This is a genomic window from Bifidobacterium saguinibicoloris (assembly GCF_019331725.1).
In the GTDB taxonomy this organism is placed as follows: domain Bacteria; phylum Actinomycetota; class Actinomycetes; order Actinomycetales; family Bifidobacteriaceae; genus Bifidobacterium; species Bifidobacterium saguinibicoloris.
On the sequence record NZ_JAHBBF010000015.1, the window covers coordinates 1 to 57,671 of the forward strand.

The 57,671-nt window shown below is 66.0% G+C and carries 36 protein-coding genes; 22 read left to right on the forward strand and 14 right to left on the reverse strand.

Annotation, left to right across the window (positions count from 1 at the left end; translation table 11 throughout):
- A partial coding sequence (locus KIH78_RS08780; protein ID WP_219132057.1) for an aminotransferase class I/II-fold pyridoxal phosphate-dependent enzyme occupies positions 1-919 on the reverse strand: 919 nt, incomplete at its 3' end.
- Between the two features lie 240 nt (positions 920-1,159).
- Here KIH78_RS08780 and KIH78_RS08785 point away from each other — a divergent pair.
- The 3 genes from KIH78_RS08785 (at position 1,160) to KIH78_RS08795 (ending at position 5,360) form a co-directional block, all read left to right on the forward strand.
- Positions 1,160-2,485, forward strand: coding sequence for an aspartate aminotransferase family protein (locus tag KIH78_RS08785; RefSeq protein WP_214315868.1), 1,326 nt, complete (start codon positions 1,160-1,162; stop codon positions 2,483-2,485).
- A 96-nt stretch (positions 2,486-2,581) separates the two neighbouring features.
- The gene (locus KIH78_RS08790; protein WP_219132058.1) at positions 2,582-3,346 is read left to right on the forward strand and encodes an SDR family oxidoreductase; all 765 of its coding nucleotides are present in this window, start codon (positions 2,582-2,584) and stop codon (positions 3,344-3,346) included.
- 370 nt (positions 3,347-3,716) lie between these two features.
- Positions 3,717-5,360, forward strand: coding sequence for a peptide ABC transporter substrate-binding protein (locus KIH78_RS08795; RefSeq protein ID WP_219132059.1), 1,644 nt, complete (start codon positions 3,717-3,719; stop codon positions 5,358-5,360).
- Between the two features lie 302 nt (positions 5,361-5,662).
- On the opposite strand, the gene KIH78_RS08800 is transcribed toward KIH78_RS08795, so the two are convergent.
- Positions 5,663-6,142: a Dps family protein gene (locus KIH78_RS08800; RefSeq protein WP_219132060.1), complete on the reverse strand. Its 480-nt coding sequence runs from the start codon at positions 6,140-6,142 to the stop codon at positions 5,663-5,665.
- A gap of 661 nt (positions 6,143-6,803) precedes the next feature.
- On the opposite strand from KIH78_RS08800, the gene KIH78_RS08805 reads away from it, so the two are divergent.
- Positions 6,804-7,829, forward strand: coding sequence for a hypothetical protein (locus KIH78_RS08805; protein WP_236034538.1), 1,026 nt, complete (start codon positions 6,804-6,806; stop codon positions 7,827-7,829).
- A gap of 132 nt (positions 7,830-7,961) precedes the next feature.
- On the opposite strand, the gene KIH78_RS08810 is transcribed toward KIH78_RS08805, so the two are convergent.
- From KIH78_RS08810 to KIH78_RS08820, 3 genes are all read right to left on the reverse strand, one after another.
- Positions 7,962-9,317, reverse strand: coding sequence for a hemolysin family protein (locus KIH78_RS08810; RefSeq protein WP_219132062.1), 1,356 nt, complete (start codon positions 9,315-9,317; stop codon positions 7,962-7,964).
- Positions 9,318-9,578: 261 nt separating this feature from the next.
- Positions 9,579-10,298, reverse strand: a complete 720-nt coding sequence (locus tag KIH78_RS08815; RefSeq protein ID WP_236034539.1) for a carbonic anhydrase — start codon at positions 10,296-10,298, stop codon at positions 9,579-9,581.
- Between the two features lie 166 nt (positions 10,299-10,464).
- The gene (locus KIH78_RS08820; RefSeq protein WP_219132063.1) at positions 10,465-13,152 is read right to left on the reverse strand and encodes an FHA domain-containing protein; all 2,688 of its coding nucleotides are present in this window, start codon (positions 13,150-13,152) and stop codon (positions 10,465-10,467) included.
- A gap of 231 nt (positions 13,153-13,383) precedes the next feature.
- Here KIH78_RS08820 and ahpC point away from each other — a divergent pair, with 231 nt between their 5' ends.
- From ahpC to pknB, 9 genes are all read left to right on the forward strand, one after another.
- Positions 13,384-13,947: an alkyl hydroperoxide reductase subunit C gene (ahpC, locus tag KIH78_RS08825; protein WP_214315845.1), complete on the forward strand. Its 564-nt coding sequence runs from the start codon at positions 13,384-13,386 to the stop codon at positions 13,945-13,947.
- A 123-nt stretch (positions 13,948-14,070) separates the two neighbouring features.
- The gene (locus KIH78_RS08830; RefSeq protein ID WP_219132064.1) at positions 14,071-16,026 is read left to right on the forward strand and encodes an FAD-dependent oxidoreductase; all 1,956 of its coding nucleotides are present in this window, start codon (positions 14,071-14,073) and stop codon (positions 16,024-16,026) included.
- Between the two features lie 286 nt (positions 16,027-16,312).
- Positions 16,313-17,014, forward strand: coding sequence for an FhaA domain-containing protein (locus KIH78_RS08835; protein WP_214315830.1), 702 nt, complete (start codon positions 16,313-16,315; stop codon positions 17,012-17,014).
- Between the two features lie 31 nt (positions 17,015-17,045).
- Complete coding sequence (locus tag KIH78_RS08840; protein WP_219132065.1) at positions 17,046-17,618, forward strand: FHA domain-containing protein FhaB/FipA; 573 nt, start codon at positions 17,046-17,048, stop codon at positions 17,616-17,618.
- A gap of 7 nt (positions 17,619-17,625) precedes the next feature.
- Positions 17,626-19,428: a PP2C family protein-serine/threonine phosphatase gene (locus KIH78_RS08845; RefSeq protein WP_219132066.1), complete on the forward strand. Its 1,803-nt coding sequence runs from the start codon at positions 17,626-17,628 to the stop codon at positions 19,426-19,428.
- Positions 19,425-20,897 (forward strand): FtsW/RodA/SpoVE family cell cycle protein, encoded by a 1,473-nt coding sequence (locus KIH78_RS08850; protein WP_214315833.1) that lies wholly within the window; start codon positions 19,425-19,427, stop codon positions 20,895-20,897. Before KIH78_RS08845 ends, KIH78_RS08850 begins: the two co-directional genes overlap by 4 nt.
- Positions 20,894-22,360 carry a peptidoglycan D,D-transpeptidase FtsI family protein gene (locus tag KIH78_RS08855; protein WP_214315834.1) on the forward strand — a complete coding sequence of 489 codons (1,467 nt, stop codon included), beginning with the start codon at positions 20,894-20,896 and terminating at the stop codon, positions 22,358-22,360. Before KIH78_RS08850 ends, KIH78_RS08855 begins: the two co-directional genes overlap by 4 nt.
- Positions 22,357-23,373 (forward strand): serine/threonine-protein kinase, encoded by a 1,017-nt coding sequence (locus KIH78_RS08860; protein ID WP_214315835.1) that lies wholly within the window; start codon positions 22,357-22,359, stop codon positions 23,371-23,373. Before KIH78_RS08855 ends, KIH78_RS08860 begins: the two co-directional genes overlap by 4 nt.
- Positions 23,370-25,433, forward strand: coding sequence for a Stk1 family PASTA domain-containing Ser/Thr kinase (gene pknB, locus KIH78_RS08865; protein WP_236034540.1), 2,064 nt, complete (start codon positions 23,370-23,372; stop codon positions 25,431-25,433). The genes KIH78_RS08860 and pknB overlap by 4 nt, the downstream gene beginning before the upstream one ends.
- A 158-nt stretch (positions 25,434-25,591) precedes the next feature.
- On the opposite strand, the gene KIH78_RS08870 is transcribed toward pknB, so the two are convergent.
- From KIH78_RS08870 to KIH78_RS08880, 3 genes are all read right to left on the reverse strand, one after another.
- On the reverse strand, positions 25,592-26,236 hold the full coding sequence (locus KIH78_RS08870) for an anthranilate synthase component II (protein WP_219132067.1): 645 nt from the start codon (positions 26,234-26,236) through the stop codon (positions 25,592-25,594).
- Between the two features lie 49 nt (positions 26,237-26,285).
- A complete protein-coding gene (locus KIH78_RS08875) occupies positions 26,286-27,470 on the reverse strand; it encodes a class E sortase (protein WP_219132068.1) in 1,185 nt (394 codons plus the stop codon).
- A gap of 216 nt (positions 27,471-27,686) precedes the next feature.
- Complete coding sequence (locus tag KIH78_RS08880) at positions 27,687-28,556, reverse strand: DUF881 domain-containing protein (RefSeq protein WP_219132069.1); 870 nt, start codon at positions 28,554-28,556, stop codon at positions 27,687-27,689.
- Positions 28,557-28,998: 442 nt separating this feature from the next.
- Between KIH78_RS08880 and crgA the strand changes: the two genes are divergently transcribed.
- Positions 28,999-29,484, forward strand: a complete 486-nt coding sequence (crgA, locus tag KIH78_RS08885; RefSeq protein WP_219132070.1) for a cell division protein CrgA — start codon at positions 28,999-29,001, stop codon at positions 29,482-29,484.
- Positions 29,485-30,814: 1,330 nt separating this feature from the next.
- Here the strand turns inward: crgA and KIH78_RS08890 are convergent.
- On the reverse strand, positions 30,815-31,522 hold the full coding sequence (locus KIH78_RS08890) for a rhomboid family intramembrane serine protease (RefSeq protein WP_219132071.1): 708 nt from the start codon (positions 31,520-31,522) through the stop codon (positions 30,815-30,817).
- A 226-nt stretch (positions 31,523-31,748) separates the two neighbouring features.
- Between KIH78_RS08890 and KIH78_RS08895 the strand changes: the two genes are divergently transcribed.
- Together KIH78_RS08895 and KIH78_RS08900 are read left to right on the forward strand one after the other, a co-directional pair.
- Positions 31,749-31,976, forward strand: coding sequence for a hypothetical protein (locus tag KIH78_RS08895; protein WP_219132072.1), 228 nt, complete (start codon positions 31,749-31,751; stop codon positions 31,974-31,976).
- 1,697 nt (positions 31,977-33,673) lie between these two features.
- Entirely contained in the window at positions 33,674-37,864 is a 4,191-nt protein-coding gene (locus tag KIH78_RS08900; RefSeq protein ID WP_219132073.1) for a bacterial Ig-like domain-containing protein, read from the forward strand.
- 441 nt (positions 37,865-38,305) lie between these two features.
- Here the strand turns inward: KIH78_RS08900 and KIH78_RS08905 are convergent, their stop codons facing one another.
- Positions 38,306-40,753 carry a glycogen/starch/alpha-glucan phosphorylase gene (locus KIH78_RS08905; RefSeq protein WP_219132074.1) on the reverse strand — a complete coding sequence of 816 codons (2,448 nt, stop codon included), beginning with the start codon at positions 40,751-40,753 and terminating at the stop codon, positions 38,306-38,308.
- 256 nt (positions 40,754-41,009) lie between these two features.
- Here KIH78_RS08905 and KIH78_RS08910 point away from each other — a divergent pair, with 256 nt between their 5' ends.
- Positions 41,010-41,477 (forward strand): sterol carrier family protein, encoded by a 468-nt coding sequence (locus KIH78_RS08910; protein ID WP_219132075.1) that lies wholly within the window; start codon positions 41,010-41,012, stop codon positions 41,475-41,477.
- 131 nt (positions 41,478-41,608) lie between these two features.
- Here KIH78_RS08910 and KIH78_RS08915 read toward each other — a convergent pair whose 3' ends face one another.
- Positions 41,609-42,004 (reverse strand): DUF3073 domain-containing protein, encoded by a 396-nt coding sequence (locus KIH78_RS08915; protein ID WP_219132076.1) that lies wholly within the window; start codon positions 42,002-42,004, stop codon positions 41,609-41,611.
- Between the two features lie 266 nt (positions 42,005-42,270).
- Here KIH78_RS08915 and trpS point away from each other — a divergent pair, with 266 nt between their 5' ends.
- Complete coding sequence (gene trpS, locus KIH78_RS08920) at positions 42,271-43,371, forward strand: tryptophan--tRNA ligase (protein ID WP_214315683.1); 1,101 nt, start codon at positions 42,271-42,273, stop codon at positions 43,369-43,371.
- A gap of 405 nt (positions 43,372-43,776) precedes the next feature.
- Here trpS and KIH78_RS08925 read toward each other — a convergent pair whose 3' ends face one another.
- Positions 43,777-45,357, reverse strand: coding sequence for an amidohydrolase (locus tag KIH78_RS08925; RefSeq protein WP_219132077.1), 1,581 nt, complete (start codon positions 45,355-45,357; stop codon positions 43,777-43,779).
- Positions 45,358-46,077: 720 nt separating this feature from the next.
- Here KIH78_RS08925 and KIH78_RS08930 point away from each other — a divergent pair.
- Positions 46,078-47,073, forward strand: coding sequence for a hypothetical protein (locus KIH78_RS08930; RefSeq protein ID WP_219132078.1), 996 nt, complete (start codon positions 46,078-46,080; stop codon positions 47,071-47,073).
- 465 nt (positions 47,074-47,538) lie between these two features.
- Here KIH78_RS08930 and KIH78_RS08935 read toward each other — a convergent pair whose 3' ends face one another.
- Together KIH78_RS08935 and KIH78_RS08940 are read right to left on the reverse strand one after the other, a co-directional pair.
- Positions 47,539-49,176: a sodium/proline symporter gene (locus KIH78_RS08935; protein ID WP_214315689.1), complete on the reverse strand. Its 1,638-nt coding sequence runs from the start codon at positions 49,174-49,176 to the stop codon at positions 47,539-47,541.
- Between the two features lie 289 nt (positions 49,177-49,465).
- Positions 49,466-51,319, reverse strand: coding sequence for a threonine/serine exporter family protein (locus KIH78_RS08940; RefSeq protein ID WP_219132083.1), 1,854 nt, complete (start codon positions 51,317-51,319; stop codon positions 49,466-49,468).
- A 558-nt stretch (positions 51,320-51,877) separates the two neighbouring features.
- Between KIH78_RS08940 and KIH78_RS08945 the strand changes: the two genes are divergently transcribed.
- From KIH78_RS08945 to KIH78_RS08955, 3 genes are all read left to right on the forward strand, one after another.
- Positions 51,878-54,634, forward strand: coding sequence for a phosphoenolpyruvate carboxylase (locus KIH78_RS08945; protein WP_219132079.1), 2,757 nt, complete (start codon positions 51,878-51,880; stop codon positions 54,632-54,634).
- 747 nt (positions 54,635-55,381) lie between these two features.
- Positions 55,382-56,722 (forward strand): OFA family MFS transporter, encoded by a 1,341-nt coding sequence (locus KIH78_RS08950; RefSeq protein ID WP_219132080.1) that lies wholly within the window; start codon positions 55,382-55,384, stop codon positions 56,720-56,722.
- Between the two features lie 273 nt (positions 56,723-56,995).
- On the forward strand, positions 56,996-57,631 hold the full coding sequence (locus tag KIH78_RS08955; protein WP_219132081.1) for an SGNH/GDSL hydrolase family protein: 636 nt from the start codon (positions 56,996-56,998) through the stop codon (positions 57,629-57,631).
- Positions 57,632-57,671: the final 40 nt, after the last annotated feature.

A 57,671-nucleotide genomic window follows, 5' to 3' on the forward strand; every position in this document is an offset into this window, starting at 1 on the left:
CGCCCGCGTCCCCGCCGGCCTTCCCACCCGCGACGCCTGCCGCATCCAACGCCTTGCGCAGCAGATCCGGCCGCATGCCGTCGCCGTCCGTCGGCACGCCCACCGCCGTGGCGCCGTGCGCGGCGACCATGTCGAGGATCACCGGATACGTGGGCGTTTCGACGACGACGGTGTCACCGGCACGCACGAACGCGTCCATCGCGGCGGCGAGGCCGTCGCCGGCGCCGGACACCATCGTCATCGCCTCCGGATCGTACGGCCAGTTGCGCCGCAGCGCGCGTTCGAGCATCGGCAGGATGGTGGGGCCGTCGTAGGAGTTGACGAACGCCTTGCGTTTGCCGAGTTTGCCGAGGAACGGGCGGATGTCCGGCAGGAGCGTGAGGTCGGGCGTGCCTTTCGACAGGTCGGTGACGGTACCGCCGCGTCCGTCGTCCCACGACGCGTCGTCGGGTTGCGCGGGAGCGTCGTCGGCGCCGTATCGGCGTTCACGCGACTGCGGCAGGATGAACGTGCCCGCGCGCCCGCGCGAGCGGAGCACGCCGGCGCGCGAGAGGGCGTGGTAGGCGCTGGAGACGGTGGCCGGGCTGACGTGCAGGTGGGCGGCCAGGTCGCGCACGGTGGGGAGGCGTTGGCCTTCGACGAGGATGTCCGACGCGGTGAGCGCGGTGATCGATTCGACGATGCGCTGCGGTGTGGCGGCGGTCTCGCGGGTGAGGATGAGCGCGGCGAGCTGCGTGACGTCCGCCGCGGTCGCCGGTCCGGCGACGCGTGCGTCCGGCGGTGTGGCCGTCGCCGGGCGGGATGGTGTGGGTTCCGGGCGTCGCGTCGATGCGGTCGCCGCCGATGCGGCAGGCGGCGTCGGGGTCCCGCCTGTGGCGGTGCGATCCGTAGGCGCGTCGCGTCCGTGTGCGTCGTCCATGCGTCCACCTCCCCCTGCGTCTCGCTTCCGTGCCTGTTGCGTCCGTGTTGCGGCCCACCGTATCCGACGCGTGCGCGCGAAGTACGTTTCGTCGTGTTTCCGATTGGTTTCCGGCAGGGGTCCGGCGGTCGACGGCGGAAATGTCAGCCCCGGAAGGGGAAATGTCCAACTCGAATAATGACATTCAACAACGCAGCCGGACCACCTGGCCCGACGGTCTCATCGAGGAAAGGAGCCATCATGGGACACGACGTATCGGAGGACAAGCAGATCTGGGACGACGCCTACGCGCTGGACCGCAAGCACGTCTTCCACTCCTGGCACGCGCAGCGAGACCTCGACCCGGTCGAGGTCGTCACCGGACACGGCTCATGGCTCAAGTTCGCAGACGGCCGCGAACTGCTCGACTTCACCAGCCAGCAGGTCAACGTGAACATCGGCTACCAGCATCCCAAGGTCATCGAAGGCATCAAGAAGCAGGCCGAACTGCTGTGCACCATCGGCCCCGACTACGCCAACCTGGCCCGCGGACGCGCCGCCTCTCTCGTGGCCCGCCGCGCACCCGAAGGCTTCAACAAGGTGTTCTTCACCAACGCCGGCGCCGACGCCAACGAGAACGCGATCCGCGCCGCCCGCCTGTTCACCGGGCGTGACAAGATCCTCTCCTCCTACCGTTGCTACCACGGCAACACCGGCGCCGCCATCAGCGCCACCGGCGACTGGCGCCGCAAGCCCAACGACTATTCGCGCGGACACATCCACTTCTTCACCCCCTACCTGTACCGTTCCGAATTCTCCGCCACCACGCAGGAGGAGGAATGCGAACGCGCCCTCACCCACCTGGAGCACGTCATCCAGTTCGAAGGACCGGACACCATCGCCGCCGTGCTCCTCGAATCCGTGCCCGGCACCGCCGGCATCATCATCCCGCCCAAGGACTACTTCAAGGGCGTGCGCGAGATCACCAAGAAGTACGGCATCCTCATGATCACCGACGAGGTCATGGCCGGCTTCGGCCGTACCGGCTTCTGGTTCGCGCTCGACGACTACGGCTACACGCCCGACATCATCTCCTTCGCCAAGGGCTGCAACTCCGGCTACGTGCCCGCAGGCGGCGTCATCCTCAGCGACCCCGTGGCCCACCACTTCGACGACGTGGTCTTCCCCGGAGGCCTCACCTACTCCGGCCACCCGCTCGCCATGGGCGCGATCGTCGCCACCCAGGAGGCCATGGAGGAGGAGCACATCGTCGACAACGCCTACAACGTCGGCAAGACCGTGCTCGGCCCGAAGCTCACCGCCCTCTACGACAAGCACCCGAAGATCGGCGAGGTCCGCGGCAAAGGCGTGTTCTGGGCCGTCGAACTCGTCGAGGACCGCACCACCAAGGAGCCTCTCGCCGACGCGACCATGAAGCAAATCGTCGCCGAAGGCAACAAGCGCGGCCTCGTCCTCGGCATCCACAACAACCGCATCCACGTCACCCCGCCCTGCGTCATCACCCCCGACGAAGCCTCCGACGGCGTCGACATCCTCGACGAGGCCCTCACCGCAGCCGGCTGCTGAACCGGACGTCGGACCCGTCGGACGAACACCGGACGGACGCGCACGCGGCCGGACGGAACGCAGGATAATCGGACACGAACACACCAAGGAGACAACATGACCAACGCAACGAAACGCGCCGTCGTCACCGGCGCATCCAGCGGCATCGGCGCCGCCACCGTACGCGCCCTCGCCGCCGACGGCTGGACCGTCGTCGCCCTCGCCCGGCGCGAGGCGAAACTCAAGGCGCTCGCCGAGGAACTTGGCGACGCCGTCAGCTACGTGACCTGCGACATCACCGACGAGGCCGAAACCCAGGCCGCCGTCGACCAGATCCTCGCCGGAGGCGGCGTCAAGGCGCTCGTCAACTGTGCGGGCGGCGCCATCGGCAAGGACCCGGTCGCCACCGCAAGCCTCGACGACTGGCGGAACATGTACGAACTCAACGTGATCGGCACGCTGCGCATCACGCAGAAGCTGCTCCCCGCGCTCAAACAGGCGCCCGGCGGCGGCACCGTGCTCGTCATCTCCTCCACGGCCGGCATCGAACCATACGAGGGCGGCGCCGGATACTGCGCCTCCAAATTCGCCGAACGCGTCATGGCGCGCGTGCTGCGTCTCGAACAGATCGGCGAACCCGTGCGCGTCATCGACATCTCCCCCGGCATGGTCGAGACCGAGGAATTCTCCCTCAAACGCTTCGGCGGCGATGCGGCCCGCGCCGCCAGCGTGTACGCCGGCGTGCCCAGCCCGCTCAAGGCGGAGGACATCGCCGAATGCGTGCGCTGGGCCCTCGGGCAGCCCGACACCGTGGACGTCGACTCGATCGTCGTGCGTCCGCGTGCGGAAGGCTCGTACACGAAGGTGTACCGCGAGCGGTGAGCGCGTGACGTGGTCATGGCTGGCGTGCGGTTGCGTCGCGACCGCACGCCAGCCGTAACAGGCCAGAGTGGTGACCGGCCATAACCGCATGCGATGACGCCGACGGCATGTTCCCTCGCTGTCGGCGTAATCGTAGTGATGCGGTACGGTATACCGGACGCGGGTGCATCGAAACGAGGTATGGGCGTCCGTCCGCACGGACGGATGTCGGATGCGCCACACAAGGGGGACGGGAGACGCGCGCACGACGTGCGCGCCCCGTCGCGGAAGAACACGGAACGTCGGGAGTGCCGGGCGCAACCGGGCATCGGACGCCACCGAACACTACCGAACACCGGACACCACCGAACACGGAAGAAGAGGGAACATCATGCGCATCAGGAAACGGATCACCGCCGCGATCGCCGCGACGCTCGGCATCGGACTGCTGCTCGCCGGCTGCGGGCAGGTGGGAGACACCGCGGCCGACACCGTCGAACAGGACGGCAAGGCGGCGGTCGTCACCGTCAACAACGTCGAACCCGCCAGCGGACTCATCCCCTCCGACACCAACGACATGGCCGGATGGAAGGTCGTCACCCAACTGTTCGAAGGCCTCGTTACCTTCAGCAGCACCGGCAAACTCATCTACGCCGACGCCGAATCCATCACCCCCAACGCCGACGCCTCCCAGTACACCATCACACTGCGCGACGGCCTCGAATTCTCCGACGGCGAGAAGATCACCGCCGAAACCTACGCGAAGTCATGGTCGTTCGCCGCGAACGCCGCCAACGGACAGATGGGCGCCGCCATCTTCTCCACCATCAAAGGCTACGACCAGCTGCAGGACGAGAACGGCGACAAGAACGCGCAGCTGAGCGGCCTCAAAGTCATCGACGACAAGACGCTTCAGGTCACGCTCGCCGCACCCGACTCCTCCTTCGACTACAAGGTGGGCGACGTGGCGTTCCTGCCCCTGCCCTCCAGCGCCTACAAGGACATCAAGGCGTTCGGCGAAAAGCCCGTGGGCAACGGCCCCTACCAGTTCGAATCCTGGACGCACGACGGCGAGATCAAACTCACGCCCAACCCCAAGTACACCGGCCCCCGCACGCCGAAGAACGGCGGCGTGACCTTCAAGCTGTACACCAACCTCGACTCCGCCTACGCCGACCTCACCGCCGGCAACCTCGACGTGCTCGACTCCATCCCGTCCAGCGCGCTCGCCACCTACAAGAGCGAACGGTCCATCCAGGCGTTCAGCAAGGCCGGCCCCGGCTTCAAGGCGTTCACCATCCCCTCCGGGCTCAAGCACTTCACCGGCGAGGAGGGCAGGCTGCGCCGCGCAGCCATCTCCTACGCGGTGAACCGCGACCGCATCGTCGACAAGGTGCTGCGCGGCACCGCCACCGCGGCAACCGACTTCACCGCGCCCTCCATCGCCGGATACTCCAAGACGCTGTCCGGTGCCGACGTGCTCTCCTACGACGCCGACAAGGCCAAGGAACTGTGGAAGAAGGCCGACGCCATCTCCCCGTGGGACGGCACGTTCCGCCTCGCCTACGCCTCCGATTCCGGCTCGAAGCAGTGGGTGGACGCCATCGTCAACTCCATCAAGAACGCGCTCGGCATCGACGCGCAGTCCTACCCGTTCCCCACGCAGAAGGACTTCTCCGGCGCCGTGCACGACCGCACCATCGACGCCGCGTTCACCCAAGGCCTCCAGTCCGACTACCCGCATCCGGAGGGATACCTCGTGCAGGCCTACGACTCCGCCTACGCGGACGGCAAGGGTCTGAACAACGGCGACTACAAGAGCTCCGAGTTCGACGGGCTCATCGACGAGGCCGCGAAGCAGACCACGCTCGACGGATCGGTCAAGTACTACCGTCAGGCTGAGGAGGTGCTGCTCAAGGACCTGCCCGTGATCCCGCTGTGGTACGGCAACGTGTCCGCCGGCGCGGGCAAGGGCGTGCTCAATGTGAGCTTCAACTACATGGGGCTGCCCGAGTATCAGAACCTCACCAAGTAGGGGTTGGTTGTTGGCGGTGCTGCCGGTAGTGGTGCCGGGCGGCCGATTGTCGCGGTGAGGACTGTGTTCCTGCGACTATCGGCCTCTGGCGTCATGTAGGAGGCTGATTTCTGCGGTGGTGGAGTTGCTTTCGCGGGAATCGGCCGCTGGGTATGTGTAAGGGGCCGATAGTCGCGGGGAGAGTGTTGCTCCCGCGGATTATCGGCCCCTTATGCGTTTATGTGCTCACACGCTCACGTATTCATGTTCATGCGTCGCGCGGCTGGCGTGTATCCGGAACGTGTCCGGCCGCCACATGCGGCTCACGCGAGGTGGGAGCGCATGAACCACTGGAACTTCTCGAGCTCCTGCACGTGGTCCTGGATGATGTTGGAGCTGACGAAGTCGAGCTCGTCCAGTTCGGCGACGGCCTTGCGGTCGTCGGCGATGAACGCGTCGTAGTACTCGATGAGCGCCTTGAGATACGCTTCGGTGCCTTCGCGGCCCTCAGCGTCGAACGGCTTCCACGTGCGGTTGCGGACGATCGCGTCGGCGCGGCCGTCCGGGGTGCCGCCCAGCGTGGCGATGCGCTCGGCGGTCTCGTCCGCCTGCGCGAGTACGACCTCGACCTGCGGGTCGAGCATCTCGTGCACGGCGATGAAGTTTGGACCGGTCACGTTCCAGTGCGCGTGCTTGAGGACGAGCGCCGCCTCCTGCTCCTGGCTGAGACGGTTCTGCAGGATGGCGATGGCCTTCTCCGAGGCGGCTTCGTCGAGCCCCGGGACGATGAATGCGAGGGTCATGATGGTGTTCCTTCCTTTCCTTGTGGGCTCCCTTGAGGAACTCCGGGCTCCTTCAGTCTACATGAATCCGGGGTTCCTGTGTGTGTAGACTTGGCATTGATAGGTTCCGGATGACGATGCCGTCGTTATGGATGCGGTTGAGGTGTGATGCGATAACGTGCGGCCGTCGCAATGATGGATATGGAGGAGCGTTATGCGGTTCTGTACGCGATGCGGTCGAAGAAGCAAGGACGGGGATAAATTCTGCGCGGGATGCGGTGCTCCTCTGATTCAGAATGCGGCCCAGAATGCGGCCCAGAATATGGCTCAGAATGTGGTTCCTCCTGCAGCGCCGGCACTTGGGTCCGTCGGACCCGAGGCAGGGCCGCTTGCACGGGCGGCGGGGGACGACGCAGATGCCACGGTCCTGTCATCCCTGGGGAACCGTCTTCCACCGGTGCCGATGCCTCCCCGTCCGGAATCCGGTGGTCCCGTTACCGCCGCAACGGCTACGTCATCGGGCGCACGTGACACGGTCATGACGGCGACGCCGTCGACGGACCGTACGACGGGCCGTACGACGGGCCATGCGGAGTCGAATCCGGCACCGCGGAACGATGCGGAACAGCCGAAAACGGAAGCCAGGGCAACGGAGCAGCCGAAGACGGGAACCGCGCACGGCGTGACGACGTTTGGTGACCTGGCCCGCGAACATGAGGGGCAGGAGAAGGACGATAAGAAAGGTGCCGTGCACGGCCAATTGTCGGCCGGATCCGTGGCGTGGAACGGAACCAACGGAACCGCGGCCGGATACGGTTCGCGGGGGAACGAATCGTACCGTCGCGGCGCGTCCATCGACACGGACACGTCCGCGGCGGACAGCGGAAGCTTCGGATGGGCGGTGCTCGGGTTCTTCGTCCCTCTGGTCGGATTCATCCTGTTCTTCGTGTGGAGGAACAGCCGCCCGTCCAACGCCCATCGATGCCGCAACGGCGCCATCGCCGGTATGGCGGCGAACATCATCCTCGGACTCGTCCTGCGCGCCGTGGAATATGCCGCCATGCAGAGCCTTGACGAACAGATCACGACATCGCAGTCGGCATCGGCGTCGTCCGGCTCGGACAGCGGGACGACTTCCTCCGACGGCTCTTCCTCTGCCGATTCCTCCGATACCTCCGATTCGGATTCCAGCGCTTCGAGTGACGGCTCGACCGGTTCCAGCGCCCCGGTGGCCAGCGACGCGTACAAGCCGCAGGACGGCAAGGAGTACTACTCCTACGACCGCATCCTGATCGACGACGGCTATCCCAACGGCATCAGCCCGAGCGACCCCACCACAATCGCCGCATTCGAGAAGATTCTGCGTGAGGACACCCTCCCGCTCTACGGCTTCGATCCGATCTCCGACCAGCCGGCCAAGGACGGCGGCGTCGACGTCGGCTGCGACGGCGTCAAGATCTCACCGTCCATCAACAACGGATACAGCTACACCATCAAGTTCAACTATGGTGATGGCACCATCACCTACACCAACTGGTATTATCCCGGGTCCTTCAGCACTCCGGTGGCCACCAAAACGTGGACGTTGGATGTGCTCAGGCCATGTGGTGCGACGTCCTCCGCGGTGAGCTCCATACCTGCCGGTGTGCCGGTCACCGAAACCTACTACAACCAGGACGGTTCGGTGGACAGAGTCGAGCAATACTAGGCATTGCCGGCGGTACCGCTGCAGACGGCAGCCGCAACCCCGTCCCATGACGAAGGCGGTTCCTACCTGGAGGTAGGAACCGCCTTCGTTCGTTCGATGGTTCGTTCGGTGGTTCGTCCGATGGCCCCCGACTCAGCGCTTCGCCTTGTCCTTGCCCTTGTCCGGCGTCTCCGCCGGCTCGTAGTGGTCGGGCGCGCCGGCCTTCTTCACCTGGATGGTGTCGATGCGTCGGCCGTCGACCTTCGTGACGATCATGTCGTAGCCGTCGTCGGAGTGGAGCACGTCCCCCTCCTCGCCCATCTTGCCGGTGTGGGCCAGGAAGTATCCGGCCACGGTCTCGTACGGTCCATCCTCCAGTTCGATGCCGGTCAGGTCCTCGAAGTCCTCCAACGTGGTGCCGCCCTCCACGGTGGCCACGCCGTTGACGAACGCGCTCTGACGGTTGCGTCGCGCGCCGCCCGGCTGGTCCGGCAGGTCGTATTCGTCGCGGATGTCGCCCACGAGCTCCTCGGTCATGTCCTCCAGGGTGACGATGCCGTCGGTGCCGCCGTATTCGTCGATGACGACAGCCAGGTGGATGCCGCGTTTGCGCAGCAGTTCGAGGCTCGGCAGCAGCTTCGACGTGCCCGGCAGGGAGATGCCCTCGCGCGTCACGTCGGACACGGTCCTCGCGTTCGGGTCGCGCACGTCGAGCAGGTCGCGCACGTGCACGAAGCCGAGTACGTCGTCGAAGTCCTTGCCGGTGACGGGGTAGCGGGAGTATGGCATCTCGCGCACGTAGGCGGCCGCGTCCGGGATGGTCATGGAACCGTCGAGGAACACGACGTCGGCGCGCGGGCGCATCACCTCCGCCACGATGGTCTCCGACGCGTCGAACACGTCGTCGAGGATGGTGCGTTCGTCCTTGCTCAGGTTGGTGTTCGTGTTGACGAGCACGCGCAGCTCGTCGTCGGACACCTCGGATTCGGTCTCGTTCGGGTCGAAGCCGAGCAGGCGCACGATGCCGTTCGTGTTCTTGCCGATGAGCCAGATGAGCGGACGGCAGACCTTGGCGAACACGTCGATGGCGGGCACCACCGCACGGGCGATCGCCTCGGTGCGCTGCATGGCGATGCGCTTCGGCACCATCTCCGAGATGACGATGGAGCAGTAGGAGATGATGAGCGTCAGGGTGATGGTGGTCAGCGGCGCGGCGATGTGCGCGGGCACGCCCCAACCCTCCACGACGGGCGTGATGTACGGGGAGATCGACGACTCGCCGAACGACGCGGACAGGAAGCCGCAGAGCGTCACACCGATTTGCACGGTGGACAGGAACGTGTTCGGGTCGCGGGCGATCTTCGCCACGCGGGCGCCGCGGGCATCCTCCTGTTCCATCTGGTCGATCTGCGATCCTCGCAGCGAGACCAACGCCAGCTCGGTGCCGGAGAACACGGAGCCGAGCAGCAGGAAGACGAAAATCAGCAGGATGTTCATACCAAGTGACATGCACCCCACTCTAAGGGAGCGGCACGTCAATGGGGTGCGGATGTGCTTCGGCCCGGCGCATCCTATGGAATCAGGCGTGGGGGTGCGTTTGACTGCCCGATTGCGTCCGTTTCTATAGGATTGGGCGTCTTCGACGGGCGCGAGACGTCCCTCCCTCTCCCTCCTGTAGGATGCGACGGCGGGCGACGATACGGAACCGCCCGCGGTCCGGCATGACATGCCGGGCCGCGGGCGGTATACGGGCGTGTGCGCACACACACGTCAGAAGCTCAAGACCTCCACCAGACCGGTGTCGAGCTGATAACGGGCGCCGACGAGCATGAGCCGGTCCTCGGCCAAGGCGTTCTGGATGACCTCGCTGCGGGACACCAGATCCTCGATGGTGTGCGCTACATGCACGCGTTCGATGTCGTCCTGCGCCTCCAGCTCGGCCTCGCGCGCCTGCCAGACGGACAGGCCCACCGAACGCATGAGAATCGAATCGGATTCGAGGATGCGCTCATCCAACGAGTCCATGAGATCGGCGGCCTCGAGCGAATCGTCGGCGTCGGCGGTGGCCGCGTGGAGCATCTCGTCCAGCTGGTCCATCGCCAGATGCACGGCGCCGCAGCCCTGATGACCGAGCACTACGAGCAGGCTCACATGCAGCACGTCCACCGCGTATTCCAGCGAGGCGAGTACGCCGTCGTCCACGACCTGGCCGGCGGTGCGCACGTCGAACAGGTCGCCCAGGCCCTGGTCGAACACGATCTCCGGAGGCACACGCGAATCCGCGCAGGCCAGCACGGCGGCGTCCGGGTTCTGCCGGTCGAGGAGCGATTCGCGCGTCTGCGCGTCCTGCCACGGGTGCTCCGGCTTGCCTTCCGCGAACCGCCGGTTGCCCGCCAGCATGCGGCTCCACGTGGCGTTCGCCGTGGACTCCTCTCCGTGAGCATCATATGATTCCTGCGATCCCGTGCCGAGCGTCACGTCGTCGGTCATGTGCCCTCCTTGCCTTCGCGAGATGGGAAATTCGCCGATTCCATGATACGGGCGATGCGTCGTCCGTGCGATGCCGTCGGCCTTCCGTTCCGCTCCGGGCTCAGCTCGGTTCGGTTCGATTCGGCTCGGTTCAACGCCGGTTCAGTTCGGTTCAGTTCGGCTCGGCTCAGCGCCGGATGCGCTTGGAGACGACGTTGCTGACGCAGACCCGCAGCATGAGCGTGAAGACCACGACCATGGCCGCCAGTACGACGATATCGGTGCGGAACTGTGCGGTCGTCTGCCTCCACAGGTCGTCCTTGTCGAAGGTCGGCACCTTGTCCAGGCCGTACAGCAGCTTGTTGAGCCCGATGTCCGAGGCGGCCGCCGAGAATCCCCATCGTCCGGGGAACACCATCGCGACCTGTTCGAGACCGTCCCTTCCGGTCACCGGGATCATGCCGCCGGAGAACACCAGCTGCGCCATGACGAGGATGACCAGCAGCGGCATCGTCTGCTCCCCGGACTTCACCAGGGCCGAGCCGATCTCGCCGAGCATGGCGGAGGCCCATGCGGTCAGCCAGACCGCCAGGAACAATTCCGGTACGCCGGAATCGGTGAGCACGCCGCTATCCGGCCCGGGTTTGCCGAGCATGACCGCGGTGATGAGCATCGCCGCCTGCAGCAGCGTCTGGCATCCCATGACGATGAGTTTCGACAGCGTGTACGACGTGGGCGAGAGCCCCACCGCACGCTCCCTGTCGTAGATCGCCCGTTCGGAGATGATGTCCCTCACGGACAGCGCGGATCCCATGAAGCACGCGCCGAGGATCACCAGCGACAGCAGTTGGCTGGGTTCGGTGGCGGCGTCCTTGAAATCGGGTTCGCCCAGACCGTGCGATCCGGGCACCACTAGGGACAGCAGGCCCAGCAGCAGCGGGAGCAGTAGGAGGAAGACGAGCAGCACCGGGTCGGCGGCGATGAGGTGAAGCTGCCTGGTCACCAACGTCAGCATCTGTCGGAACCGGAACGACCGCATGCGTTTGCCGTGTTCGTTGCGCCCGTTGGATCCGTTATGCGCGTCGGGTCCGCCGGACCTGCCGTTGCCGCCGTTTCCGTTATGGCCGCCGCGTGCGTCGCGTCCGTCAAAGGCGCTGCGCCCGTCGTGTCCGCCGCGTGGGGACGTCAGGCGTTTCGCCTGCTGCGTGAGCTGTTCCGTTTCGGTGATTGAGTACACGGTGTCCGGCGATTCGGTGACGTCGTTGAAGATGTCGGCCCAATCCTTGTTGCCGAACGCCTGCCGCATCTCGCCCGTGGTGCCGAAGAACGCGGGGCGGCCTCCGGGGGCGAGCATGAGGACGTTGTCGCAGAGCCGGTCGATGTACGACAGGGAGTGCGTCACGACGATGACCACGCGTCCCGCGTCGGCGAGCCGGCGCAGCATGGTCATGACCGTGAGGTCAAGGGCCGGATCGAGTCCCGAGGTGGGTTCGTCGAGGATGAGCAGCTCCGGTCCGGTGAGCAGCTCGATGGCGGTGGATACGCGTTTGCGTTGCCCGCCGGACAGCCGGTCTATGCGGTTGCGTCGCCGATCGGTGAGTTCCAGCTCCTGCAGGACGTTGTCGATGATTTCGGCGCGTTCGGCTTTGGTGGAGGCGGGAAGGCGCAGGCGTGCGGCGTATTCGAGCGCGGCGTCCACGGTGAGTTTGTGGTGCACGACGTCGTCCTGCGGGACGAAGCCGATGCGGCTGCGGAGCAGTTCGATGTTCCGGTGCACGTCGTAGCCGTCGAAGAGGACGTGCCCCTCCGAGGGCGTGCCGAGGCCGGCGACGATGGAGGTGAAGGTCGATTTGCCGGCGCCGGAGGGTCCGATGACCGCGGTGAGCGTGCCTTTGGCGAACACCGCGTTGACGCCGTCGAGCAGTCTGACGTTCTTGCCGACGACGAGACCGACGTTTTCGGCGATGACCGCCTCCGACGCCATGAACGGCGTGCGGTCGCAGAGGACGCCGTCATGGACGGTGAGGTCGGTGTTGCCGACGGTGACGGTATCGTCCTCCTCCAGCCATATCTTCGCCACCCGGCGGCCGTTCACGTAGGTGCCGTTGGCGGAATCGAGGTCGGTGAGCAGGATGCCGTTCGGCGTCGCCTCCAGGGAGCAGTGACGGCGTGAGACGAGTCGGTCGTTGATGTGGATGACGCTCGAAGGGTCGCGTCCCAGGACGCCCGTCCGGTCGACGTTCGGATCGAAGCGGCCGAACACGCGTTGCGCCGGCATCCGTGACTCCAGAAGCTGCGCCTGGGGGCTGCCCGCCATGACCGTCCCGTAGAGGTTGGCGTTCCGGGTGCGCGGCAGGGGAACCGGCCGTGCCTGAGGCAACGGCGCCGGTACCGGCTGGCGTCCGGTGCCTGCGATGGCGGAGGTGGGGGCGTTCGGCGTCATGTTGCGGATGGCGTGCCGTGCCGTCGGCGGCTTGGGGACGGTGTCCGCCGGCAGGGGGATCGGTTGTGCCGGCGGCAACTGCGTCGGTGCCGGCACCGGTGCCGACGCGACGGCCGACGTCGTCGGGTTCGGGGTCGGCTGCCGCAGAGGCGTGCAGGTGATGGCCACGTTGCGCGACAGCGAAATGGTGGTGGGCGATTCGATCAGGATTCTTGTGACATGCACGCCGTTGACGAACATGCCGTTGGCGCTGCCCAGATCCTCCAGCACCCAGCCTTCGTGCGTCAGGGTCGCCCGCGCGTGATGGTGCGAGATGTGAGGGTCGTCGATGACGATGTCGCAGTCCGGCGCGCGGCCGATGGTCGCGCCGTGCGCCGGCGTGACGGTGTATGCGGTGGCTCCGGCGTGGACGATGAGCATGGACGACGGCATGGTTCGACTACTCCCTGTCTCCTCTTTCGGACTCTGCTCTCTCGGCATATGAGCGTAGCGTGACCTCTGCAGAGACGGGTCGTGCCGCGTGTGCTGCCGCTGTGATGCGGTTCATATCCGCTGTGGGCGTGGCCACGGCGCCGCGCATGGGGCGAACGGATAGGATGGGCCATAGGGTCCGAACCCGTCGGGCCGTCATGAACGAGTCATGAATGACAGTAAGGAACGATGATGACGCTTCTGCAGCATGAGATCACCGATTTCAAGGTCCAGGCATTCCAGAACGGCGAATTCAAGGAAGTGACCAAGGAGGACGTGCTCGGCCACTGGTCCGTGTTCTTCTTCTACCCGGCCGACTTCACCTTCGTGTGCCCCACCGAGCTCGAGGACCTCGCCAACAAGTACGACGAGTTCAAGAAGATCGGCTGCGAGATCTACTCCGTGTCCTGCGACACCCACTTCGTGCACAAGGCGTGGCATGACGCCAGCGAGAAGATCGCGAAGATCCAGTACCCGATGCTCGCCGACCCCACCGCCCTGCTCGCCCGCGACCTCGACACCTACAACGAGGCCGACGGCATGGCCGAGCGCGGCGACTTCATCGTGAACCCGGAAGGCAAGGTCGTGGCCTACGAGGTCACCTCCTCCAACGTGGGCCGCAACGCCGACGAGCTGCTGCGCCGCGTCCAGGCCTCCCAGTTCGTGTACGAGCACGGCGATCAGGTCTGCCCGGCCAACTGGACCCCGGGCGAGGAGACCATCGAGCCGAGCCTCGACCTCGTCGGCCAGCTGTGATCAGTGCCTGTGATCCGGACGGTCCGCTGACCCACTGATCCAAGCGATTCAGACATGACGACGATGGGCTCCCTCGACCGAGGGAGCCCATCGTGTCGTAAGGAGCCTTCGTAAGGAGCTTTCATGACGCAACAATCCACCCAGAACGACCTGTACGACGTCGTCGTCATCGGCGGCGGCCCCGCCGGACTCACCGCCGGACTGTACCTCGCGCGCGCCCGCTATCGCGTGCTCGTCCTCGAAAAGGACGATTTCGGCGGACAGATCACCATCACCAACGAGGTCGTGAACTATCCGGGCGTCGGCCGCACCACCGGCCGCGCGCTCACCGCCACGATGCGCGAGCAGGCGAAGGACTTCGGCGCCGAATTCCTCTCCGCCGAAGCCACCGGACTCGACGTCGACGGCGACGTCAAGACCGTGCACACCACGCGCGGCGACCTGAAGACCTTCGGCATCCTCATCGCCACCGGCGCCTCGCCGCGCAAGCTCGGCTTCGAAGGCGAGGCCGAATACGCGGGCCGCGGCGTCGCCTACTGCGCCACCTGCGACGGCGAGTTCTTCACCGGCAAGGAGGTGCTCGTGGTCGGCGGCGGGTTCGCCGCGGCCGAGGAGAGCGTGTTCCTCACCAAGTACGCCTCCAAGGTCACCGTGCTCGTGCGCGAGGACGACTTCACCTGCGACGCGTCGGTCGCCGCCGAGGCGAAGCGCAACCCGAAGATCGACGTGCGCTACGGCGTCGAACTCAAGGGCGTCACCGCCGGTCAGGGCGGCCTGCGCGAGGCGACGATCCTGACGCGTGCGACCGGCGCGACCGAAACGTGGAAGCCGGCCGACGGCGGCACGTTCGGAGTGTTCGTCTTCGCCGGCTACGTGCCGGCCACGTCGCTCGTGAAGGGCGTCGTCGAACTCGACGACCACGGCTACGTCGTCACGCACGGCTACCTCGAGACGAGCGTGCCGGGCGTGTACGCGGCCGGCGACCTGCGCGTCAAGAACCTGCGTCAGGTCGTCACCGCGACGGCCGACGGCGCGATCGCGGCCGTCGAACTGGAACGGTACGCCAAGTCGATGAGCGAGAAGACGGGACTGGTGCCGCCTCGCCCGACCGCCTCCGCCTACGAACAGGAGGAGGCCGCCGCGGCGACGTCGGCCGCGTCGGGCGCCGGCGCCGCCGGCACGTCGCCCGCCCCCGCGCCCGTCAAGCGCAGCGCCGATGCCGCCGCCGCGAAGGCCGCGTCGCAGCGCAAGCCGGGCGAGCGGTTCTCCGCCGCCGTCAAGCAGCAGCTCGGCGTGGTGTTCGGGCGTATGACCCGCCCGGTCACGCTCGCCCTGGAACTCGACGGCACCCCGCTTTCCGCGGAATTGCAGGGATTCGTCGGTGAGATGGTCGCGCTGTCCGGTGGCAGGCTCAACTCGGTGGCCGTGGATGCGGCCGGTTTGGTCACGGCGATCGACGGCTCGTCCGCGCCGGCCGGTCTGGTCGTCGGCGAGCCGTTGGAGATCGTCGCTGCGGCGGGTGGTGCCGGCGACGGCGACGCCGCGCTGCCGACGTACGGCACGCTCGACGACACCGGTCGTGCCGAATTCGACCCCGCCGGTCTCATGCCGGTCGCGCGTCCGTGCGTGCGACTGTGCGTCGCCGGCGATGGCACGGATGGCGGCCGTCTGGTCTTCACCGGTCTCGCCTTCCATGGCGTGCCGTCCGGCCACGAGTTCAACTCGTTCGTGCTGGGCCTGTACAACGCGGCCGGCTCCGGCCAGCCGTTGGACGCCGACCTGCGTGAGCGCGCCGAGGCGATTTCGACGCCGACCGACGTGATGATCCTCGTGTCCCTCACCTGCACGATGTGCCCGGAGACCGTGCTCGCCTCCCAGCGCATCGCCTCGCTCAACCCGAACGTGCGCGCCGAGGCCTACGACGTCTCGCACTTCCCGGAACTGCGCGACCAGTACGGCGCGATGAGCGTGCCCTGCATCGTCATCAACCGCGGTGGTGCGGCCGGCGACGGCGGCGAGCAGAAGGTCGAGTTCGGCAAGAAGAACATCGCGCAGATGCTCGACCTGCTCGGGGCCTGAGCAGGGAACGAAGCGGTTCTCATTGAGGTGACCGTTCCGTTTCGCCGGAAAGCTTCCCGGCGAAACAGGACGGCCGCGTCGTACCGGGGTTGCTTCGCCGTCAAGTCTGATGTCAAGTCTGATGCCGAATCTGGTGCCAGGTACGCGAATGGGCGCGCAAGTGGGGGATGCGCCCTAAAACACGGGCGAAACGCGCGCCGATTTGTGGCTTTTGCAAGTATCGGCGCGGGTAAAACGGCCCGTTCCGACCCGTGCGTACACTAGTCAAGGATAGAAAGGGATGACTATGAGCGTTCTCGACCGTTTTGAGAAAAGCGTGGAAGGCGCAGTGAACGGAGTGTTCTCCAAGTTCGGCTCCAAGGAACTGCAGCCCGTCGACCTGTCCAGCGCCCTTGAGCGCGAGATCGACAACGAGGCCATGCCGGTGGGCCGCGACCGCACGGTCGCCCCGAACGAATACCGCTTCAAGCTGAGCACTCCGGACTTCGACCGCATCGAGCAGTGGGGCAGCGAGACGCTGGCCGACGAGCTGGCGGACAACCTCACGAACTACGCGCGCACCCAGCACTACGCGTTCGTGGGCCCGGTGGTCGTGATCTTCGAAGAGGACCTCGGCCTGACCAAGGGCAGCTTCAAGCTCACCTCCGCCTCCGTGCAGGGCAACGCGGTGCCCGTCACCACGCCCACGCAGAGCCAGGACAGCCCGCTGCTGGAGATCAACGGCAGCCAGTATCTGCTCACCAAGGAGAAGACCATCATCGGCCGCGGCTCCGGCTGCGACATCGTCATCGACGATCCGGGCATCTCCCGTAAGCATCTGGAAATCGACATCACCCCCAACGGCGTCATCGCCCGCGACCTGGGCTCCACGAACGGCACGTACGTGGAGGGCCATCAGGTCCCGGCCGCCACGCTGCTGGACGGCAACACCATCACCATCGGCCGTACGCGCATCCTTTACTGGGCCTCCTCCCAGGAGCAGGAGTAACGCGCGCGCCGCGTCGTAAGGTCGACCCAGCATGACCGAACTGACATTCGCGCTGCTCAAGTACGGGTTCCTGATTCTGCTGTGGGTGTTCGCATGGTTCGCCATCCGTTCCCTGCACAAGGACATCAGCTCCTTCAGCCCGCGCCCTTCACGCGCACGCCGCCGCAAGGACCGGCATGCCGCGCGCCGTTCCTCCGCCAAACCGGCCGTACCGGTGACGGAGGGCGCGCCCGTGCATGCGCCGGCCAGGGAGCGGCACCGTGCCCGCGGCAACGCCCGTCCGGCTTCCGCCGCGTCCGCCGCCGCGGGAGGCCCATCGCTGCTGGTCATCATCGACGGCCCGTTGGCCGGCTCGTCCGTGCCGCTCACCGGTGAGACCATCACGCTGGGACGCGCCGCTTCGAACACCGTGGTGCTGGATGACGAGTTCGTCTCCTCGCATCACGCACGCATCTATCAGGACCCGACGTCGGGCCAGTGGGCCATCGAGGACCTCGGCTCCACGAACGGCACCGTCGTCAACGGCCAGCGTCTGGCCGCGCCAACCGTACTTCCCGCCCGCATGCCCGTGCGCATCGGCGCCACGACCTTCGAGCTGAGGTGATGAACCGATGAGCTCCTCCGATGACCAGCCGACCACTCCGTTGCAGCAGTCGGCCCCCAGCGATTTCGACGATTTCAACGATTTCGCCGCCGACGACGACGGCGAGACCGTCCTTTCCTCCGGTGCCGGCCTCGCCGCGGCGAACGCCGCGGCCGCCGTGCGGGACCCGCAGGACGCGCAGGCCACGCAGGCCTTGTCACGCCGTCTGTTCCTGTACTCCACCACCGTGTCCGACGTGGGCACCCAGCGTGCGAACAATCAGGATTCGTCGTTCGCTGGCGAGCATTTCGTGGCGATCTGCGACGGCATGGGCGGTCATGCCGGCGGCGACACCGCCTCCACCATCGCCATCCGCTCCCTCGCGCATATCGAACGCGATGACGTGACCGACGACGTCGGCACGATCGCCTCGATGATGGTCACGTCCGTGATGGCCGCGGACGACGCGATCGTGGGCAAGGCCCGCCGGGAGTCCGGTCTGGGAGGCATGGGCACGACCGTCACCGCGGTGGCGCTCGTCTCCGATTGGTGGGTGCTCGCGCACATCGGCGACTCCCGCGCCTATCTGCTGCGCGACGGCGTGCTCAGCCGCGCCACGCAGGACCACAGCCTGGTGCAGCATCTCGTCGACATGGGCCGCATCACCCCATCGGAGGCGAAGACCCATCCGCAGAAGAACATGGTGATGCGTGTGATCGGCGACTTCGACATCGACCCCCACCCGGACGTGGCCATCCTCAAGGCCCACCCGGCGGACCGTTGGCTGCTGTGCTCCGACGGCCTGTGCGGCGTACTCGAGGATTCGACCATCGCCGAGGTGATGAGCCAGCTGTCCGATCCGGGCGAATGCGCCCAGCAGCTGGTCGGCATGGCCCTGCGCGCCGGCAGCACCGACAACGTCACCGCGGTGATCGCGGACGCCACGCTCGCGCTCGACGCGCACGCGTTCGAACTGCCTCATCAGACGCCGCTCGTCGGCGGCGCGGCCAGCGCCAGCCTCGAACCCATCGCGGACATCGTCAACGAGCCGGTGGCCACCGCCCCGGCGTTGCGCGACCTCAATTCGCCGGCCGTGCGCGCGGCGGCGCTCAGCCAGTCGCCCAAGGAGCAGCAGCGCGAGAAGCAGCGCGCCGAGGCGCCGCGCGTGGTCCAGCCCTCGCAGGTGCGCGAGGAGAACGGCGAACGCCACAATCCGGACACCGGCGAGATTCCGGTGGTGCAGAAGTCGGACGGCGTCGTCACCGCCGATCCGAACGATCCCGAAGTGGCGAAGGCCATCCATGAGGAGCGGGCTGAGGCGCAGAAGACCGCGCGCAGCCGTCGCCGCCACAAGCGCATCGGCGTCATCGTGACGATTCTGGCCATTCTGGCCGTGCTCGCGGGCGGCGTGTACGCCGCGTACCGGTACAGCCAGTCGAAGTACTACGTGGGCGAGGCCGAAGGCAAGGTGGCGATCTACCAAGGCGTGCCCACGAACCTGGCCGGGTTCAGTCTCTCGCATGAGGTGGAGCGCACCTCCATCTCCATCAACAAGCTGCCATCCACGTGGCGCGACGAACTGCAGCAGGGCATCGTGCGCGACAACCTCGCCGAGGCGCAGGCGCACGTCAAGCTCATCCGCGCGGAGCTCAAGTCGCTGGAGCAGGAGCAGCAGGATGCGAAGGACTCGTCCTCGGCGTCCAAGGACGCCGCTTCGTCCTCCGATTCCGGTTCGAACGGTTCCTCCTCCTCCTCCTCCGATTCCGGCGCCTCCGACGACGCCACCGGCTCCTCCGACACGTCCACGGAAGAAGGCGGGTCTCAGCAATGATCGCCCTCCGCCTTCGCCAGGTCGCGCTGCTCATCGTCTCGTTCCTGCTGTGCGGCATGGCCTTCTATCAGATGTTCCACCGCACCACCGGCACGGTGCCGCAGCAGTTCGTCGTCCTGTACGGCGTCTGGGCCGGCCTGTCCGTGGCGTTCTGGCTGCTCATCGTCTTCCGTCTGCCGTACGCCAGCCAGGTGGTGCAGCCCTGCGTGCTGCTCCTCACCGGCATCGGCATGGTGGAGATCGCGCGCATCGATCAGGAGAAGGGCACGGCCGTGGCGCAGCGCCAGCTCCTGTTCGTCTTCATCGCCATGGCGTTGTGCGCCCTGCTCGTCATCTTCCTCCGGGACTACCGCATCCTGCGGCGCTTCTCCTATGTGAGCATGGTGGTGGGCCTCGTGCTGCTCCTCTCCCCCATGCTGCCCGGCCTGGGCCAGGAGATCAACGGCGCGCGCATCTGGATCAGGATCCCCGGCATCGGGCAGATCCAGCCGGGCGAGTTCGCCAAGCTGTTCCTCGCGTTCTTCTTCGCCGCCTACCTGTTCGACCATCGCGACCAGCTGGCCGTGGGCGGCAGGAAGGTGCTTGGCCTGCAGCTGCCGCGCATCAAGGACCTCGGCCCGATCATCATCGTGTGGTTCGCCTCGATGGGCGTGCTCATCATGCAGCACGACCTCGGCACCTCGCTCATGTTCTTCGCGATGTTCGTCTCCATGCTGTACGTCGCTACCGGGCGTCTCAGCTGGATCGTCATCGGCTTCATCGCGTTCGCGTTCGGCGCGGTGGCCGCCTCGAGCATCTTCAGCCACGTGGGGGCGCGCGTCGAGGTGTGGCTGCACCCGTTCGACCCGACGCTCTACAACCGCACGGGCGGTTCCTACCAGATCGTGACCGGCCTGTTCGGCCTGGCCGCCGGCGGTCTCACCGGCACCGGTCTGGGTCAGGGGCATCCGGCGCTCACGCCGTTCGCCAACTCGGACTTCATCTACGCCTCCGTGGGCGAGGAGATGGGGCTCGTGGGCTGCATGGCCGTGCTCGCCCTGTACATCATCATCATCGCCTCCGGCTTCGTCACCGCCATGAAGATCAAGGACGGCTTCGGCAAGCTGCTCTCCTCCGGACTGGTGTTCACCATGGCGTTCCAGGTGTTCACCGTGGTGGGCGGCATCACGCTCGTCATCCCGCTGACCGGCCTGACCATGCCGTACATGGCCGCGGGCGGCTCGTCGCTCATCGCGAACTACCTGCTCGCCACGCTGCTCATCATCATCTCCGACGCGGCCAACAAGCCGGCTCCGGAAACCGATTCGGACACGTTCCAGTATGAGGCGCTGGCCGCTCTGCGCGACCACGAGCTCAAGGAACGCGAGGCGGAGCGCGCCGCCATGGACGCGGAGGACGCCGCACGCGTGGCCGGAGCCACCGCCACGCCGGTCAAGCCGATGCCGCCGATCGAAGGAGGCGCACTGTGAACAAGACCCTGCGCCAGCTGTTCACCGCCGTCATCGTCCTGTTCACGGTGCTCGGCCTGTCCACCACCATCATCACCGCGATCCGCGCCGCCGCGCTCAACTCGGACACGCGCAACACGCGCGCCCTGTACCACGAGTACGGCGCGCCGCGCGGCTCGATCCTCGCCGCCGACGGCACCGTGCTCGCCAAGTCCGAACCGGTGAACGACGCGTTCAAATACCAGCGCTCCTACCCGCAGGGCTCCCTGTACGCGCCCGTCACCGGCTACTTCTCCATCAGCCAGCGCGCCGACCGCGGCATCGAGGCGTCGCGCAACTCGCTGCTGTCGGGCGAATCGAACAGCCTGTTCTGGCAGCGCATCAAGTCCACGCTCACTGGCAGCGAGAACAAGGGCGCCACCATCGAGACGTCCATCGACACGAAGCTCCAGACGATCGCCTCCCAGGCGCTGAACAACCAGCAGGGTGCCGTCATCGCGATGGAGCCGTCGACCGGACGCATCCTCGCCATGGTCTCCAACCCCTCGTACGACCCGAACCAACTCACCTCGCACGACGGCGCGACCCTGAAGCAGAACTACGCGGCCCTCACGCAGGACCCCACCAACCCGATGCTCAACAACACCACCAGCCAGCTGTTCCCGCCCGGCTCCACGTTCAAGACCGTCGTGGCCGCCGCCGCGCTGGAGACCGGCGACTACCAGACCGACACGCAGGTGCCCGCCGGCGCCAGCTATACGCTGCCCGGCACCGTCACCGCGCTCACCAACGCCTCCTCCGCAGGCAACGGCTCGAACGGCTCGATGAGCCTCGAGGACGCCCTCGCCTACTCGTCGAACACCGCGTTCGCGCAGCTCGGCGTGGCCCTCGGCCAGGACAAGCTCGCCGACATGGCCACCAAGCTCGGCTTCGGCAGCTCGCTCGTCGTCGACGGCTCCGACACCACCGGCAGCCCGATGAAGGCCGTCGCCTCGAACTTCCCCACCTCGCTCACCGACGACAAGCTCGCCCTCGCCTCCATCGGACAGGGCGACGTCACCGAAACGCCGCTGCAGAACGTGATGATCGCCTCGGCCATCGCGAACGACGGCAAGCTCATGCAGCCCACCCTCGTGGACCGCGTGCGCGCCAGCGACCTGTCCGTCATCAGCGAGACGCACGCACGCACCATGAGCGAACCGTTCAGCGCGGACACCGCCAACAAGCTCACGCAGATGATGCAGACGGTCGTCACCAAGGACGCGCCGTCCCTCGCCATCGACGGCGTGAGCGTCGCCGCCAAGACCGGCACCGCGCAGATCGGTTCCGACAACAGCGCCAACGACGGCTGGGTGATCGGGTTCGCCCCCGCGGACAACCCGAAGATCGCCGTGGCCGTCGTCATCCACAACACCAACACGTACGGCGTGAACAGCGCCGGACCGGTGTTCCGCACCGTACTCCAGGAGGCCCTGCAGCAATGAGACTGATCGAAGGACAGCTGATCCATCGCCGATACCGCCTGGACTCCCGCATCGCGAAAGGCGGCATGGGCGAAGTATGGAAGGGCTGGGACATCCAGCTCGGCCGCCCCGTGGCCATCAAGGCGCTGCGCAGCGACCTGACCAACGCGGAGGCGAAGCTGCGCCGTCTGCGTGCCGAAGCGCACAACTCCGCCAACTTGGCGCACCCGAACATCGCCGCGCTGTTCGAATACTACGAGCATGACGGCATCGGCTTCCTCATCATGGAATACGTGCCCTCGAAATCCCTGGCGGACCTGTTCCACGAGCAGGGCGCCATGGACCCGCTGGAGCTTCTGCCCATCCTCATCCAGACCGCGCGCGGCCTGTTCGTGGCCCACAGCCACGGCGTCATCCACCGCGACGTCAAGCCCGCCAACATCATGGTGGCGGACAACGGCGACGTGAAGATCACCGATTTCGGTGTCTCCTACTCCACCAACCAGGAGCAGATCACGCAGGACGGCATGGTGGTGGGTACCGCGCAGTACATCTCCCCCGAGCAGGCGCAGGGCCAGCAGGCCACGCCGCAATCGGACATCTACTCGCTGGGCGTGGTGGCGTACGAGGGCCTGTGCGGGCACCGCCCGTTCACGGGCGCCACGCCCGTCGACATCGCGGCCGCGCACGTCAACGACCCCGTGCCGCCCCTGCCTGACGACGTGGACGTGCAGCTGCGCGAATTCGTCATGTCGATGCTGGCGAAGGACCCGCTGGACCGTCCGAAGGACGCGCTCGTCGTCTCCCGCACGCTGGCGCGCATCGAACGCCGCCTGCTGGACCAGCAGACCGAACTCAACGATTCCACCATGATGGTGGGGAGCCGCCTGCCGCGCAGGATCGCCAGCTCCCCGCACATCCCACTCGTATCAATGCCCGAGCATAGGTCCGCCGCGGGGAGCGCCGCGGGAACCGTCCCCGGTGCCGCCGCGACGGGCGCAACGAACGCGGCGAATTGGAAGGAGCAGCAATGAGCAACATGCCCGCTTCACTGGCCGACGGCCGCTACCAGCTCGGCCAGCTCATCGGCCGCGGAGGCATGGCCGAAGTGCACGTGGCGCTGGATACGCGCCTCGGCCGCACCGTGGCCATCAAGATCATGCGTTCCGACCTGGCCACCGACGAGATCTTCCTCAAGCGTTTCCGCCGCGAAGCGCATTCCGTGGCGCAGATGAACAACCCGAACATCGTGAGCATCTACGATTCCGGCGAGGAGCTCGTCACCACGGAGAACAGCCAGGTGGAGCGTCTGCCGTACCTGGTGATGGAGTACGTGAAGGGCCAGACCCTGCGCGACGTGATCCACGTGAACGGGGCGCTGAGCCAGCGCGACGCCGAACAGGTGATGCTCGGCGTGCTCAACGCGCTCGAATACTCGCACCGCATGGGCATCATCCACCGCGACATCAAGCCCGGCAACATCATGATCTCCGACCAGGGCATGGTCAAGGTCATGGACTTCGGCATCGCCCGCGCGCTCGACGATTCGGCCGCCACGATGACGCAGTCGCAGGGCGTGGTGGGCACCGCCCAGTACCTCTCCCCCGAGCAGGCGCGCGGCGAGACCGTGGACATGCGCTCCGACCTGTATTCGGCCGGCTGCGTGCTCTACGAGATGCTCACCGGACGTCCGCCGTTCACCGGCGACTCCGCCGTGGCCATCGCCTACCAGCATGTGTCCGAAGTGGCCACGCCGCCGAGCGCGGTGACGCCCGGCCTGCCGAAGATGTGGGACTCCATCTGCGCGAAGGCCATGGCCAAGGACCGCCAGAACCGGTACGCCACGGCCGCCGAGTTCAAGAACGACATCCTGACCTTCATGAACGGCGGCGTGCCCGTGGCGGCCGCGTTCAACCCGCTCACCGACCTGGCGAACATGAAGGCCCGCAAACAGGCCGAGCAGGACGCCGCCACGGTGGCGCTCAACCCCAACGAGCAGGGCCAGTCCACGCAGGCGTTCAACCCGGTGACCGGACAGTTCGAACAGGTGCGCCCCTCCACGTCGGCCGTGGTGCGCACGCGCGCCGAGCAGCGCGCGGCCGCCGCCAAGGCGAAGCGCAAGAAGCAGATCATCATCGGCTCCGTGATCGGCGGGCTCGTGCTCGTCGCCGTCCTCGTGGCCGTGTTCTTCATGCTGCGCGGCGGCGCCACGAACGCGGACATGGCCGAAGTGCCGACGATCACCTCCTCGATGACCAAGGCCATGGCCGAGCAGAAGATCGAGGCCGCCGGCTTCCAGTTCCAGGAGATGACCGACAAGGACTCCACCGAGCCCGAAGGCACGTTCACCGGCAAGCAGACGCCGAAGGGCGGTTCGAAGGCGAAAAAGGGCTCCACCGTGAAGGTATGGTTCTCCGCGGGCCCGCAGAGCGTGCAGGTGCCCGACGTGACGGACATGAGCCAGTCCGAGGCGCGCGCCGCACTGGAGAAGGCCGGCTTCAAGGTCGGCACGAGCGTGCAGACCGAGGACAGCGCGACCATCGCCCGCAACAACGTGACGCGCACCGACCCGGCGGCCGGAAGCCCCTCCACCAAGGGTTCGACGGTTCTGTTGTACGTCTCCTCCGGCATGACGAAGGTGCCGGACGGCCTGGTGGGCCAGCCGCAGGATTCCGCGGTGCAGACGCTCAAGAACCTCAAGTTCACGGTGACCGTCACCGAGGCGAACTCCGACACGGTGGCCTCCGGCACGGTGATCAGCGTGGACCCGGGTTCGGGCACGACCGTCGAGCAGCAGTCGTCGATCACGCTCGTGGTGTCCAAGGGCAAGGAGCAGGTGACCGTGCCGAACGTGGTGGGCCAGACGTACGCCACGGCGAAGATCCAGCTCGAGGCGCTGGGCCTGACGGTCTCCCAGACCGGCTCCACCGGTTCGTCCGACAAGGTGACCGCGCAGAACCCGGCCGAAGGCCAGGTGGACAAGGGCTCCACGGTGACGCTCACCACGCAGGCCTCCAGCACGGGCGAGGATACGGGCGACACGACCGGCAACGGCTCCTCCGGTACCGGAACCGGCACGACCACCGGTCACTGATCGGCTGTCGGCTGACGTCGGCTGTCGAAGGCCGATGCCGGATACGACAAGACCCCTGACGGAATCCCGTCAGGGGTCTTGCGTTACGTACGTCGCGTCGTATGCCGTGCGTCACGTCGCGTGCCGTACGTTGCGTATCGTACGACGCCTGCGTCGCCTTACTTGACGACCTTGGGCTGCAGGCCGGCGGACTTCGCCACGGCGTTCGTCTGGCCGCACACGGCCAGCCAATTGGCGAGCAGACGGTAGCCGTCCTCCGTCATCACGGATTCGGGGTGGAACTGGACCGCGTACATCGGCTTGCCTTTGACGCGGATGCCCTGCACGATGTGGTCGCCCTGCGTCCACGCGGTCACCTCGAGCGTGTCCGGCACGGAATCCGGTTCGACGGCGAGCGAATGGTAGCGGGTGGCGGTCATCGGGTTGGCGACGCCCGCGAAGATCTCGTCATCCACATGCTCCACGAGGCTCGTCTTGCCGTGCATGATGGTGGGCGCGTGGTCCACCGTGCAGCCGTACACCTCGGCAAGCGCCTGCAAGCCCAGGCACACGCCGAACATCGGCTTGTCCTGCGCGGCGCACAGGCGGATCATGTCCTCGCTGGCGCCGGAATCGGCCGGAGCACCCGGGCCGGGGCTGATGAGCACGCCGTCGTAGCCGTCGGTCACATGCGGGTCGTGCGGGTCGACGGCGTCGTTGCGGACCACGTCCACGGTGGCGCCGAGCGTCTTCAGATAGCCGACGATGGTGTAGACGAACGAATCGTAGTTGTCGATCACCAGAATGCGGGCGGAATCGGTCACGATGGTCTCCTTACGGGTGGTACTGAACCGCAAGTCTACTCAGCCTCCGTCACCCGACGGAGAAGTTGCTCATCTGCTGCAGGACGGGGATGTTGAGCGCCGCCCACGGGAACATCCATTCGAACAGTGCGGCGGCCGCGGCGAGCAGCAGCAGCGCGGTCAGCAGCAGACGCACGGGCAGGACGCCCGGCTGGATGCGCATCAGACCGCCGTAGATGCTCGCGTCCGGGCGACGGCGCACGCCCGCGCGGATCGCGGCGAGCAGCGGCCAGCGCCACGCCACGGCGGCGGCGATGAACAGCACGGCCCACACGGCCAGGGAGCCGAACACCACCGGCTGGAGGGAACCGAGACGCGCCGGCAGGGACATGTCCTTCGCGGCGGTGCTCGCGAACTTCACCTTGCCGGTCGAATCCGTGGTGGTGAGCTCCTTCGGCACGCCGTCGGACACCTTCGCCCAGTATTTGAGCTCGCCCCAGGCGATCCACCGGTGCGTGGCCGTCGTGTACTTCGGTTCGCACGTGGTGAGCGTGATCATGCGCTTGGTGGGCTGCTCGCCCGGATGTTCCGGGTTTGGGGCGACGACCTCCACGGCGTCCGGCGTGACGATCTTGAACTTCGTGTACTGGTACACGTACCAGTAATCCTGCGTGCGGATGACGATGTAGTCGCCCTCCTGCAGCTTGTCGATCTCGCCGAGCGGCTCGCCATAACCGGAACGATGGCCGGCGATGGCGAAGTTGCCGAGCTCCCCCGGCATCTGCGTGGTCTCGTAATGGCCCAGACCATGGCGGGCCAGCTGGGCGGCGTCGGTGCCCTCCACCACGTTGCGGGCCCAGTTCTGGCCGAACCGGGGCACGTACAGTTCCGCCACCAGGTCGCCATAGGAGGCGTTCTCTGGCTGGACGGGCGGATCGCCCTCCTGCGCCTTCGCGATCTTCGTATCGCCGGAGGAGGCCGGATCGGACCAGGAGACCTGCTGACGGGTCTCCGCCTGCGTGCGTTCCGCCTCCACGCCGGTCCACCACAGCTGCCACACGATATACAGCGCGCATACCACGGCCAACGTGATGAGGATCTCGGCGAAGACGCCGAGCGCCTGCCAGCCGAAGCCGCGACGGGACCGGGCGGACGCCGCGGGGCCTCCCGGCGCCATCGGCGCCGCGGAAGCGGCCGAAGTCACGGAAACCCTGCCGGACCGACGTCCGGCCGTATGACGTGCGCTGTGTCTCATTCCAATCGCCCTTCCTTATGCCGACTCATGCCGATCGACCCTGGCGCCGACGGTCCTTCACGACGGCCTGCGGGCCGCCGCGAAGGATTCCGACCCGCGGGACCCGCCTGCGGATTTCCACCCACCGACTGTACCGGCCGTACCCAACACCGCTCGTCCCATTGTCCCCCACGCCCTTGGGCACACGCCGCACACGGCGGGGCTTACGCTGTCGGCCTACTCGCCGGACGAACCGGAGGCGTCGGACGAACCGGACGAGGCGCCGTCGGACGACTCGTCCGAGCCGGGAAGCGGCGACGCGTACTTCAACGGCGACAGCAACGACGGCGTCTCCTCGAACGTGAGATCACGCTTGCGCTCCACCTTCCAACCCAGGCCGAACGCGCTCACATACTGCTGATAGATCTTGATGGCCGGCGAATCGTCGAGCGCCTCGATAAGACTGTCCTGATCGCCGATCGCGTAGATCGTGAACGGCGGCGAATACTTCTTGCCGTGCAGGGACACCACGTTGCCGGAGCAGATCACCGCGGAGTTGAACAGGATGCGCTGGTCCATGAACTTCATCGACGTGGCGCCGCCCGCCCACAACGCGTTGATCACCGATTCGAGATCCTGCTGGTGGATGACGTACTTGTCGATGTCCTCCGTGGATCCGGACGCGTCCACGGCCTGCTCCCACATGGGCGAATCGTCGAGTGTGACGGCCACGCCCGGTCCCTCCACCTGCGGGAGGGTGGCGCCGCTGCCGGCGTCGTCGTTCGATGTGGTGCCGTTGGCGCCGTTGCTGCCGTTGGTGGTGGCGGTGCCGTTGGTGGGGGTGCCGTTGGCGTCGTTCGACGAGGAGGCGAGTTGGGTGAGCGTGCTCACGTCGGAACTGAGCTTCTTCACCTGCTCCGACAGCTCGTTCACCTCCGCCACGCGTTGTTCCACCAGTTGCGCCGTGTCCGAGTTGACCGTGGCGGTGCGGTTCACGCGCAGGTTCGTGACGAACAGGTAGCCGGTCAGCGCGACGATGAGCACCGTGGCGACGCTCCCGACGAGAGAGCGCTTCACGCTGTGCCGTCCGCCGCCATGCTTGGCCATGCCGCCGCCTTTCCGGAAAAACCGCGATGCCTCCGCACCGCGGAGCCTCCGCTACCATCTTCATACCGACCATACCGTTCCCGGCATCGCCGCCGCAGACGCCGGTGCCGCCCACGTGCGTGAGCCGCGTGGAACTCCGCGGACAGGCCTACGCGCGGGTGCCTGCGCGGACTGGTCCACGCCGCGGAACTCCGCGCAACACTACACACGCGGAACTCCGCATGCAGGGCTCCGCACGCACCGGGACTCGTCTCGCCTCGTCTCACGTGGAGCCGGACTCCCTGCCGATTATCCACCACCATGGCGCACATCATCCGGATAGGGCGCCGAATGTCCGCATTGTGCCCACATTGTGCGCCATGTCGTGCGATTGTCTCGCCGGTTTCGCGACCAACCACTATGATGGCTCCTAGCCTATTGACTGTGAATGGAGACTACGCTGATGGCTGACGAAGAGCTGCACGAAAACGACTCGAAGGACCAGAAGGATTGGCAGGCGGAAACCGCCGCGACCGCGACGGATGCGAAGGACGACGCGAAGGGCACTGACGCCGAGGATGTCGCCGCCGATGACGCCACCGAGGAGACGTCCGAGGAGACGCCCGAGGACTACGGCGTGGATATGGACCAGGTCGAGGCCGTGCTCAACGCCACCGCCGACAAGAAGTCCATGAGCCCGCAGATGCGCCGCATGATGGCACGCCAGGAGGAGAACACCAAGCGCGTCGAGGAGACCATCAAGGGCACCAAGTCGAACCCGCGCTGGTTCGTGCCGCTGTTCTGCGCCCTGATGGTCATCGGCCTGGTGTGGGTGGTCTGCTACTACCTGACCGGCAACTACCCGATTCCGGGCATCGACGCGTGGAACCTGCTCATCGGCTTCGTCATCATCCTCATCGGCTTCCTGATGACCATGTGGTGGCGATGATGCCACGGCGATGCGCGATCTGATGGTGCATACGCCCTGAGGCTCTCAACCTGAAGGTGTATCCGCATGTGCGTTCGCATCCGCATCCAGCGATATGCCTCGAACCATCGCATCGATTGTTCGGTGAAGGCCGTCGGTCCTCCCTTCGGAGGCCGGCGGCCTTTCGCGTGCCGCGGCGCTGGTCCTCACGCTTGAAATGCCGCGGAAGGCCGTTGCGTACCACTGGCCTGAGGTACGCAACGGCTCAAGCACCGTAATCACACGTTCCGTACCACTAGCTCGTGGGCCGGAACGGGGAAGCAAGCCCAATCCGCGCTCCGGGGCCACCGTGCCCCATAGACTTATGGCCCCGGAACGAGCAACAGGGGCAATCATACGTTCCGGCCCATCGGCTCCTGGTCCGGAACGTAGGAACGGGCCCGATTCACTTTCCAGGGTCACGAATCGTGCCGCCGGAACGCAAAACCAGGTCTCTCACGTACTCCGGGCCACCGGCCCTTGGGCCGGAACGCGGGAACGGGCCTGATCCACGCTCCGGGGCCACCGTGATGGAGGACATACGGGCACCGTGATGGATTAGTGCCGCGGTGGATAAATGCCACGGTGGATAAGCACGTGGTGAATCAGCGGCACAGCGAATCAACATCACAGTGGATAACCGTCGTGGTGGATAAGTGCAAAGCTGAGTTATCCACAATCCACATCGTTGGAATTCCAACGTTTGTGGGAGGTTACCCACAGGTTATCCACCACTTATCCACTATCCACCACTGGTTATCCCCAAGTTATCCACCGGTTTGGCGGAGTTATCCACAATGCTGCGGTGAAAATCCACCGTGCATGCCGTTCTCCACAGTGGATAACCCATTGTGGATAACCGTTATGCACATTGTCCACAATCCACAATCGTTGGAATGACGCCGATTGTGGATAACTCGACGTCATAGGTAACGTAGTTGTCCACTTCCGACGACGGGTTATCCCCAAGTTATCCACACTGTTTTCCACAATTGTGGAAAACTACATGTGTGTAGTTCCTCGGCCATAGCACTAGATATGGGGACCTGGAGAAATCGGAGTACGGACAAGCAGAAGGGCCAAAAGCGGAAGAACCAGTCACGAAGTCAGCGGCTCAGGCGGCGGCGAAGCTCCGCACCGGCGGCGCCCGCCGTCGCATTGCTCAGATGCGACGCCTCTGCCCGGTCAAGGCACCATCAAGCCCAAGCCGCCGGCGTCCAAGCACTCACCACAACCTCATCGGAAGCGCACCGCCAACGGCAGACCCAAGTCCGCCCGAAGCATCACAAAGCCGCAGCGCAGGACAGTCGAATCAGAACTGCGTCACGCACAGCAGCATGACGACGACGAGCAACAGCGTCATCGCGCTGCCGAACACCGCCATACGCACGGTGAACGAACGGCGCCGCAACACGGGCAGACCTCCCACCAACAGCCAGGTGAGCACACCACCCACGATGAATCCGCCCACATGCGCCTGCCATGCGATACCGCCCACGACGAACGGCAGCAGAAAATTGACCGCCATCCACACCAGCATCGAACGGATGTCCTCGCCGATGCGGCGATACACCACCAGCACCGCGGCGAACAGGCCGAACAGCGCGCCGGACGCGCCATAGGCGGAGGTCAGCCAGTCGCCGGTCAGGCGTGCCCACACCATCATGCCGGCGGCGCCGCCGAGCCCGGAGATGAGATACAACGCGAGATACCGCCAATGGCCCATCAGCCGTTCCAATACCGGGCCCACGGACCACAGGGCGATCATGTTGAACAGGATGTGCATCAGATTCGGCGCATGCAGGAACATCGACGTCAGCCACGTCCACGGCGTGCGGAACGCCGTGATCGGCATGAACATGCCGTATCCCACGAACGCGGAGAACAGCGTGGGCGACAGCAGCCGCAGCAACATCTCGACGGCCCAGACCGCCGCGCACAGGGTGATGATCGTCCAGGTGACGACCGGACCGTTGTTCTTCCAGCTGTAGGCGATCTGACGTTTCGTGGGAATGCGCATGCCCTCCATGCTACCGTTCCCGCGCCCGCCCGTTCTGCCGAAGGAGGATGCGGCGAACGGTCGCATCACCGGGACCGCGGCATAGAGACGTCGCGGCGTTTCTGTGAGCGCTACCGTGAGTCGGTCTGAGGCGGCATGTTCTACCCAATCGCCACATATTCGGGCCTATGATGGGGTGAAGATCGGCCTGAACGAGCAGGCTGACGAGAATGGGAAAGGATCCGACATGGAGAACAAGTCTTCGAACGGTTGGAAGTTCTTCGCGCTGCTGTTCGGCGCACTGCTCGCCGGCCTGGTGGGCCTGTACATCTACAAGCAGCAGAACCCGGACTACGATCCGTGGGAGGAACCGTGGGAGAACAGCTCCTCTCCGGTGGATCTGGGTCTTGAGAAGTCCAAGGGCGAGGCCGACGAGCCGGCTGAGGACGCCGAGGCCGCTCCCGCCGAAGCCTGATCGCATCCGTATATCCGCCGGGCGTCGCGTCGAGCGATGACGTCACCCGTCCGGTGGAACGACGACGAACCGAATGTCCCCGCATCGGATTGGATGCGGGGACATTCGTTTTCGTGCTCGTTCGCGTCGCAGACTCGCGTGGCGCCCGATTCTATAGGAACGGACGTTTCACCTGAGGATTAGGCTCGCGCAACGCCCGGTTCTATAGGAACGGATGCTGCGCTCGTGAATCGGGCCCGTGTGGCGTCCGGTTCTATAGGAACGGATGCTGCGTCCGCGAATCGGGCCTGTGTGGCGTCCGGTTCTATAGGAACGGACGTTTCACCTGAGGATTAGGCTCGCGCAACGCCCGATTCTATAGGAACGGACGTAGCATGACGGGCTGGTGTGCACCGGTATGCGATGACGGGTGGGCGGCGCACGCAATAACCGGCTTTTGCAGCTCTTCCGATTTTGAGCCGCACCCCGATTGTTGGACTGGAGTAATCCAGATTTGATGATCGGAGGTGCGGTTGCATCATGCCGGAGCGATGTGGCCGATATGAATCACCGCGACGCGTCACGCGCGAGCCGGGAAATGGTACGCAACGCACGATTGCGGCAGCCGGTCCGTTGCGTACCGACAATCCGGGGTACGTGACGTGATTCCCGGGCCTTCCTCCGTCATGTACCAATCGCCTTATGAGGGCGTGCCGCGACGGTTTTCCTGAGAACGTTGCAATTTCGGGCTTTTTGCGACACCTGCGAATGGTATGCATGCGGATCGGCGACGGTTCGGATGTTGTGTACCACGGAACGTTGGTACACAAATGCGTATCCTGCCGCCCCGGCATTGCGTACCACAGGTTCCGGGTACGCAAGCGCGCACCCTGGTCGCCATGGCATCGTGTACCAGTGATTCCCGGAGTACAACCGCGCTCCCCGTCGTCATAGCTGAACCGCACCCCGATTGCTGGCCGGATCAATTCATGCCGATGCTTGGCGGTGCGGTTTCCCATGTCACGGAAACGTAGGGGCTCATACGACGTCGAGTAGATGAGAATCGTCGTCCGATTGATTCGCGATGATATCGACGCCAAGTCGATTGCTCACCGTCGCTGCATTGTGTACCACAGACTCTTGATGCTCAATCGCGCGTCCCTTCTCCGCGCACGCCCCGCTCCACCTCGCCCACCACGAACCGGTTCGACGCCCGCATGGCTCCTTTCCGCGACACGCGCGGCGGCATGTTCCATGCGAAAAACTTCCGTTTTGTTTGCGCAACCATCAACAACGGCCCCATTTCGCCACTCCCGATACACGGCTAGACCAACCAATTCTCAACATTTCGCAATGTGACCGGTTACGTCTCTCATCACAGACAATGGTTGCGTTGCCACTCCCTCGCGACGGTGATAGCGTGAGCCGCAACGGAACTAGTACACCGGTTTCGCACCACCGGGGCAGACGCCAGGGCAACCACAGGGACCGCACAGGAACCGTCACAGCGGACACCACAACGGCCCCCGCAGCGCCCGCGCACAACGCCGTGTCACAACGGCCCCCGGAGGCGCGTCACCGTCGATCACCACGGCATCGGCACCGTCGCCGCCCCTGATCGGCGAGGAAACCGACGCCACGGCGTCGGAGACATGTACCGGTTCCGCAAGGAGGATGCAACGCCGTGTCCAACCGCACGGCAGCGGGAAGGAGAATCCATGTCAACCATCACCACACGCATCGCGGCCGCGACGGCCGCGATCGCCATGCTCGCCGCCGGCGGCGCAAGCATGGCGTCCACCGCGATCGCCGGCGAACCGGCGACCGCCGCGAGCGGCAACACCACGGTCATCACCCCGAACCCCTGGTTCCAGAACGGCCCCTTCCAAGGCTGGGGCACCTCGCTCGCCTGGTTCGCCAACGCCACCGGCTCCTACGGCGAGGAGGGTTCCCTCACCCAATCGTCCGGCGACGCCACCACCGACGCGGAGGCGCTGGCCTACGGCAAGGCGCTGCGCGAACAGTTCTACCAGTCCATCTTCGGCAAGGACGGGCTCGATCTGAACATGGCCCGCTACAACATCGGCGGCGGCAACGCCTCCGACGTGGGCTACGGATACCCGTACATGCGTCAGGGCGCCGCGGTCCCCGGCTACTGGGCGGACGACATCGACGGCTCCAAGAACCTCTACGACGGCGTCACCACCAAGAAAAGCGACTACAAGAAGCTCGACGAGGCATTCGACGCCACCAAGGACAGCAGCTACGACTGGTCCAAGGGCAAGGCCCAGGAATGGTGGGTGCAGCGCGGCGCGGAGACCGGCGACATCACCAGCTGGGAGGCGTTCGCCAATTCCGCCCCGTACTTCATGACGTACAACGGCACCATCACCGGAACCGGCAACAAGAACCAGTCCGACCTGCAGGACGCCGAGAAATTCGGCCAGTACCTCGGCAAGGCCGTCAAGCATCTCGAGGACACCTACGGCATCAACATCGGCACCATCGAGCCGTTCAACGAATCCGAGAACAAATCCCGCGGCACGCCGGTCGCCTCGGCGGCAAAGACCGCGGCCGGTGCCTACGGCACCGACCACAAGGAGCTTCTGGAACGCTACGACGCCCTGTTCCCGAACATGGACAAGAACGTCACCACTTACGACCTGAGGACCAAGAAGCCGCAGGAGGGCATGTACGTGTCCAACGACCAGCAGCAGGCCACCATCCGCTCCCTCAGGCAGGCCATCGAAGCCAACGGGCTCAACGCCAACGGCACGACCACGATCTCCGGCACCGACGCCTCGAACGCCGGCTCGTTCGGCGGATCCTACGACGGCTGGGACCAGGACGTGCGCGACGCCGTCGGCCAGTACAACGTGCACGCCTACAGCCAGGGCGGCCAGTTCTACGTGCGCGACATCGCGCAGGCGGACGGCAAACCCCTGTCGATGAGCGAAGTGGACGGCGACTACACGTCCGAAAAGCAGTTCAACCCCTATGACTTCAGCAACGCGCTGGGCATGGCCGAGGAGATCAACAACGACGTGTACGCGCTGCAGTCGCAGGACTTCACGTTCTGGCAGGTCGTCGAGGACCTGTACAACATGCAGACCCCGACCACCGGCAGCAACCCCAACGGCGAGAACCTCAACTGGGGCACGGTCTTCATCGACTTCGACTGCACCGTGGCCGGCAAGGGCGCGGACGGCAAGGGCGCGCTGTTCTCCAAGCGTCGCGTCGACCAGAACGGCGGCAAGACCGACGGCCTGAAGCCCTGCACGGTGCTCGCCAACACCAAGTACAACGCCGTGCGCGCCTACACGCAGTTCATCCACAAGAACGACGTCATCCTCGCCAACAACGACATGCTCAACACGATGACCGCCCGTTCCGCCGATGACAAGACTCAGACCATCGTGCACCGCAACGCCGGCGACACGGACGAGACCGTCGTCATCGACCTGTCGAAGTACGGCGACGTCGCGGCCGACGCCGCAGGCAAACTGTACCTGACCACCACGCCGAAGCAGGACGCCGCGGACACCGCCACGCCCGCCGTGCTCAACAAGACCAGCAACCAACTGCGGAAGAACGGCGTGACCGTCGACCCGACGGCCAAGACCGCCACCTTCACCGTTCCGGCCGGATCCATCGCCTCCGTGCAGCTGACCGGCGTGGGCGGCGTCAGCAAGGACGCCGAGACCATCGCCGACGGCGGCACCTACCAGCTCGTCGGCCAACAGTCCGGCAAGGCGTTCACCGTCACCACCAACGACACCAACGTCACCACCACCACCAACACCACCACCGCACAGATCGACAACCTCGCCACCGATGCGTCCACCGCCGCCACCCAGCTGTGGACGTTCCACGAGCTGCCCGCCTCCGCGCAACGCCCCACCGTCCGCCGCTACGTCATCGAATCGGCCGACCACAGGATCCTGACCGCAGACAGGAACGGCACCGTCAGCCTCAAGGGCGGCACCGTCGACGCCGCGCGCGGCGACGCCTCCGCCATCTGGACGCTGAACACGGACGACAGCGTGCACGTCAGCCTCGTCAACTCGCTGTCGCGCGGCGCACTGGACGTGACCGGTCGCAAGACCGCCGCGGGCTCGCCCGTCGGCACCGCGGGATCCACCACCGCGAACACGTCGAACAGCGCGCGCAACATCGGCAAGCAGATCACCAGCCAGACCTGGCAGGTCCGCTCCGTCACGCCCACCGGCACCAAGGCCGTGCACGCGCAGACCGCCGTCGGCGTGACGCCGTCGCTGCCGGACGTCGTGACGCCGCAGTACCTGTGGGGCGACGGCTCCCCGGCCAAGGTCACGTGGGACACCGCGGCGCTGGCCGAACAGGTGAAGCGCATCGGCACCGTCACGGTGCACGGCACCGCCACCGACCTGTACGGCAACGCCATCAAGGTCACCGCCACCGTGTACGTGGGCGCGTTCACCGTCAGCGACGCGACGTCGATCACCGTCGCCGCCGGCACGACCGCGTCCGCGGTGAAGGACGCGGCGCCGGACACCGTCAAGGCGCACGTCGGCACCGGCTACGCGCTGGACACGCCCGTCACCTGGCAGTGGGGCGACGCGACCGACGCCACGTTCGCCAAGACCGGTTCGGTCACCGTCGCCGGCAAGGCGTCCGACGGCGCGGACGGCACGATCCCCGCGACGCTGACCGTGCTCGTCACCGAAGCGACCGTGGTGGACGGCTGGAACGTGGCCGGCGAAGGCACCGCCGCCGCCTCGTACGCGCAGGGCCGCACCCCGGTCACGAACCTGTTCGACGGGCGCAACGACACCGCGTGGGGCGATTGGGCCGCCAAGGGCACGAACAAGCCCTCGCCGTGGGTGAGTTGGACGTTCGCCGCGGCGAAACGGTTCAGCACCGTCGACATCGTCTCCTTCGGCGAGGCCACGCCGAAACGCTTCACCGTGCAGTACCTCGATGATTCCGGCGCGTGGGTCGATTCCGGCATCACCGCCGAGACCGGCGACCGCGTGAAGGCGGGCGACGTCACCGGCGCGGACATCAGCGCGCTTCCCGCGACGAAGGGCATCCGCCTCAACTTCACGTATGCGGACGGCGACGCCAATTACTACCTGAAGCTCGCGGAGGCGCACCTGTACGAGGCGAGCATCGTGCCGAAACCCGCCTCGGTGGGCACACTCGCCGATCTGCGCGTCGACGGCGTGCGCGTCGACGGGTTCGCGTCGGATCGTTTCGACTACGACCTGTCCGGCACGGTGGACGTCGACACGGACGCATATCCGCTCGTGCAGGCGTTCGCCACGGATGCGGCCGCGAAGGTCGACGTCACGCAGCCGAGCGCGGACAACGGCGGCAAGGCCGTCGTGACGGTCACGCCGGCGGACGGCGGCAAGGCCGTCGCGTACACGGCCGACTTCGGTCCGCTGTTCCGACTGGACGCGCTTAAGGTGCAGCCAGGCAAGACCGCGTATCAGGTGGGTGATTCGTTCGACCGTTCCGGTCTCAAGGTCACCGCGGTCTACTCCAATGGCAAGCGCACGTCCGAGAAGGCCATCGACGCCGACGATCCGGAGCTCGCCGTCACCGGGTTCGATTCGCACGCCGCCACGGCCAGGCAGGTCGTCACGGTCACGTATCGCGGGGTGTCCGCGTCCTACGCGATCGCGGTGACGTCCTCCGGCGCCGTGCAGCCGTCGATTCCGAGCAAGCCCGGCGACGATGCGGGTTCGGCCGGCGACGGTTCCGACGGTTCCGGTACGGCCGGCGATGGGACGCACGCCGCGGGCCATGCGACGGCACTGAGCCGCACCGGTTCGTCCGTGGCGGCGGTCCTCGTCGTCGTCGCGCTGCTGTGCGCCGCGGCCGTGGCCATGTCCGTCGCGCGACGCAGGACGGACCGTCGATGACGTTCCGGAACTGATGGCGGTGGCGGCCGATCGCCGCCATCGCCATACGGCAGAGCCCCCGCAATCCGAATGGATTGCGGGGGCTCTTGCATGGCCGGTCACGTGCGGTCCTCGCCGCGCGGATGGCGAAGGCGTACGAAGGGTACGTCGAGCCTGAGGAAAGGCGGTATACGCTCCGTCATTGACTGACGTGTGCGGCCTCTAGGCGCGGAGGGCGAAGGCGTACAACAGTACGTCGAACCCTCCGCAACGACGAGGACGCTCCGTCATTTCACTGACGTGTGCGGAGACCGCCGTCCGAAGGCGAAGGCGTACGAAGGGTACGTCGAGCCTGAGGAAAGGCGGTATACGCTCCGTCAGCTGACGTGTGCGGCCTCTAGGCGCGGAGGGCGAAGGCGTACAACAGTACGTCGAACCCTCCGCAACGACGAGGACGCTCCGTCAGTCGGCGAGCGGGCCGGTCTTCCAGATGCGCTCGAGGTAATCCTCGATGGAGCGGTCGGAGCTGAAGTAGCCGGAGTTGGCGACGTTGAGCAGGGCCTTGCGGTTCCACTCGAGCGGGTCGCGGTACAGCTTCTCGATCTCGGACTGGATGTCAGCGTAGGCGGTGAAGTCCGCGAGCGTCATGAACCAGTCCTTGGTCAGCCAGTCGGCGACGAGCGGCGCGTAGGCGTTGCGGTCGCCGTAGGAGAAGGTGCCGTTGGCGACCAGGTCGATGGCCTGCTTGAGGCGCGGGTCGGCCTCGTAGTACTTGGCCGGATCGTAGCCGTTGGCGTACTGGGCCTCGACCTCGTCGACGGTCATGCCGAAGAGGAAGAAGTTCTCGGCGCCGACCTTCTCGCGGATCTCGACGTTCGCGCCGTCGAGGGTGCCGACGGTGAGCGCGCCGTTAAGGGCGAACTTCATGTTGCCGGTGCCGGAGGCCTCCTTGCCGGCCTGGGAGATCTGCTCGTCGAGCTCGGTGGCCGGGATGAGGTTCTGGGCCATCTCGATGTTGTAGTTCGGGAGCATGTAGACGGCGAGCTTGCCCTTGACGTCCGGATCGTTGTTGACGACCTTGGAGACGTTGTTGATGAGCTCGATGGTCATCTTGGCCAGGTAGTAGCCCGGGGCGGCCTTCGCGCCGAAGAACACGGTGCGCGGCAGGATGTCGTCGGCGGAGACGGAGCCGTTCTTGATGGCGGCGTACTTGGAGATGACGGCGAGGATCTTCAGGCTCTGGCGCTTGTACTCGTGCAGGCGCTTGACCATCGTGTTGAACAGGGTGTTCTCGTCGATGTCGATGCCGTAGTGGTCCTTGGCGAAGCCGACGAAGGCGTGCTTGTTGGCCTGCTTGACGGCGGCGAACTTCTTGACGAACTCGTCGTCCTTGGCCAGCGGGACGAGGCCCTGCAGCAGCTCGAGGTCGGAGATCCACTTGTCGGTGCCGAGGCCCTCGGTGATGAGGTCGGACAGGCCCGGGTTGGCGAGCTTGACGAAGCGACGCGGGGTGACGCCGTTGGTCACGTTGGTGAACTTGTCCGGGTAGGCGTCGGAGAAGTCCTTGAGGGTGACGTCCTTGAGCAGCTGGGAGTGCAGCTCGGCCACGCCGTTGACGTGGGAGCCGCCGTAGGTGGCGAGGTACGCCATGCGGACGGAGTCGCCGGTGTAGATGCGCATCTTCTCGATGGTCTCGTCGGCGACGCCCTTGTCCTTGAGCTCGTCCTCGAACTGCTCGTTGATCTTCTCGATGATCTCGAGGTGACGCGGCAGCAGCTCGCCGATCAGGCTGGACGGCCAGACCTCGAGGGCCTCCGGCAGCAGCGTGTGGCAGGTGTAGTTGAAGGTCTTCTGGGTGATGGACCAGGCGGTGTCCCAGTCGTAGTCGTACTCATCGATGAGGATGCGCATGAGCTCGGGGATGCCGATGACCGGGTGGGTGTCGTTGAGCTGGAACGTGATCTTGTTCGGGAAGGTGGTCAGGTCCGGCTTGGCCTCGCCCGGGTAGAAGACGCGGATGGCGTCGTGCAGGGAGGCGGAGACGAAGAAGTACTGCTGCTCGAGACGCAGCTCCTTGCCGACCTTGGTGGAGTCCTCCGGGTAGAGGATCTTGGAGATGTTCTCGGCCTTGACCTGCGGCTTGACGGCGTCCATGTACTCGCTCTTGTTGAAGGCGAGCAGGTCGAACTCGTCGTAGGACTTGGCGGTCCACAGGCGCAGGGTGTTCACGCGCTGGGACTTGTAGCCCGGCACGAGGTAGTCGACCGGCACGGCGCGCACGGACCACGCCGGCTTCCAGACCTTCTTGCCGTTCTCCTCGACGACCTCGCCGCCGAAGGAGACCTTCTGGTCGCGGTTGTAGTCGATGTGGCCCCACGGCTCCTCGTTGGAGAGCCAGTAGTCCGGGGTTTCGACCTGCTTGCCGTTCTCGTCGAACTTCTGCTTGAAGATGCCGTACTTGTACTGGATGCCGTAGCCGAAGGCCGGCACGCCGAGGGAGGCGAGGGAGTCGATGAAGCAGGCGGCGAGACGGCCGAGGCCGCCGTTGCCGAGGCCCGGCTCGTATTCGGCGTCGACGATGTCCTTCGGCTGGAAGCCGAGGGCCTCGACGGCCGCGTCGAACTGCTCGGTCAGGCCCGCGTTGAGCAGGGCGTTCTCGAGCTGCTTGCCCATGAGGAATTCGGCGGACAGGTAGCCGACGGCCTTGGTGCTGCCGTTGACCATGTCGGACTGGGTCTTGAACCAGGAGTCCGCGAGGTGGTTGCGGACGGCCTTGGAGGCGGCGACGTAGACGTCGGCGGCGGTGGCCTGCTCGACGGTGACGCCCTGGGTGTACTTGAGTTGCTCACGAATCTCGTCGGCGAACTGCTCGGCCGTGACAGGAGACTTCGGTGCGGTGATCTCGGTCATGTTTCTTGCTTTTCCTTCCGGGATGGAACTTCCCTGACCATGATACGGCGCGCCGTTGGACGCACCCCAACCCATACATGAACAGTGAGTTACATTCCACACCGCTTCGTGCATACGTTGTCATCGGCCAATATCCGCCACTTTACTACGTAGGCGGCATCACGGCAAACCGATGGGCCGCCATCGTCCGCCGGCATGGCGCAACCGGTCACGGCGACATCGCATCGCACGTAGCACCCGTGGCACAATGACGGGTATGGCAGTGATTCTGGAGAAGGACCTGGCGCGCGGACGCCAGTCGTACGAACAATGGCGGGACGCGGCCTTGGAGGCATCGTCCGCACGCGACGTCGCGACGGCGCCGGAGACATCGGAGACCACGGGGACGCAGGCCGGGGCGCCACTCGACGCACGGCTGTCCATCGCGCCGAAACTGCCGCGGCCGGTCATGGCGATGGCCGTGCGCTACTCGCTGTTCCTGCTGGAACGCAAGGCCCCCGGGCCCGGCGTCGAAGTGCGCGTGGCGCCATGGGGCGCCATCAAGATCCTGGACGGACCGGAATCGGACCCGCACAACCTCACGCCGCCGGACGTCATCGAACTCGACCCGGACGTATGGCTGCGGCTGGCCGCCGGCATCACCACATGGGATGAGGAGAAGGAAGCCGGACGCATCAGCGCGGTGGGCGAACGCGACGACCTCGGGTGGCTGCTGCCGCTGTGACGGACGGCGGAACGCAAAACCCGGTGGCCGTGCATCGGCGACCACCGGGTCTGAAGTCTGCTACCTGAAGTCCGCGAAAACGTACCGGATGCATCGGGCGCACCGGGCGCGACGGACCGGCGCCCGCCCGCTCAGGCGTTCTTCGGCTTGAGCGCGCTCGGGATGGGGCGCGGCTTCGGCATCGGAATGGGCTTGTGCGGCGCGGCCGGCTTGGCGCTGGTCTTCGGGAACTCGCCGCTCGTGGCCTTCGCCGCGGCCTCGGCGGCCCACTTGGCGTACTCGTCCAAATCGTCCTGACCGGAGGCGGCGGCATCGTCCGCGGCGGGCGCGGCATCCGCCGTCGCGGAAACGTCCGCGGCAGTGTCCGCATACTGGTCTTCAAGATCGGCGAACGGATCGACGGAGCCCGTTCCCGGCTCCTGACCGCTCAATTCCTTGGCAAGCTCATCGTAATCGGTGTCGGTAGTCAGATATTTGAGCTTACGAGCTATCTTCTGCTGCTTGGCTTTCTGACGTCCGCGGCCCATGTGACCCCCTGAAATATTGCTTGCTATCGATTCATCATCACAGAAGAGTACCACTTGTTCCCCGCTCGTGGCTTGTCGGCTCGCGCTTTTACGATAAAAGCGATATTTTGCACGGTTTTGACACAACCCGCGCACCGGCGCAACGGTCCAACGCATCAACGCCCCGGCGACGGTCGGAAGACGTCGAAACCACGGAACCGGCACGCCGGCATCGCGCCCCATCGCACGAACCGCACGGACCGCACGACCCAAAGGACGAGACAAGCATGACGGACGAAACGCAGGAACCGCAGATCACCGCGGCCGGCAACGAAATGAGCGCAAGCTTCCTGGCCGCGAAGAAGCGCTCGGACGCGACGCTGGCCAAGCTCGAGGCGAATCCGGACAAGTTCACGATGCTCACCGGCGACCGCCCCACCGGACGCCTGCACCTCGGCCACTACTTCGGTTCCATCAAGGAACGCGTGGCCATGCAGAACAAGGGCGTCCACTCCAACATCATCATCGCGGACTACCAGGTCATCACCGACCGCGACACCACCGAGCACATCCAGGACAACGTCCTCAACCTCGTGCTCGACTACATGGCCGCCGGCATCGACCCGCAGAAGACCATGATCTACGCGCACTCCGCCGTGCCGGCCGAAAACCAGCTGCTGCTGCCGTTCCTCTCCCTCGTCACCGAGGCCGAACTGCACCGCAACCCCACCGTCAAGTCCGAGATGGAGGCCTCCGGCCACGCGCTCACCGGCCTGCTGCTCACCTACCCGGTGCATCAGGCGTGCGACATCCTCTTCTGCAAGGCGAACGTCGTGCCGATCGGCAAGGACAACCTGCCGCACATCGAGATCACGCGCACCATCGCCCGCCGCTTCAACGAGCGCTACGCCAAGAAGCACCCGGTGTTCCCGGAGCCGGCCGCCATCCTGTCCGACGCCCCGGAGATCCCGGGCCTCGACGGCCGCAAGATGAGCAAGTCCTACGGCAACTCCATCATGCTGGGCGCCACCGCCGCGGAGACCGCCAAGCTCATCAAGAAGAGTCCCACCGATTCCGAGCGCACCATCACCTTCGACCCGGTGAACCGCCCGCAGGTCTCCGCGCTGCTCACCACCGCGGGCCTCGTGACCGGCCGTGACCCGAAGGAGATCGCCGACGAGATCGGCGCCGCGGGCGCCGGCGCGCTCAAGGCGTACGTCATCGAATCCGTGAACAACTTCCTCGCCCCGCACCGCGAGCGTCGCGAGGAGCTCGCCAAGGACATGGACTACATCCGCGACGTGCTGCACGACGGCAACAAGCGCGCCAACGAAATCGCCAACGCCACCCTCGACGAGGTGCGCGAGGCCATGGGCATGAAGTACTGATTCATGATTCACTGATTTCCGCTATCTGCGGCACGAGGGGTATTTCTCCGCCACTGCGGATGTCTATCCTGCTTACGAGGGGTATCCGCCGCGGGTAAACCACTGCGAAAACGGCTTGGCTGCCTTGCGGCCAAGCCGTTTTCGCGTCCTTGTACCCCACTGGGGCACCCCTCGCAAGTGAGTTGGATGTCCGTAAGAGCGGAAAAGCACCCCTCGCAACGCAGATGAACGGAGCGGCCGCGGGTCCTTCCGACCCGCCGTTCACCAGCCTGCTTCCCCGGACCGTCGAATAGGCTCCGCGCCCAGACCCAGGATCGCAGGATGGTCGATCAAGCCCGCCACCGATGCCAAGACCTCGGCCCGGGCCGGCCGACGAATGGATCGGGCCCTCCGGCAGCTCACCGGCTAGTGGACCCGCTCGCCCGCAAGGAACGTCATCACCACATGCCGCGGCATGCCGCGCATCTCCTCGGGGGTCAGCTGCGCATAGGGGTCGGCGTCCAACAACACCAGGTCGGCCGGGTCGCCGGGCTCGGGCTGGACGCGGCCGGTCGCCGTGGACGAGGCCAACGCCACGTCGACCGGCAGGCATTGCTCCGGCTGGAACGGTTCGCGGGCCGAATCCTCGGTCTCGAACACCGCCGCGGAGATCGCCAGCCACGGGTCCAACGGCGCCACCGGGGCGTCGGAGCCCATACGCAGCGTGGTCCCCGCGTCATACAGGGAACGGAACGCGTATGGAATGCCGGCCGGATGCGCCCAGAAGCGGGAGATCACATCCCGGTCGTCCATCGCATGCTGCGGTTGGATGCTCGCCTCGAGGCCGAGCGCGGCGAGACGCGGGATGTCCCGCGGCTTGAGCAGCTGCGCATGCTCGATGGAGCCATGCGCGTGCGTGCGTTCCGCCGCGTCGAGCACGATGGTGTTCGCCTCATCGCCGATGGCATGGCAGGCGATGGCGAACCCGTGTCCGGTGGCGAGACGCATGTAGTCCTCGATCTGTTCGGGTGTGTAGCTCAGCACGCCGCAGGTCGGCGGCTCGATGCCGGAATACGGGGTGGAGCAATAGGCGGAACGGGTGTTGAGCGAACCGTCGGAGATGAGCTTCATCGCACCCACCATGCCCAATCCGCGGCTGCCGGGCAACGGTTTGCCGCTATGCCAGCCGTCCTCGATGGCCTTGGCCAGACGCTCGGGATAGACGCCGGCCGCGACGCGCAGACGGTTGATGCCCGCCTTGAACCGGGCGATCCACGTGTCGATGTTCTCCGCCATCTCGTAGTCGCGGATGCCGGTCACACCCTTGCCGGCCGCATCCGCCTCGGCCTCGCGCAGCAGACGGTCGGTTTCCTCCGCCGCGCCGGGCGCCTTGTCGAACTCCTTGTACGCCTCGAACCATTCCAATTCGCCCACCAGACCTGTCTTCGGGTCCGGATGGACGCCGAGCCGGCGGGCCGCCGCCGAATTCACCCATCCGCAGTGCATGTCTGCGCTGGACAGGGCCACGGGCTGCTCGCCGGCGGCCTCGTCGATGGCGACCAGCGTGGGCTGTTGGTCATCGGACCACAGGGAATGACGGAAGCGCATGCCCACCACGAACGCGTTCGGGTCGAGCGTGCCGGAGGCGCGGCGTTCATCGAGATGCGCGCGCAGCATGGTCATCGCCTCGGATGCGGAGCGGGCGTCGATGAGGTCGAGCCGGCCGAGCGTCTTCGACCACTGGGTGAAATGCGTGTGGCAGTCCATGAGGCCGGGGATGACCCATAGGTCGGAGGCGTCGATGGTCGTCGCGGCGGGGGCCACGGCGGCAACGGAAGCAACGGAACCGGAGCCAGCAGGGGCCGTAGCGCCGACGGAAGCCGCCGGCGCTACGGAGACGACGCGGCCATCGCGGATGCCGAGGTCCACACGTCCGGCATCGGCCTTGCCGGGCACGCGCGCGTTGAGGATGTTCAGGTCATTGCTCATATCGCTCATACCCGCCATACTGCCACCGTCAGAGCAGGCGGGGGCGTCCGTTCCCGCCGGACGAAACGCAGACGGGTGGCGTGGAAAACTCCGCATGGCATGCGGGTATCGGGGCGCACGCGGATCAGGCCAACTATCTCTTCGCTTTTGGACGTGCAGGAGGATGTGTGATTCCATCGGACCGGGCGACATGTCCGATAATCACACGGCACGTCACACGCGAGCCACGCGAACCGCATCAGGCCGGCCGATCGTCAGGGCACGCCGAGCCACGTCATACGCAGACGCACCATGTATCGGAGGCACGTCGAGCCACGCCAGGCATGCACGATGCGCGCAGGGAGAGAACAACACGGTGGACCGCCGGCTCACATCGCCCCATGTCGGGGCATACGCAAGTACATCACAATCAGGTCACGCATCAGCCCACGCCGAGCCACGCCACAGGCCGTCTCGGGCAACGTAGACACACTGTATATCGGGGCCATACGCGAACCGCATCAGGCCGGCCGGTCGTCGGGGCACGCCGAGCCATGCCCAGACATGTACGATGCGCGGGACATGCGCAAGAACCACGCACGGAGTATGCACAACCCCGGAAGTTATCCACAACCGTTCGGCACTTTATGCACAGTCATCCACAGGTGCCGACGGGACGATCCAATGCCGTCTATCCTGAGCCTCCACCGGATGCAAAGGCAACGGACACCGAGACGCAATGAAGCGAAAGGACGAGACATGGGCGGATCGATGGCATTGGCCGAACTCACCGAACTGAAATACCGTCGCATGGGGATATGTTCCGAACTCCAGCGCCGCACCGATTGGCGTCCCCCATACGCCTTGTCCACCGCTTTGGAGCTGATGGCGATCGAGATGCCACGACTGCCGAGGGCCCGGATGCGAAACGAACGTCGGGGAACCGCCGAACGTGTCATGGTGGCCGTCCCCCATGCGAATCGGAAGTATCGCGTCAACGGAATCGATGCGGTGGTCTGGCGGTTCCCGATGGACACCATCACAATCGACCGGCAGTTCGTCTGCACGTCCCCGGCGTGCACATGGGCGATGTTCGCCGCGTATGTGGAGCTGGAGGAACTCATCGTGCTGGCCGATTCCATGATGCGACGGGATGGGCGTCTGCGGCGGACCGCGAAGGAGGGGCTGGCCCTGTACCTCGACGACGCCGAACGGTACGTGCGGCAGGAACGGGAGGAAGGCCATGCATGCCGGATGTTCAAGGGGTTCGCCGATTGCCGTCGAGCCATGCCGATGATCCGTGAGGGCACGGATTCCTCCATGGAGACCCGTACGCGGCTGGCTCTGATGAGATACGGTCTGGACTGCCCGCAGGTGAATTATCCGGTGTCCGTCGGGCATGGGGGAAGGACGCTGTATCTGGATCTCGCGTATCCCGAGTTCAAGATCTGCATCGAATACGACGGAGCGTATCATGCGGGGCGATGGCTGGGCGATGTGAAGAGGCGCCAGGCGCTTGAGGACGCGGGCTGGAAATATGTTCAGGCGACATCGACGGATCTTGGCGCTCCTGCCGCCGAAGAGATTCTGGCCGGCAGGGTGGCGAATCGGATATACGAGGTCACGGGGGCGGTCGTGCCACTGATGAAGCGGAAAACCATCCGACAGGTATGCGATGCCAGAGGCGCACGCCGGCGGCCGCTGTACATGCGGCTCGGGTTCACGCCGCTGCTGAATCCCCGGACTGCGGGCTGATGCGCCGGGCCATCACGGCTTGCGGCGTGGTATGCGGAACGAGTCGCAGCATCTCAGGGTTCTCCCGGACTATCTGCGTTGTAAGGGGTACTTTTGCGTTTGTGCGGACATCCATCTCGCCTATGAGGGGTGGGCACCCTCGTCGTTAGGCCGCGGAAACGGCCTGGTCTCATTGCAATCAAGCCGTTTCCGCATGGATATACCCGTACGAAGAACCCCTCATAAGCAGGATAGGCATCCGCAAACCCGCGAATGCACCTCTTGTAACGGAGATGTCGCAAGACAGCCGCAAGGCATCCACGCGTTGGCCACGCGTTGGCCGCAAGATAGCCGCGAAATGGCCGCAGGCCAGCCGCAGGATAGCCACACACGGAGCCCTGAAAGGCGTGACGCGGCCCGGCCCCGCCTTCGGCACTCAGCCGTTCAGAACCGTGCCGCCTGACCAGACCGACCGCCGCCGACGGGTCACTTGCCTCGGACCTCGGCCTCCATGGTCTCCATCGGCTCGTCGACGAGCACCGTGCCGGAGGGCAGCGAGCCGGGCAGCGGGTCGTCCATGTAGTGGTCGAACTCGTAGAGCATCTGCTCGTTCGGCTTCTCGGTGAGCAGCGACACCACCACGATGAACGCCAGCGAGATGAGGAACGCGGGCAGCAGCTCGTAGATGGCGAACACGCCGCCCAGAGGCTTCATCACGTTATGCCAGATGAGCACGGCCGCGGTGCCGGAGAGCATGCCCGCCACGGCACCGGCCTTGTTGGCGCGGCGCCAGTACAACGCGCACAGCATGAGCGGGCCGAACGAGGCGCCCAGACCGGCCCACGCGTAGGAGACGACCTGGAAGATTGAGGAGTTCTGGTCGTAGGCGACGAGGCATCCGAACAGGAACATCACCACCAGCGTGAGGCGCGCGACGATCATGACCTGACGGTCGGTCGCCTTCTTGTGGAACAGACCACGGAAGATGTTCTCGCCCATCGCGGAGGCGCCGATGATCATGTACGAGGAGCTGGAGCTCATCGAGGCGGCGAAGATGCCGGAGACGACCACACCGCACACGAAGCTCGGCAGCAGCGTCTGCGCGAGTACGATGAAGATGGTCTCCGCGTCCGTGCCGGTAAGCAGGTGCGTGGGCATCATCGCACGGCCGACGAGACCGATGCACACGGCGCTGGCGAGCGAAAGCACGCACCAGGAGGTGGCGATGATACGCGACTTGCGTACCTCCTCGGCGTCGCGGATGGACAGGAAGCGCACGAGCACCTGCGGCATACCGAAGTAGCCGAGACCCCACGCAAGCATCGAGACGATCGTGATGATGCCGTAGTCGGTGGGCGCGCCGAACACGGCCTTGCCGGCCTCGACGATCTGCCTGCCGGTCTCCGGGTCGAGCGTCGGGGAGGCGACCTGCGTGCCGGAGATGAAGCCGGGGATCGCGCGCAGGAAGGCGACCGTCTCGCCGATGCCGCCGGCGGAGGCGACCGTGCCGACGAACACCACGGCGAGCGCGAAGAACATGAGCAGGCCCTGGATGAAATCGGTCATCACGACGGACAGGTAGCCGCCGACGATCGTGTACACGAACACGACGAGCGCGCCGAGGACCATCATCAGGTGGTAGTCGAAGCCGAACAGCGCGGCGAACAGCTTGCCGACGGTCACGAAGCAGCTGCCCACGTACACGCAGAAGAAGACGAGGATGATGACGGCCGCGATGGTGGAGATGACGCTCTTCGTATCGTGGAAGCGCTTGGCGAAGAAGTCGGGGATGGTGATGGCGTCGCCGGCCACCACGGAGTAGCGGCGCAGACGCCTGGCCACGATCTTCCAGTTGAGGTAGGTGCCGATGGCGAGGCCGAGGGCGGTCCACAACGGGTCGGCGGCGCCGGTGAAGTAGGCGAGGCCGGGCAGGCCCATGAGCAGCCAGCCGGACATGTCGGAGGCTTCGGCGGAGAGCGCGGTGAGCCACGGTCCCACGCCGCGCCCGCCGGCGAAGTACTCCTTGGAGGAGGAGTTGGACCGCTTGGAGTAGACGAATCCGATGGACAGCATGGCCGCGAAGTAGATGACCATGGCCAGAAGGATCCAGAAATCGTTCGCCACACTAACCGCCTTATCCGAGATGTCCATGGCGCCGTGCGGACGCGTGAGGTCCGCACGTGACGACCATGGGGTTGCTCTCTGGGAATTCCAGTACTGTCGCCGACCTTCCCCGAAAGTGCGGACAATCCCACGACGGCGTCTCGCATGCTGAGCGGGAGGCCGCGGAAAAGGCCATGAACAGGGTCATGAAAAAGGCCCTCTCGTCGGAGAGGGCCGGTTGCCGTCGGGAGGCTGGTTGCCGTCGGGAGGCCGGGCGGCTCGAACGAATCAGATGCAGATTAGATGCAGATCAGATGTCGTACCGCCACGACTTGTCGGTGATGACGCGCGCCATCGCCAGGCCGATCGGCAGGCAGATGATGACCATGAACGCGCGGAACGCCCAGTCGAGCGCGGTCAGGGTGTCGAACGAACCGAGGTGGAACATGGCCTGGTACATGTACAGGCCGGGCACCATGATCACGATCGACGGCACGGTGAGGCAGATGCGCGGATAGCCGAAGTGGGGCGCGAGCCAGCCCTTCCGCACGGACGAACGCCATGCGGTGGCGAGCAGGCCCGCGAGCAGCGCGCCGATGAACGCACCGGCCTCCGCGGGCACGCCGCGGTCGACGATCTCGAGACGCAGTGTATCGGTGATGGCGCCGATGGTCGCGGCGACGAGGCACATGCGCTGCGGCGAGTTGAACATGATGGAGAAGCCCCAGACCCCGAGGAACGCGAACACGAAGCGCAGCGCGCCGTTCACCCACACGTTGAGGCCGAGCGGCTCGAAGCCGGTGGGGTTGAGGTGCACGATCGAGGCGACCATCCACCCTGCGAGCGTGGCCATGAGCACGATGCAGAAGAAGTACGTGAGGCGTTGGATGCCGGAGGGGAAGTCGATCTTCGCCATGTCGAGGCCGCTGGTGATGAGCGGGAATCCGGGGATGACGAACAGCATCGCGCCGATGTACGCGGTGTCGTGCTGCAGGGCGATCGGGTCGAACAGGCCGATGAGGCGCAGCGTGCCGGTGCAGGCGAGCGCGGCGAGCGCGACGCACACGAACGTGACGAAGAACTGGTTGAGATGGTGCTTGAACAGACGGCGGCGCAGCCAGTGGCCGAGTCCGGCGCCGACGAACGCGCCGACCATGTCGTAGGGGCCGCCGCCGAGCAGGAACACGAAGGATGCGCAGGCGATGGCGGAGGCGAGTCCGGCGAAGGCGGGCGTGTACAGCGGTTTGCGGTGTTCGATCATGTCGAGCCGGTGGTGGGCCTGCCGCACGGTGATGCCCGTCGTCCGGCCGTCCGCCTTGCGTTCGCCGTCGAGGTGGTCGAAGTGTTCGGCGTATTCCTTGGGCGGCTTGCGATTGGCGAGTTTCGTCTTCGGCCGACGTGTCTTGCCCGCGGCCTCCGACTGTGAGGTTGCGCCGATGCCGACGCCGGTTTCGCCGGCGGTTCCGACCGGTTCCTCCCCGTGCTTCGCGGCCGCCTCGCGCTCCTGCGCCTGCTCGCGTTCGTCGGCGGCGCGTGCGGCGAGCGACTGGGTCATCGCGGCCTGCGACCAGTCGGTCTCGTGCACGTGCAGCTGGTGGGCGCGCGGGTCGCCCGGGTCGGTGGCGCGGCTCGCGGCCTCCAGCGCGTCGAGCACGGCGTCCTGGCCGGGCTCGACGCGGCCGTCCGCGGCGTCAGCGGCATCCGCGACGCCGATGCCTTCGACGCGCCCCTCCCTGCGCAGCTGCTTGGACAGGTCGGCGGACACCTGCGAGGCGTCCTTCGCGTCGAGGTGCTGCATGAGTCCCTGCGAGACCTCGGGCTGCACGTGGTACATGCTTTCCTCGCCGAGGTTGACGCTGAACCAGTCGGCGAAGTGTTCGAGCAGCCAGATGCGTTCGGTGTTGACGCCGGTGCTCGGCAGGTCGATGACCTCGGTGATGCGGTCCTTGCCGTCGGTGCATGCGGCTTCGATGTCGGTGAGGTTGACGTCGGCGCGCACGTGCACGCCGAGCGGGTAGGCGATGCGGTGCATCATCTCGCGCACGCGGAACGAGCCGGTGCCGGCGGACAGGTCGAGCAGTCCGACGCGTACGATGACGCTCGCCTTGGCGGCGATGCCCGCTTCGGCGATGGGCTTGTCCCAGTCGCGTTCGATGTCCTCCATGTCCAGCGGGATGGAGTGCGTGTGGTAGTGCGACACGGCGATGGCGCCGTGCTCCTTGTGGTCGTCCTGTCCGGCCTGCGCCGTGGTGCGATGTTCCGTCTGCTGCTGCATGTGATTCCCTGATCCGTTCGGATGCCGTGCGGGGGCGCGATGCGCGCATGCCCGCCCGTGTCTTGCGATTGCCGATGACTGCGAATGACGAGATTCCGAGGCCTCACGCTACCCCGCTCCCTTCCCCGCGCGACGCGCGCCCTTTCGGACGGTCCACGTTTCGGACACGCAACGGCCGCAATGCGGCCCTCCGACGCGTCGTCGGCGACGGCGCGAACCGCTCCGGACGCGACGGAACACGCCGGAATCGCACACCGAAAATGTCACGGTCCGCGTCCGGAAACCGGAATCCGTAACATTCGTTGCGATTGGGCGACGTTAGAATGCCGACTACAACCAAACGCCGTATACGGGCTGTGGGCTCGCAACGGACGGCCTCAACAACCGCGGAGGAGCCGTGGGCGACCGTCAGACCGAGCAACCTTAGGTACGGCAGAAGGAGGTCTGATGACAGATAACGATCAGCAGATCACGCCCGCCGACGCGACCATCGTGTCCACCGGCACCGGGACCAAAGGCCCCGAAGAGCGCCATCTCCCTGAATCGCTCGCCAACGACATGGATCTATGTCTGCGCATCCTGCGCGATGTCCTTGGCGAATTCGATCCCAAATTGCTCGCAACCTTCGATCAGGTGCGACAGTACGCGGTCGAGGCCAGCGCCGAACACTTCGAAGGCGTGATGGTCGACCCCGATCCCGATCACGACGGACTGAAGAAGGCCGTGGAGACCATCGACAAGATGAAGCTCCACGACGCCCAGCTGCTCGCCCGCGCATTCGCCACCTACTTCCACCTCGCCAACCTGTGCGAGGAGGACTACCGCGTCTCCGTGCTGCACGCGCGCGAGGCCAAGGTGACCGAGGACAGCGCCGTGGACCCGATCAACGAGCTCACCGTGGCCTACCACCAGCTCATCAACGAGATGGGTCCGGCCAAGGCCAAGGAGCTGCTCGACCGGCTCGAGTTCCACCCCGTGTTCACCGCGCACCCCACCGAGGCCCGCCGCAAGGCCGTGGAAGGCAAGATCCGCCGCATCTCCGAACTGCTCACCGCGCACAAGACGCTCGGCGGCTCGGACAAGAAGGAGAACAGCCGTCGCCTCTACAACGAGATCGACGCCCTGTTCCGCACCTCGCCGATCGCGCTGAAGAAGCCGACGCCGGTGGAAGAGGCGGACACCATCCTCGACATCTTCGACAACACGCTGTTCCACACCATCCCGCAGGTCTACCGCCGCTTCGACGACTGGGTCCTGGGCGACAAGGCCGGACTCGTCGAGCCCGTCTGCCCCGCGTTCTTCCACCCGGGCAGCTGGATCGGCTCCGACCGCGACGGCAACCCGAACGTCACCGCCAAGGTGAGCCGTCAGGTGGCCCGCAAGTTCTCCGACCACGTCCTCGCCGCCCTCGAGGAGGCCACGCGCACCGTGGGCCGCAACCTCACCATGGAGGCGGAGACCACGCCGCCGAGCGCCGAGCTCAAGGTGCTGTGGAGCCACCAGAAGGAGATGAGCGAGCGTCTCACCGACAAGGCCGCCCTGATCTCCACCAAGGAGCTGCACCGCGCCGTCATGCTGGTGATCGCCGATCGCCTGCACTACACCATCGAGCGCGACGCCGACCTCATGTACCACTCCTGCGACGACTTCATCGCCGACCTCAAGACGGTCCAGCGGTCGCTGTCCGACGCGGGCGCCAAGCGCTCCGCGTACGGTCCGCTGCAGGACCTCATCTGGCAGGCCGAGACCTTCGGCTTCCACATGGTCGAGATGGAGTTCCGCCAGCATTCCGTGGTGCATTCCCGCGCCCTCGCGGACATCCGCGAGCACGGCCTGCACGGCGAACGCGGCGACCTGCAGCCGATGACCCAGGAGGTGCTCGACACCTTCCGCGCCCTCGGCTCCATCCAGAAGCGCAACGGCCTGAAGGCCGCCCGCCGCTACATCATCTCGTTCACGAAGAGCGCCCAGAACATCAAGGACGTCTACGAGCTGAACCGCCTCGCCTTCGCCCATCCTGAGGACGTGCCGACCATCGACGTGATTCCGCTGTTCGAGCAGCTCGAGGATCTCCAGAACTCGGTGGACGTGCTCGAGGACATGATCAAGATCCCCGAAGTGCAGGCGCGTCTCAAGGCCACCGGCAACAAGCTCGAGGTCATGCTCGGCTACTCCGATTCCTCGAAGGACGCCGGCCCGACCTCCGCCACGCTGGCCCTGCACTCCGCGCAGGAGCGCATCGCCAAGTGGGCGAAGTCGCACGACATCGACCTGACCCTGTTCCATGGCCGCGGCGGCGCCGTCGGCCGTGGCGGTGGCCCCGCCAACCGCGCGGTGCTCGCCCAGCCGGTCGGCTCCGTCAAGTGCCGCTTCAAGCTCACCGAACAGGGCGAGGTCATCTTCGCCCGCTACGGCAACCCGGTGCTGGCCATCCGCCACGTCGAGTCCGTCGCGGCGGCGACCCTGCTCCAGTCCGCGCCGAGCGTCGAGAAGCGCAACACGGACATGACCGCCAAGTACGCGGAGATGGCGCACGAGCTCGACGAGGCGGCGCACAACCGCTTCCTCGACCTGCTGCACACGCCGGACTTCGCGCAGTGGTTCTCCACCGTGACGCCGCTCACCGAGATCGGTCTGCTGCCGATCGGCTCCCGTCCGGCCAAGCGTGGCCTGGGCGCGAAGTCGCTCGACGACCTGCGCACGATTCCGTGGATCTTCTCCTGGGCCCAGGCCCGCATCAACCTGGCCGCCTGGTACGGCCTCGGCACCGCATGCGAGCAGTTCGGCGATTTGGAGACCATGCGTCAGGCCTACGAGGAGTGGCCGCTGTTCTCCACGTTCATCGACAACATCGAGATGTCGCTCGCCAAGACCGACGAGCGCATCGCGAAGATGTACCTGGCGTTGGACGACCGCACCGATCTGCCGGAGAAGGTCATGCACGAGATGGAGCTCACCCGCAAGTGGGTGCTGGCCATCGTCGGCGACAAGTGGCCGCTCCAGCACCGTCACGTGCTCGGCCAGGCCATCCGCATCCGCTCCCCGTACGTGGACGCGCTGTCCGTCACCCAGGTGCTGGCGCTGCGTTCGCTGCGCAAGAAGGTGGACAAGGAGGAGCTCTCGAAGAGCCAACAGGCGGAGTTCATCTATCTCATCCTCTGCACCGTTTCGGGCGTCGCCGCCGGCCTGCAGAACACGGGCTGATCGCACCCCTTCATTTCCGGTTCCGGAACGCCCGTTTCGGGCGCTCCGGAACCACCTTCACGAGGGCCTTCGCGGGTTTTCCGCGGAGGCCCTCCGTCGTCTCACGCCCATGTCCGTCGTCTCATGCCCATATCCGTCGTTTCTTGTCCATCCTTGGCGTGCTGCCGACGCTACAGGACGTCCCAGCGTCGGCGCCGTGCCACGGCTGGCGTAGTTCCGACGCAAACCCGTCGTCAGCGTCGGCACCGTGCCACAGCTGGCGCAACTCCGACGCCGGATGGCCTGTAGGCGTCGCCTGAGTGCCGACTGTGGCACGCAGGCGACGCACATGGCACGAATCGGACGAATCGGACGAATCGGCGATGGAGAAGAGGGCCGTATGCCATCCCGCAGGATGCCATGAAACGCGCCATGCCGTCCACCGGCCTCCGCCTCGACGTCCAGGCCATCCCGGAAAAGCCATGTGAACAATCTCACGCACTGCACCGCCGCCTCCCCGCATGCCACGTTGCGATTCCCGGATATAGTGCTCTCTGTCGGCGTCGACAGGGGACATTGACGCCGGCGAAGCACACATCGGGGATGTTCGATTGTTTATCGGATATCCATGATGCGCGGCATACGCGTCCAAGGCCGCATGGCCGGGGTGCACGCCATCGCACAGGACCGTCGCATACGGAACGGCGCCCATCCATCCTCTGCCCATGCCGGCAGACCATCGTATCCAGCTACGAAAGGAACCCGGGCATGGCAAGACTCACCGCGAACCGCTGGAGCAGTGCGATCGCGCCCGCACTGCTCATCCACATCCCCATCGGCACCGTCTACTGCTGGAGCGTGTTCAAGCAGCTCATCGCCGACCAGATGCACGCCGATCCCGCCTCCGTGGAATGGGCGTTCTCGCTCGCCATCTTCTTCCTCGGCATGTCCGCCGCGTTCGCCGGACCGATGGTGGAGAAGGACATCCGCAAGTCAGCGTTCGTCTCCATGATCTGCTTCGTCGTCGGCTTCGCCGGCACCGGTGTGAGCATCACCCTGGGCTTCCTGCCGGGCGTGTTCATCTGCTACGGCGCGATCATGGGCGTGGGATTGGGCGTCGGCTATCTGACGCCAGTCAAGAACCTCATGCTCTGGTTCGCGGACAACAAGGGCCTTGCCACCGGCATCGCGGTGGCCGGGTTCGGCCTCGCCAAGGCGATCGGCAGTCCGCTCATGGAATGGCTGATCGGCACGGTCGGTCTCGTGAACATGTTCTACACGCTCGCCGCGGTCTACGCGGTGATGATGTTCGCCGGTTTCCTGCTCATCCGCCGACCGGCCGGATGGACCTACGATCCCGCCACCTCGCATGTCAGCCGCGCCTGGATCCTCAGGAAGCCCGCGTTCTGGGGCATCTGGATTGCCTTCTACCTCAACATCACCTGCGGTCTGGCGCTCATCAGCCAGGAGAAGGACATCCTGCACGACGTGCTGGCCGCGCTGCCGCGGTACGCCTCGCTGAGCCCGAGCGCGTTCGCCGTCGCCTCCGCGGGCGTCATCGGCCTGGTGCTCGCCGTCGATTCGGTGTTCAACACGGCCGGCCGCATGGGCTTCTCCACGCTTTCCGACCATCTCAAACACCGTGAGACCGTGTATCAGGTGATCTTCGTCATGTCGATTGCCGTCTGCCTGCTGCAGATCGCCCTGAACAGCATCGACAATGCGTTGCTCTGGGCCGTGCTCGCCATGCTGTTCCTCGTCAACGCGGGCTACGGCGGCGGCTTCTCCACGCTGCCGGTGCTGCTCGACCAGCATTTCGGCACGAAGACCGTGTCCACCACGCACGGGCTCACGCTGAGCGCATGGGCGTTCGCCGGACTGTCCGGCAACCAGCTGGCCTCGTTCGTGGTCACGCACGCGCCCGACCAGGCACACCGCTACGCCGCGCTCATCCCGGTGCTCACCATACTGTTCGCGGTGGCGCTGGTCAGCGTCACGCTGGTCAAGGCCGCCGGTAAGCGTGCCGCGGTGCGCGACGGAGTCCCGGCCACGGCACCCGCACCGGCGTCGGCCCGTCCGTCCCATCAGACCGTCGGCAAGGCGGCCTGAACAGCGGGCCGCATGACGGCATCGCCGTAACGGCGACCGCGCGATTCACGCGCGTGAACGGCTGTGTCCCGATCGTCGGACCGGAATCATCCGGATTCGACGGTCGGGGCGCGGCCCATGTTCCGCAAGCCGGACCGCCCGCCGAAGGCGACGGACGGAAGACCCGGCATCGGACCGTCCGGCGACGAATAGACAACACACGGCAACCGACGCCATCGCCGGCGCATCCCGCCTATCCTAGGCCTCACGACAACCGACGGAAGGGGAGACGCCATGATCAACGTTCTGTGCTTCGGCGATTCCAACACGAACGGCACGAATCCCGCGGGCGGACGCCACCCGTACGATGTGCGGTGGCCCGGCCGGCTGCAGCGGGCGCTCGGTGACGGATGGCACGTCATCGAAGAGGGGATGGGCGGACGCACCACCGTATTCGACAATCCGATCGAACCGCATCGCAGCGGCATCGAGGCGCTGCCCGTCGCACTCGTCACGCATCGTCCGCTCGACTACGTGATGATCGCGCTCGGCACCAACGACATGAAGGCGATGTTCCACGCCGACGAGCGGGTCATCGCGTCCGGGCTCGAGATGCTCGTGCGCGAAGTGGAGATCACCGACAACCGCGGTCAGTCGGCTCCGCGCATCGTCGTCGTGTCGCCGATTTATCTGCTGCCTGGCATCTCGACGAGCGGATTCGTCGGATTCGAGGAGGACGCGGTCGCCGTCTCGCACCGATTGGCCGGTGAATACCGCAAGGTCGCCGAACGGCACGGCTGCCTGTTCCTCGACGCCGCGCAGGTTGCCGAGGCGAGCGAACTCGACAAGCTGCACATGGACGCCGCCAACCACGCCAAGCTCGCGGACGCGATGGCCGAGTTGCTCGTCAGCGACCGGGCCGCCCGCTGACGGGCCGCCTCGCGGCATGACGGCTCCTGTCCAGTCAGCA

Coding starts and splice junctions, on each gene's coding strand:
- KIH78_RS08785 (WP_214315868.1), top strand. CDS start 1,160: ATGGGACACGACGTATCGGAGGACAAGCAGATCTGGGACGACGCCTAC.
- KIH78_RS08790 (WP_219132058.1), top strand. CDS start 2,582: ATGACCAACGCAACGAAACGCGCCGTCGTCACCGGCGCATCCAGCGGC.
- KIH78_RS08795 (WP_219132059.1), top strand. CDS start 3,717: ATGCGCATCAGGAAACGGATCACCGCCGCGATCGCCGCGACGCTCGGC.
- KIH78_RS08800 (WP_219132060.1), bottom strand. CDS start 6,142: ATGACCCTCGCATTCATCGTCCCGGGGCTCGACGAAGCCGCCTCGGAG.
- KIH78_RS08810 (WP_219132062.1), bottom strand. CDS start 9,317: ATGTCACTTGGTATGAACATCCTGCTGATTTTCGTCTTCCTGCTGCTC.
- KIH78_RS08815 (WP_236034539.1), bottom strand. CDS start 10,298: ATGACCGACGACGTGACGCTCGGCACGGGATCGCAGGAATCATATGAT.
- KIH78_RS08820 (WP_219132063.1), bottom strand. CDS start 13,152: ATGCCGTCGTCCATGCTCATCGTCCACGCCGGAGCCACCGCATACACC.
- ahpC (WP_214315845.1), top strand. CDS start 13,384: ATGACGCTTCTGCAGCATGAGATCACCGATTTCAAGGTCCAGGCATTC.
- KIH78_RS08830 (WP_219132064.1), top strand. CDS start 14,071: ATGACGCAACAATCCACCCAGAACGACCTGTACGACGTCGTCGTCATC.
- KIH78_RS08835 (WP_214315830.1), top strand. CDS start 16,313: ATGAGCGTTCTCGACCGTTTTGAGAAAAGCGTGGAAGGCGCAGTGAAC.
- KIH78_RS08840 (WP_219132065.1), top strand. CDS start 17,046: ATGACCGAACTGACATTCGCGCTGCTCAAGTACGGGTTCCTGATTCTG.
- KIH78_RS08845 (WP_219132066.1), top strand. CDS start 17,626: ATGAGCTCCTCCGATGACCAGCCGACCACTCCGTTGCAGCAGTCGGCC.
- KIH78_RS08850 (WP_214315833.1), top strand. CDS start 19,425: ATGATCGCCCTCCGCCTTCGCCAGGTCGCGCTGCTCATCGTCTCGTTC.
- KIH78_RS08860 (WP_214315835.1), top strand. CDS start 22,357: ATGAGACTGATCGAAGGACAGCTGATCCATCGCCGATACCGCCTGGAC.
- pknB (WP_236034540.1), top strand. CDS start 23,370: ATGAGCAACATGCCCGCTTCACTGGCCGACGGCCGCTACCAGCTCGGC.
- KIH78_RS08875 (WP_219132068.1), bottom strand. CDS start 27,470: ATGAGACACAGCGCACGTCATACGGCCGGACGTCGGTCCGGCAGGGTT.
- KIH78_RS08880 (WP_219132069.1), bottom strand. CDS start 28,556: ATGGCCAAGCATGGCGGCGGACGGCACAGCGTGAAGCGCTCTCTCGTC.
- crgA (WP_219132070.1), top strand. CDS start 28,999: ATGGCTGACGAAGAGCTGCACGAAAACGACTCGAAGGACCAGAAGGAT.
- KIH78_RS08890 (WP_219132071.1), bottom strand. CDS start 31,522: ATGCGCATTCCCACGAAACGTCAGATCGCCTACAGCTGGAAGAACAAC.
- KIH78_RS08895 (WP_219132072.1), top strand. CDS start 31,749: ATGGAGAACAAGTCTTCGAACGGTTGGAAGTTCTTCGCGCTGCTGTTC.
- KIH78_RS08900 (WP_219132073.1), top strand. CDS start 33,674: ATGTCAACCATCACCACACGCATCGCGGCCGCGACGGCCGCGATCGCC.
- KIH78_RS08905 (WP_219132074.1), bottom strand. CDS start 40,753: ATGACCGAGATCACCGCACCGAAGTCTCCTGTCACGGCCGAGCAGTTC.
- KIH78_RS08910 (WP_219132075.1), top strand. CDS start 41,010: ATGGCAGTGATTCTGGAGAAGGACCTGGCGCGCGGACGCCAGTCGTAC.
- KIH78_RS08915 (WP_219132076.1), bottom strand. CDS start 42,004: ATGGGCCGCGGACGTCAGAAAGCCAAGCAGCAGAAGATAGCTCGTAAG.
- trpS (WP_214315683.1), top strand. CDS start 42,271: ATGACGGACGAAACGCAGGAACCGCAGATCACCGCGGCCGGCAACGAA.
- KIH78_RS08925 (WP_219132077.1), bottom strand. CDS start 45,357: ATGGCGGGTATGAGCGATATGAGCAATGACCTGAACATCCTCAACGCG.
- KIH78_RS08930 (WP_219132078.1), top strand. CDS start 46,078: ATGGGCGGATCGATGGCATTGGCCGAACTCACCGAACTGAAATACCGT.
- KIH78_RS08940 (WP_219132083.1), bottom strand. CDS start 51,319: ATGGAGGACATCGAACGCGACTGGGACAAGCCCATCGCCGAAGCGGGC.
- KIH78_RS08945 (WP_219132079.1), top strand. CDS start 51,878: ATGACAGATAACGATCAGCAGATCACGCCCGCCGACGCGACCATCGTG.
- KIH78_RS08950 (WP_219132080.1), top strand. CDS start 55,382: ATGGCAAGACTCACCGCGAACCGCTGGAGCAGTGCGATCGCGCCCGCA.
- KIH78_RS08955 (WP_219132081.1), top strand. CDS start 56,996: ATGATCAACGTTCTGTGCTTCGGCGATTCCAACACGAACGGCACGAAT.